This is a genomic window from Bacillus sp. SRB_8 (assembly GCF_003264205.1).
Taxonomy (GTDB): domain Bacteria; phylum Bacillota; class Bacilli; order Bacillales; family Bacillaceae_G; genus Bacillus_A; species Bacillus_A mycoides.
Map to the genome: position 1 here is coordinate 38,681 of NZ_NADT01000024.1, position 51,706 is coordinate 90,386.

General features: G+C 34.2%; 46 protein-coding genes and 17 pseudogenes. 20 read left to right on the forward strand and 43 right to left on the reverse strand.

Translation table 11 applies throughout. The features are described from left to right. Both B5P40_RS20805 and B5P40_RS33650 read right to left on the reverse strand, forming a co-directional pair. Window positions 1-424, reverse strand: a 424-nt coding sequence (locus B5P40_RS20805) for a hypothetical protein (protein ID WP_258402171.1), incomplete at its 3' end; no start/stop codon positions are given. A gap of 235 nt (window positions 425-659) precedes the next feature. After that, a pseudogene (locus tag B5P40_RS33650) lies at window positions 660-788 on the reverse strand (recombinase family protein); the annotation flags it as partial. A 410-nt stretch (window positions 789-1,198) separates the two neighbouring features. Between B5P40_RS33650 and B5P40_RS20815 the strand changes: the two are divergent. Then, on the forward strand, window positions 1,199-1,675 hold the full coding sequence (locus tag B5P40_RS20815; RefSeq protein WP_002139618.1) for a YsnF/AvaK domain-containing protein: 477 nt from the start codon (window positions 1,199-1,201) through the stop codon (window positions 1,673-1,675). 76 nt (window positions 1,676-1,751) lie between these two features. Continuing rightward, window positions 1,752-2,282, forward strand: a complete 531-nt coding sequence (locus B5P40_RS20820; protein WP_113709792.1) for a YsnF/AvaK domain-containing protein — start codon at window positions 1,752-1,754, stop codon at window positions 2,280-2,282. A gap of 925 nt (window positions 2,283-3,207) precedes the next feature. Here B5P40_RS20820 and B5P40_RS20830 read toward each other — a convergent pair. Both B5P40_RS20830 and B5P40_RS20835 read right to left on the reverse strand, forming a co-directional pair. Then, complete coding sequence (locus B5P40_RS20830; RefSeq protein ID WP_113709794.1) at window positions 3,208-4,638, reverse strand: IS4 family transposase; 1,431 nt, start codon at window positions 4,636-4,638, stop codon at window positions 3,208-3,210. A 54-nt stretch (window positions 4,639-4,692) separates the two neighbouring features. Next, on the reverse strand, window positions 4,693-5,196 hold the full coding sequence (locus tag B5P40_RS20835; protein WP_078177458.1) for a GNAT family N-acetyltransferase: 504 nt from the start codon (window positions 5,194-5,196) through the stop codon (window positions 4,693-4,695). Between the two features lie 289 nt (window positions 5,197-5,485). Here B5P40_RS20835 and B5P40_RS20840 point away from each other — a divergent pair. Further along, a pseudogene (locus tag B5P40_RS20840) lies at window positions 5,486-5,852 on the forward strand (tyrosine-type recombinase/integrase); the annotation flags it as partial. Here the strand turns inward: B5P40_RS20840 and B5P40_RS20845 are convergent. Further along, on the reverse strand, window positions 5,849-6,280 hold the full coding sequence (locus B5P40_RS20845; RefSeq protein WP_002204171.1) for an SgcJ/EcaC family oxidoreductase: 432 nt from the start codon (window positions 6,278-6,280) through the stop codon (window positions 5,849-5,851). The pseudogene B5P40_RS20840 and the gene B5P40_RS20845 overlap by 4 nt on opposite strands. Before the next feature lie 99 nt (window positions 6,281-6,379). On the opposite strand from B5P40_RS20845, the gene B5P40_RS20850 reads away from it, so the two are divergent. Then, the gene (locus tag B5P40_RS20850; RefSeq protein WP_113709795.1) at window positions 6,380-7,087 is read left to right on the forward strand and encodes an IS6 family transposase; all 708 of its coding nucleotides are present in this window, start codon (window positions 6,380-6,382) and stop codon (window positions 7,085-7,087) included. 155 nt (window positions 7,088-7,242) lie between these two features. Here the strand turns inward: B5P40_RS20850 and B5P40_RS20860 are convergent, their stop codons facing one another. Continuing rightward, window positions 7,243-7,986: a DUF975 family protein gene (locus tag B5P40_RS20860; RefSeq protein ID WP_078177462.1), complete on the reverse strand. Its 744-nt coding sequence runs from the start codon at window positions 7,984-7,986 to the stop codon at window positions 7,243-7,245. 295 nt (window positions 7,987-8,281) lie between these two features. Between B5P40_RS20860 and B5P40_RS20865 the strand changes: the two genes are divergently transcribed. The 3 genes and pseudogenes from B5P40_RS20865 to B5P40_RS20875 form a co-directional block, all read left to right on the forward strand. Then, on the forward strand, window positions 8,282-9,667 hold the full coding sequence (locus tag B5P40_RS20865; protein ID WP_078177463.1) for an S-layer homology domain-containing protein: 1,386 nt from the start codon (window positions 8,282-8,284) through the stop codon (window positions 9,665-9,667). Between the two features lie 2 nt (window positions 9,668-9,669). Further along, entirely contained in the window at window positions 9,670-9,882 is a 213-nt protein-coding gene (locus B5P40_RS20870; RefSeq protein WP_063226570.1) for a DUF3006 domain-containing protein, read from the forward strand. 191 nt (window positions 9,883-10,073) lie between these two features. Next, window positions 10,074-10,367: pseudogene (locus tag B5P40_RS20875) on the forward strand (WXG100 family type VII secretion target); the annotation flags it as partial. Window position 10,368: 1 nt separating this feature from the next. Here B5P40_RS20875 and B5P40_RS33655 read toward each other — a convergent pair. Beyond that, window positions 10,369-10,505: pseudogene (locus tag B5P40_RS33655) on the reverse strand (N-acetylmuramoyl-L-alanine amidase); the annotation flags it as partial. A gap of 174 nt (window positions 10,506-10,679) precedes the next feature. Between B5P40_RS33655 and B5P40_RS20885 the strand changes: the two are divergent. Beyond that, complete coding sequence (locus B5P40_RS20885; protein ID WP_113709796.1) at window positions 10,680-11,006, forward strand: YolD-like family protein; 327 nt, start codon at window positions 10,680-10,682, stop codon at window positions 11,004-11,006. A 182-nt stretch (window positions 11,007-11,188) separates the two neighbouring features. On the opposite strand, the pseudogene B5P40_RS20890 reads toward B5P40_RS20885, so the two are convergent. The 7 genes and pseudogenes from B5P40_RS20890 to B5P40_RS20920 form a co-directional block, all read right to left on the reverse strand. After that, a pseudogene (locus tag B5P40_RS20890) lies at window positions 11,189-11,476 on the reverse strand (N-acetylmuramoyl-L-alanine amidase C-terminal domain-containing protein); the annotation flags it as partial. A gap of 194 nt (window positions 11,477-11,670) precedes the next feature. Next, window positions 11,671-12,237 (reverse strand): recombinase family protein, encoded by a 567-nt coding sequence (locus B5P40_RS20895; RefSeq protein WP_078177532.1) that lies wholly within the window; start codon window positions 12,235-12,237, stop codon window positions 11,671-11,673. Between the two features lie 301 nt (window positions 12,238-12,538). Continuing rightward, entirely contained in the window at window positions 12,539-12,730 is a 192-nt protein-coding gene (locus B5P40_RS33660) for a hypothetical protein (RefSeq protein WP_078177533.1), read from the reverse strand. A gap of 220 nt (window positions 12,731-12,950) precedes the next feature. Further along, a complete protein-coding gene (locus B5P40_RS20905; RefSeq protein WP_016119217.1) occupies window positions 12,951-13,226 on the reverse strand; it encodes a hypothetical protein in 276 nt (91 codons plus the stop codon). 355 nt (window positions 13,227-13,581) lie between these two features. Beyond that, window positions 13,582-13,779 carry a hypothetical protein gene (locus B5P40_RS20910; RefSeq protein WP_002017201.1) on the reverse strand — a complete coding sequence of 66 codons (198 nt, stop codon included), beginning with the start codon at window positions 13,777-13,779 and terminating at the stop codon, window positions 13,582-13,584. Window positions 13,780-14,528: 749 nt separating this feature from the next. Next, window positions 14,529-14,900: an ArpU family phage packaging/lysis transcriptional regulator gene (locus B5P40_RS20915; protein ID WP_088265902.1), complete on the reverse strand. Its 372-nt coding sequence runs from the start codon at window positions 14,898-14,900 to the stop codon at window positions 14,529-14,531. Window positions 14,901-15,038: 138 nt separating this feature from the next. Beyond that, entirely contained in the window at window positions 15,039-15,668 is a 630-nt protein-coding gene (locus B5P40_RS20920; RefSeq protein ID WP_113709797.1) for a Holliday junction resolvase RecU, read from the reverse strand. A gap of 448 nt (window positions 15,669-16,116) precedes the next feature. Here B5P40_RS20920 and B5P40_RS20925 point away from each other — a divergent pair, with 448 nt between their 5' ends. Both B5P40_RS20925 and B5P40_RS20930 read left to right on the forward strand, forming a co-directional pair. Further along, entirely contained in the window at window positions 16,117-16,332 is a 216-nt protein-coding gene (locus B5P40_RS20925) for a spore germination protein (protein WP_002161752.1), read from the forward strand. A 401-nt stretch (window positions 16,333-16,733) separates the two neighbouring features. Then, window positions 16,734-17,201 (forward strand): hypothetical protein, encoded by a 468-nt coding sequence (locus B5P40_RS20930; protein ID WP_063225944.1) that lies wholly within the window; start codon window positions 16,734-16,736, stop codon window positions 17,199-17,201. Between the two features lie 541 nt (window positions 17,202-17,742). Here B5P40_RS20930 and B5P40_RS20935 read toward each other — a convergent pair. The 5 genes and pseudogenes from B5P40_RS20935 to B5P40_RS32905 all read right to left on the reverse strand — a co-directional run bounded on the left by B5P40_RS20935 (window position 17,743) and on the right by B5P40_RS32905 (window position 19,528). Beyond that, a complete protein-coding gene (locus tag B5P40_RS20935) occupies window positions 17,743-17,970 on the reverse strand; it encodes a hypothetical protein (protein WP_002187359.1) in 228 nt (75 codons plus the stop codon). 39 nt (window positions 17,971-18,009) lie between these two features. After that, on the reverse strand, window positions 18,010-18,369 hold the full coding sequence (locus B5P40_RS20940; protein ID WP_113709798.1) for a Sak single strand annealing protein: 360 nt from the start codon (window positions 18,367-18,369) through the stop codon (window positions 18,010-18,012). Next, window positions 18,366-18,848, reverse strand: a pseudogene (locus tag B5P40_RS32900) (siphovirus Gp157 family protein). The gene B5P40_RS20940 and the pseudogene B5P40_RS32900 overlap by 4 nt, the downstream one beginning before the upstream one ends. Before the next feature lie 73 nt (window positions 18,849-18,921). Continuing rightward, window positions 18,922-19,008: a hypothetical protein gene (locus B5P40_RS34410; RefSeq protein WP_372421388.1), complete on the reverse strand. Its 87-nt coding sequence runs from the start codon at window positions 19,006-19,008 to the stop codon at window positions 18,922-18,924. A gap of 332 nt (window positions 19,009-19,340) precedes the next feature. Next, window positions 19,341-19,528 (reverse strand): annotated as a pseudogene (locus B5P40_RS32905) (hypothetical protein). 220 nt (window positions 19,529-19,748) lie between these two features. Here B5P40_RS32905 and B5P40_RS33665 point away from each other — a divergent pair. Both B5P40_RS33665 and B5P40_RS20965 read left to right on the forward strand, forming a co-directional pair. Next, a pseudogene (locus tag B5P40_RS33665) lies at window positions 19,749-19,817 on the forward strand (helix-turn-helix domain-containing protein); the annotation flags it as partial. A 690-nt stretch (window positions 19,818-20,507) separates the two neighbouring features. Beyond that, window positions 20,508-21,203, forward strand: a complete 696-nt coding sequence (locus B5P40_RS20965) for a CsxC family protein (RefSeq protein ID WP_063225943.1) — start codon at window positions 20,508-20,510, stop codon at window positions 21,201-21,203. A 289-nt stretch (window positions 21,204-21,492) separates the two neighbouring features. Here B5P40_RS20965 and B5P40_RS20970 read toward each other — a convergent pair whose 3' ends face one another. The 10 genes and pseudogenes from B5P40_RS20970 to B5P40_RS21015 form a co-directional block, all read right to left on the reverse strand. Beyond that, on the reverse strand, window positions 21,493-23,307 hold the full coding sequence (locus tag B5P40_RS20970; protein ID WP_063225942.1) for an acyltransferase family protein: 1,815 nt from the start codon (window positions 23,305-23,307) through the stop codon (window positions 21,493-21,495). Window positions 23,308-23,533: 226 nt separating this feature from the next. Further along, the gene (locus B5P40_RS34415; RefSeq protein ID WP_063225941.1) at window positions 23,534-23,863 is read right to left on the reverse strand and encodes a hypothetical protein; all 330 of its coding nucleotides are present in this window, start codon (window positions 23,861-23,863) and stop codon (window positions 23,534-23,536) included. A 171-nt stretch (window positions 23,864-24,034) separates the two neighbouring features. Further along, window positions 24,035-24,376: pseudogene (locus B5P40_RS20980) on the reverse strand (hypothetical protein); the annotation flags it as partial. A gap of 239 nt (window positions 24,377-24,615) precedes the next feature. After that, window positions 24,616-25,653: an exosporium leader peptide-containing protein gene (locus B5P40_RS20985; RefSeq protein WP_113709799.1), complete on the reverse strand. Its 1,038-nt coding sequence runs from the start codon at window positions 25,651-25,653 to the stop codon at window positions 24,616-24,618. A gap of 152 nt (window positions 25,654-25,805) precedes the next feature. After that, window positions 25,806-26,199, reverse strand: a pseudogene (locus B5P40_RS34085) (restriction endonuclease); the annotation flags it as partial. Between the two features lie 122 nt (window positions 26,200-26,321). Next, window positions 26,322-26,825, reverse strand: coding sequence for a DM13 domain-containing protein (locus tag B5P40_RS20995; protein ID WP_078177343.1), 504 nt, complete (start codon window positions 26,823-26,825; stop codon window positions 26,322-26,324). A 77-nt stretch (window positions 26,826-26,902) separates the two neighbouring features. Beyond that, the gene (locus tag B5P40_RS21000) at window positions 26,903-27,982 is read right to left on the reverse strand and encodes a sensor histidine kinase (protein WP_002144165.1); all 1,080 of its coding nucleotides are present in this window, start codon (window positions 27,980-27,982) and stop codon (window positions 26,903-26,905) included. After that, window positions 27,979-28,689 (reverse strand): response regulator transcription factor, encoded by a 711-nt coding sequence (locus B5P40_RS21005; RefSeq protein ID WP_078177345.1) that lies wholly within the window; start codon window positions 28,687-28,689, stop codon window positions 27,979-27,981. Before B5P40_RS21005 ends, B5P40_RS21000 begins: the two co-directional genes overlap by 4 nt. A gap of 851 nt (window positions 28,690-29,540) precedes the next feature. Then, window positions 29,541-31,706, reverse strand: a complete 2,166-nt coding sequence (locus B5P40_RS21010; RefSeq protein WP_113709800.1) for a binary toxin-like calcium binding domain-containing protein — start codon at window positions 31,704-31,706, stop codon at window positions 29,541-29,543. Window positions 31,707-31,920: 214 nt separating this feature from the next. Further along, window positions 31,921-32,636, reverse strand: a pseudogene (locus tag B5P40_RS21015) (IS6 family transposase). A 423-nt stretch (window positions 32,637-33,059) separates the two neighbouring features. On the opposite strand from B5P40_RS21015, the gene B5P40_RS21020 reads away from it, so the two are divergent. Continuing rightward, on the forward strand, window positions 33,060-33,410 hold the full coding sequence (locus tag B5P40_RS21020; RefSeq protein ID WP_113709802.1) for a VOC family protein: 351 nt from the start codon (window positions 33,060-33,062) through the stop codon (window positions 33,408-33,410). A 519-nt stretch (window positions 33,411-33,929) separates the two neighbouring features. On the opposite strand, the gene B5P40_RS21025 is transcribed toward B5P40_RS21020, so the two are convergent. From B5P40_RS21025 to B5P40_RS21035, 3 genes and pseudogenes are all read right to left on the reverse strand, one after another. After that, the gene (locus B5P40_RS21025) at window positions 33,930-34,763 is read right to left on the reverse strand and encodes a VanW family protein (protein WP_113709803.1); all 834 of its coding nucleotides are present in this window, start codon (window positions 34,761-34,763) and stop codon (window positions 33,930-33,932) included. A 314-nt stretch (window positions 34,764-35,077) separates the two neighbouring features. Next, a complete protein-coding gene (locus B5P40_RS21030) occupies window positions 35,078-35,518 on the reverse strand; it encodes a hypothetical protein (RefSeq protein WP_002144172.1) in 441 nt (146 codons plus the stop codon). Window positions 35,519-36,024: 506 nt separating this feature from the next. Then, window positions 36,025-36,681: pseudogene (locus tag B5P40_RS21035) on the reverse strand (IS6 family transposase). A 74-nt stretch (window positions 36,682-36,755) separates the two neighbouring features. Between B5P40_RS21035 and B5P40_RS21040 the strand changes: the two are divergent. The 3 genes and pseudogenes from B5P40_RS21040 to B5P40_RS21045 all read left to right on the forward strand — a co-directional run. Next, window positions 36,756-37,396 (forward strand): annotated as a pseudogene (locus B5P40_RS21040) (RNA-guided endonuclease TnpB family protein); the annotation flags it as partial. A gap of 190 nt (window positions 37,397-37,586) precedes the next feature. Then, window positions 37,587-37,709, forward strand: coding sequence for a hypothetical protein (locus B5P40_RS33680; protein WP_258402173.1), 123 nt, complete (start codon window positions 37,587-37,589; stop codon window positions 37,707-37,709). 165 nt (window positions 37,710-37,874) lie between these two features. Further along, window positions 37,875-38,090, forward strand: a pseudogene (locus tag B5P40_RS21045) (WXG100 family type VII secretion target); the annotation flags it as partial. 188 nt (window positions 38,091-38,278) lie between these two features. On the opposite strand, the gene B5P40_RS21050 reads toward B5P40_RS21045, so the two are convergent. The 6 genes and pseudogenes from B5P40_RS21050 to B5P40_RS21070 all read right to left on the reverse strand — a co-directional run. After that, on the reverse strand, window positions 38,279-38,980 hold the full coding sequence (locus B5P40_RS21050; RefSeq protein ID WP_078177331.1) for a YrrS family protein: 702 nt from the start codon (window positions 38,978-38,980) through the stop codon (window positions 38,279-38,281). Between the two features lie 238 nt (window positions 38,981-39,218). Next, a complete protein-coding gene (locus B5P40_RS21055) occupies window positions 39,219-39,653 on the reverse strand; it encodes a hypothetical protein (RefSeq protein WP_002187376.1) in 435 nt (144 codons plus the stop codon). A gap of 787 nt (window positions 39,654-40,440) precedes the next feature. Further along, entirely contained in the window at window positions 40,441-42,255 is a 1,815-nt protein-coding gene (locus tag B5P40_RS21060; protein ID WP_078177330.1) for an acyltransferase family protein, read from the reverse strand. Between the two features lie 358 nt (window positions 42,256-42,613). After that, window positions 42,614-42,982 (reverse strand): FtsX-like permease family protein, encoded by a 369-nt coding sequence (locus tag B5P40_RS34090; RefSeq protein ID WP_307837914.1) that lies wholly within the window; start codon window positions 42,980-42,982, stop codon window positions 42,614-42,616. Window positions 42,983-43,006: 24 nt separating this feature from the next. Beyond that, entirely contained in the window at window positions 43,007-43,378 is a 372-nt protein-coding gene (locus B5P40_RS32595) for a hypothetical protein (protein ID WP_033728276.1), read from the reverse strand. Window positions 43,379-43,638: 260 nt separating this feature from the next. Beyond that, window positions 43,639-43,806: pseudogene (locus tag B5P40_RS21070) on the reverse strand (Holliday junction resolvase RecU); the annotation flags it as partial. A 520-nt stretch (window positions 43,807-44,326) separates the two neighbouring features. Here B5P40_RS21070 and B5P40_RS21075 point away from each other — a divergent pair. Beyond that, window positions 44,327-45,223: a VanZ family protein gene (locus B5P40_RS21075; protein ID WP_258397572.1), complete on the forward strand. Its 897-nt coding sequence runs from the start codon at window positions 44,327-44,329 to the stop codon at window positions 45,221-45,223. 307 nt (window positions 45,224-45,530) lie between these two features. Here the strand turns inward: B5P40_RS21075 and B5P40_RS21080 are convergent, their stop codons facing one another. Continuing rightward, complete coding sequence (locus B5P40_RS21080) at window positions 45,531-45,764, reverse strand: hypothetical protein (RefSeq protein ID WP_002191584.1); 234 nt, start codon at window positions 45,762-45,764, stop codon at window positions 45,531-45,533. A 70-nt stretch (window positions 45,765-45,834) separates the two neighbouring features. Next, the gene (locus tag B5P40_RS33685; RefSeq protein ID WP_258169578.1) at window positions 45,835-45,966 is read right to left on the reverse strand and encodes a hypothetical protein; all 132 of its coding nucleotides are present in this window, start codon (window positions 45,964-45,966) and stop codon (window positions 45,835-45,837) included. Between the two features lie 238 nt (window positions 45,967-46,204). Between B5P40_RS33685 and B5P40_RS21085 the strand changes: the two genes are divergently transcribed. Continuing rightward, window positions 46,205-46,519, forward strand: coding sequence for a hypothetical protein (locus B5P40_RS21085; RefSeq protein ID WP_000589781.1), 315 nt, complete (start codon window positions 46,205-46,207; stop codon window positions 46,517-46,519). A gap of 532 nt (window positions 46,520-47,051) precedes the next feature. Next, window positions 47,052-47,531, forward strand: a pseudogene (locus B5P40_RS21095) (site-specific integrase); the annotation flags it as partial. 155 nt (window positions 47,532-47,686) lie between these two features. On the opposite strand, the gene B5P40_RS21100 reads toward B5P40_RS21095, so the two are convergent. The 3 genes and pseudogenes from B5P40_RS21100 to B5P40_RS21110 form a co-directional block, all read right to left on the reverse strand. Next, the gene (locus B5P40_RS21100) at window positions 47,687-49,777 is read right to left on the reverse strand and encodes a right-handed parallel beta-helix repeat-containing protein (protein WP_078177324.1); all 2,091 of its coding nucleotides are present in this window, start codon (window positions 49,775-49,777) and stop codon (window positions 47,687-47,689) included. 82 nt (window positions 49,778-49,859) lie between these two features. Further along, window positions 49,860-49,922: pseudogene (locus tag B5P40_RS21105) on the reverse strand (N-acetylmuramoyl-L-alanine amidase); the annotation flags it as partial. 236 nt (window positions 49,923-50,158) lie between these two features. Then, on the reverse strand, window positions 50,159-50,698 hold the full coding sequence (locus B5P40_RS21110) for a hypothetical protein (RefSeq protein ID WP_002205015.1): 540 nt from the start codon (window positions 50,696-50,698) through the stop codon (window positions 50,159-50,161). A 181-nt stretch (window positions 50,699-50,879) separates the two neighbouring features. On the opposite strand from B5P40_RS21110, the gene B5P40_RS21115 reads away from it, so the two are divergent. After that, window positions 50,880-51,706: IS4 family transposase (locus tag B5P40_RS21115; protein ID WP_113709805.1), on the forward strand; the 827-nt coding region annotated here is incomplete at its 3' end.

Genomic DNA, 51,706 nt, shown 5'->3' on the forward strand with positions numbered 1-51,706 from the left:
CTTGTTGGCCACCCATTTGTTGCCCTTGTTGGTTACCCATTTGTTTAATTTGTTGCTGAGCTTGAGATATAGCTTGATTGATTTGATTTAATGTTTGATTTGATTGAAGGTGCTGTAAGCCTTGATTTAAAGTTTGGATGGCTTGTTGAATAGTTTGTTGTAATTGCTGATCAGCTTGTTGCATTTGTTGTTGAGACTGTTGACTAAATTGTTGCAGTTGTTGCATTAATTGATTGGCCTGTTGAAGACCTTGCTGATTTTGCTGTCCTTGTTGTTGCTGTCCTTGTGAAGATTGGGACACCTGAGATAAAGCTTGTTGTAAATGTTGCACTTGGTGTTGGATTGCACTTAATTCTTGAGAAATTTCTGTATCCGCTGCCTTACGTGCTACAGCTTCAATTTTCTTTTCTGTTTTTTTGTCCATTTAAAAATCCTCCTTTTGTACCCACATTGTAAGCAGGAACATTTTTATCATGTACAAAATTTAGTTTTTAATACCTAAAAGTGTAATATTAACATAGGGTATTTTCTACTCAGATTTGACTACGAATACCATTGATCTACTTCTATCGAAATTCCCAATGACTGTTGTTTTAACAAAGGGGAATACCAGCTTTCTGATAACCGATGAAAAATTAACATTCTCTATAAATGAGAGGCTAATTTGCTTCTGTATATTCTTTCATTATTTTATAAAACGTATTTTTCTTAAGTTCTAACATTTCCATAAATATAACAGCAGTTATTTCTCCACTTTTCCATTTTGAATGAGTTTCTTCTATTGGATTAGTTGTAACAAAATACTGTATCAAAAATAATCCGTAACATTATTAATAAAACGCCTTTTTGTTACAACGAAATCTGATAATGGAAATAAAATACAGCCTGTGACCCATTTTTACACGTATCTCGGCTGAACCCCAATATAGCTTTTCCTTTCAGATGCTACATGAAATTCGGTGTCTTCTTGAACTGGTCTAGCGATTGACCTTATAGTACGATAGGGCGCGTTAATCGAGGATGAAGGCTAACGACTCTGAGGTTTTTTAAATATCCCTAATAAAAAATTGGATGTAAATACCAAATGGCTAAGTAAAGCCTTTTTAGAAACAAGCACCAAATCAAGCGCATATTTTCACTCACACAGGTAACATTAGTACTTGTACGATTCAAACACATCCCTTAGGAGGTTTTCATCATGGGCTTTTTTGATTTATTTAACGAAGAAGGAACTCAAAAGGAAACTCGAAAAAAGGTACGTGAAGTAGACCGCACTGCCGATACAGAATTTGCAGCAGAAGACGTACATCTTGATCTTCGTGCTGAAGAATTGGAGATCGACAAACACCGTGTGGAGACTGGTGATGTGACGCTTCATAAGGACATTGTTGAGGAAGAACAATCAGTGAATGTCCCTGTTTTACATGATCAAGTCGTTATTGAACAAAGAGCCGTTGATCACGAACCAACAGATGAACCAATTACAGAAGAAGAAACGGTTCACATTCCAGTAACTGCTGAAAAAATTGATGTAGAAAAGCATACGGTCGTCACTGGTGAAGTCTCTGCTCATAAACGTTCGGTTCAGGAAACAGAACAAGTACGCGACGTACTTCGTAAAGAAGTTGCAGATGTTGAATCGCATGGTAATACAGACATTATCAAAGAGGACTAATTGTGCCTACCTACTTAACTTCTAGTTAAGTAGGTTTCTTTCCATTCATATATATAAAAGAACTTCAGGAGGTCCTATGGGAAAGTATATTACTATTGGTACGATAATCGGTAGCATAATCGGTTGGGTAACAGGTTTTACAATCGTAACAGGACTCGTTATAGGAGCAATCGTAGGCGGCATTAGTTATACAATGAATTCGAGAAGGAACATCGACAAACCGACTAAAAAAACAAGTGAAATTAAAGAAAAAACGCTTCAATTACGAGAAGAGCAGCTGGAAATAAAAAAAAAACGAGTACAAACGGGGGAGGTAAAGGTTCATAAAGAAGTCGTCGAAGAACAGAAAACGTTTACTGTTCCTATTAAGCGTGAAGTATTAGTAATAGAAGCAGGAAATGAGGAGGAACTTCGAATTCCTCTAAAAGAAGAAGAAATTGAAATAAACAAACACCCCGTGCAAGTAAATAAAGTATTGGTTACAAAACGTCAAATAGAAGAAATAAAACAAATAAAGGAAAAGCTGAAAAAAGAAACAGCACAAGTTTACGTTACAGGTGATGATGCGGATGTCATAAAAAAGCCGCCTTCTGTAACAAAGGACTAAACCATTTCCCGCTTTATTCGGGTAGGATAGGTGAAGGCGCTAACCAACCCCTGCTCCTTTTACGTAACCTTCGAGACCATCTTCGCCTCCAACAATCAACAGCGCTGCATTGATAACACTATTACAGTCAACTGCATCACAATCGAATGAGGAGGTAACTCATGGTTGGGGCACGGCAAGAATTCGTTCTTTTTTGAGCCACTCAAATAAAAATGACGTAGAATTAGTGTTCTGTGTCATTTTTCATTTTAATTTGATGAAAAATGATGAATTAACAATGATTAACATCAAGAAAAAGTGTCGTATAACTCGATTAAATGAATTTAACGTTAAAAAATCCCAGCAAATATCATTTAAATTGGTGGTTTTCTCAATTTATTCTTGAATGGCTCCAAAAAGTAAGAATTCTTGCCGTGCCCCATAGAAGAGAATATACCTGTATAAAAAATAAATGGGTCATATCATGGAAATAAAATCCAGTATATGACCCATTTTTACACGTATCTCGGCTGAACCCCATGCCCATCAACCTAATATTTTGGAGTAACCCTAAAACGAAAATTTTATCTCTCCACACTTGTCTATGAGGATTCAACTCATTTTTTTCGTTTTGGGGAACAATGAACTTCTTAACTTGATGGCAATTGGGTAGCACCACATGTCCATCAACCTAAGGTTTTGAAATACACCCAAAACGAAATTTTTTCTCTCTACACTTATTTATGAGAATTAAGTTCATTTTTTTCGTTTTGGAGAACAGTGAATTTCTTAACTTGATGGATGTGGGGTACCGCCACATCGCTATCAAGCTAAGCTCATACAACGTCAATTATAGTAACGGTTGTTTCTTTTTTCTAAAGGCTAAGTGTAGGGAATTTAAAGATTTGCATACGAAATAAACCCTAATGGGTTTCATTTTTTTGATTTAAGCCGCTTGATTATCAGACATGGTACAAATGTAAACGACACCTAATATATCAAAGACTGTTTTCTTCTCATACCTATGAGATTTTCGCCCGTTTTGCTGTAGGAGGTTGAACAAGCCAATTAGAATCTTTAATAGCTCTTGGGTGTCTTTCTGTATAGCTTGGAAAAGAAGAAGAAAGTAATCTTTAATCATATATATGGCCTTATATTCACTCAGTTCTCGTTTCTTTTTTATAAGAAGTAATTGCCGCATTTGAAACATGGTAGAAGAACAGAGTAGAATGGCAATCAGTTGCCCATACAAATGGCATTCCAATCGTTCTCGTTTTATCTTTTTACAATGATGAATATGAAAGAATGATTTCCATGTTTTAAATATAATTTCGATTTGCCAACGTAAAGAGTACCAATCATGTACTTGTCCCATCGGGACCATATCTGTAGGGGGGTTTGTCATATATACATTGATACCACTGAGACGTTTACTACGGGGGGAATACTTCATTCCTTTCTTTTTCTCTCTTACAGCTTGATCTTGTAATCGTTTTTGTTGTTGTTCTTTTGTTAGTCGGTGAACAATCACACGAGTTGCTACTTTATCAGTCATTCCTACATAAGCGTTGGATATTTCACATGTTTGTCCTGGTTGAAGAGAATTCATTAAGAACTCCATATCTATCTGTATATACTCTGTACCTTTCTTGATTCTTCCATCTTGAAAATAATCAGGGGTGGGATTTTTTTGATAAATACGTGTATTTGATTTAATACGAGAGATATAGTAAGCCTTTTTATCTTGTATATGTTGAAGATCTTTCAAGTGAAAATAACCTAAATCACGGATACATAAATCATTCGCTGTCACATTTGGGACACACAGAGAACCATAGGTTCGATCATGTTGTTTACCTGGACCCGTATGAATATGTAGGAACTGTCCACTTAATAGATCATACTCAAGCTGAATCTTCATCCCCGCTGTATGGCTGCATCCTCCTGCACCTGGATAAACAGATGAAAATACATCGGGAAGTTGAAATGCAGTTGAATCTAGAATACGAATACGCTTGAAAATAGAAGTGTATGGAGAAGTGAGTAGCTTAGTTGAAGATAACTTTTGGTTGAGAAGTTCGGCTAACACTTGTTGTAGAAATTGCACGGCTGTGGCATTAAATCGTTGATTTAGTCCCTCAAGACTGATGAGCACTTCTGTTGCTGCTTCTAAACAGCTACATAACTGAGTTAAAGAGGTTCTAGCAACATTTTGACTAATCCATACACATAAAGCGACTAAATCTTTTGCTTGGTATTTACTGGTTCGTTGTACAAAACCAACATCTCTAGCAAGATCTCGTAAGAAATTTGGAGATAAGAAGTTTTGAATTTCTTGAGCAAATAGTTGTAATTCATCCGATACAGAAATAGACATACAAAACGCCATCCTTTCCTATGATTCTACAGAAAGAATAGCGCTTTTTTTGCTTTAGGTACATTTCAAAATCTTAGACATGTAATAACTATCAACTAAATCTCCAGCAATAACACAAGAAGCTCTTTTTATTCCCTCAATCTCATAACCTAATTTTTTATATAAAGAAATAGCTGATGTATTATTTACTCTCACTGTCAGTTCTAATCTAATTACCCCTATAGTTTTAGCCCAATTTTCAAGTGCTTTAAATAACTGGGTTCCAATTCCTCTTCCGCTAGCTTCATTTGTTACACCGACAACAATATAAACACTATGTCTAATTCTTTTAGAATTACCACCAATTGCTATTAAATATCCTGCTAAGTTATTTTCAATATCGGCAACAAAAATAGCTGAATTTGAAGAATGAGATATTTTTTTGATAATATTTTGTTGTTGTTCAATTGTGGTAGATCTTTCTCCACCCTCAAACAACATAAATTCCGTTTCTCCATCAATTTTTTTGCATAATTCTAGAAAAGGTTCTGCATCTTTTTCCATAATTAATCGAATCATGTAATGTAAACCTCACTTTAACTAATTTATCGTAATAATACATATTTCGATAAACACATACATAAGTCATCTTTTTTGAACTAAGAATATTCTATACATATAAATATCCCCACTTACGGAGAGAGAACAAAAAATACTTGCATTAATCCAGTCTTTTAAAATCAAATAACTAACGTTCTTAGATTAAAAACACGCGAAATTCTCGTTTAGGGGGTATTTGTATTTCTTAGCTTGATAGCGATGGGGTAATGCCCCACCGCCATCAAGTTAAGAAATACATTGTTCCTCAAAACGAAAAAAGAGAAAAGAATTCAAGATCAAAGAGGGAAAAATGAAGAAAAAACGCATGATTAATCTTACCTCTATTTTTGATGAAGTATACTCTTATGTCCGAACACTAGAAAGTACCTGGTTATTCCCTTCTCGAAAAGGAAAGCAACCCATTAGTAAGATCCAGGCTTATCGACAATTGCAAAAATCCGGAGATTTTGCCGGTGTAGAATCCATTGGTACCCACACCATGCGCAAAACCTTCGGCTATTGGTTCTATAAACAAAAGATATCGCTATGTTGCAAGAAATACACAACACACATTGACTTATATTGGAATCAACAAAGAAGAAAAAGATAACGTTCTAGATATATTTTTTATTTAATTATGGACAAATGTATTCTGTCCAGCAGCGACCTGCCACGTTCCGAGTTCTTTGACCATCACATAAATAGCAAGACTGCCTTGCCCGTTTTCTATTATTGTCCCTTCAGAGGTTGTCGGATATTGCCTAATATGTGTAATAGCTACATCCGAACGCACAAAGTTAATGCTTTCGACTGTATAGGAAGCATATGAGTTGCGAAGTGGTCCTGCCAAGATAATCTTGTGCACTTCATTGATTTGCTTCCAACCTGATAGCCGTTCACCAAGCACATTTACCCATGTAGCGTCTGAAGTGAAGTGACGATCTAATTCATCCGCATCATGTTGATTAAATGCAACCTCAATCTCAGTGATCGTTTGTTGAATGGCGTCAATTTCTTCCTGCTGATTCTCTTTTAAACCGTGAACTTTAGACTTGTTAGACATATTCGTTAGTTCTGGTGCAAAAACTCTAAAGCTCTTGCAAGTAATCTCCTAAACTTGGACATACTGATAGTATGACTCTAAATAAGGTGTGTGATCAGTATGGAAAAGGAAAATTTGTTTAAATGGAAGCATTATCAGCCTGAACTAATCTTATTAACAGTAAGGTGGTACCTACGGTACAATTTGAGCTTCCGTAACCTGGTGGAAATGATGGAGGAAAGAGGATTATCAATGGCTCACACAACCATTATGCGTTGGGTTCATCAATATGGGCCTCAATTAGAAGAGAAAGTACGACATCATCTTAAATTAACAAATGATTCGTGGAGAGTCGATGAAACCTATATTAAAGTAAAAGGGCAATGGATGTACTTATATCGTGCAGTTGATTCAGAGGGTAATACAATTGATTTTTATCTAAGTAAATCAAGAGATAAACAAGCGGCCAAGCGCTTTTTCAAGAAAGCTTTTGCTTTTTCGTATGTTTCTAAACCTCGTGTGATAACAGTAGATAAGAACCCTGCCTATCCTGTAGCGATTCAAGCGTTGAAAGAAGAGAAACATATGCCCGAAGGCATAAAGATAAGGCAAGTTAGATATCTCAATAATATAGTGGAACAAGATCATCGTTTTATTAAGAAACGTGTGCGTCCTATGTTGGAGTTTAAATCATTTAAAACTGCAACTTCTATATTAAGTGGTGTGGAAGCCATGCATATGATTAAAAAAGAACAGATTGATTTACGGGATCAGTCTGTCCAAAATCAGAAAGAGTTCGTCCATCAATTGTTTGGGCTAACAGCATAAAATACAATTCCGCTAGAAATATATGCGCTATATTCTCGTCTACTTCATCTTTGCACCAGAACCAAAATTTGAACTTTATTTTAAAGCTACAAAACATCAAAAAAGAGAGGGAACAATTAGTTCCCTCTCTTTTTTGATATTAATCATTATATAGATTAGATAACAATAGTTTCGTCATCAGTCACATTTTTATTTGCTAATTTCAAATAGAAATGCGATACAGTCGTTGTGTAATATGGGGAAATCCAAAGATACGGAAGATTTAATGTGAATATTCCTACCAATGAACCTAAAATAAACCAACCAATAAAACTTAACCAAGTGATGAATAAGTCTAACTTATGTCCTTTCATCATCGCTTTACTTTTTTTAATCGCTTCGCTTGCTGTACATTCTGGATCCTCTAACATAATGTAGTAAGCCATAGAATAAGAGAAAAATTTAATAATACCTGGAATAATGAACAAAAGACTCCATAAGAAAATGAATATTGTTTGTAAGATACCTAATTTCATAGCTCTAAATATATTATTTGATTTAAATCCAGCAAATAAATCACCAATTGTAGTAGATTCATTTTTTGCTAAACCTAAAGTGATGTTGTAATAACCGTAACTCATAACACTTTGTACAACGATATAAAGAATAAAAATAATAGCCCATATAATAATTTGAGATAAAATAACTCCAAAATTAAGTTTAGGTTCGCCATACGAATAATATACAAGGTTCTCAGGTCCTATAACATCTACAAATAAACCAAAAATTAAAAATACTACTATACCAATGAGATACATACTTGCTGCGGGAATGAGATAATTTAGGAATGTTGAACCTACTCCTAATCCCCAACGGCCATTCAATGAAGATAAAGCCCCTTTTTTCAAATCACTAATCACCTTAGTTCCACCCTTCAATTTATTATATAAAAAGAATCTGCCCTAAAAGTTCCACTTATAGGCAGTTCTTTTATTTAATCATATAAAAGCATAGATTAATAGCAAATTTATATTTTTAAGTGTTTATGCTCTTTTGCAACTCTTACTTAACATACACATGGGCTTCATTTATTGTTACATAGTATGTTTTGCCGGTACTATCATGTACCATATATTATTCTATTAAACTTTGAATTATTTGTAAGAGATGCTAAAGTTAAGTAGGTAAAAAAACATACAAAGTGAGGCGGCATTCTTGAAGAAGTTAAGCTTATTACTAACAGCATTTGTAATGGTTTTATCATTGTTCATCCCTAATCTTGCAAGTGCTAAATCTTTCCCTGATGTCCAAGCTGGCCATTGGGCAATTAAAGAGATTAACTATTTATCAGAAAAAGGCATTATTAATGGTACTCCAGAAGGACATTTTAAGCCAAGTGACAATGTAACTCGTGGACAAATGGCCTTAATGCTAGATTTATCGTTAAAATTAGAAAAACCATCTAGCTATAATCATATTTTTTCTGATGTAACCAAAGGTATCTATTACTATGATTCTGTACATAAGTTAGCACATAATAACATTGTACAACGTGAGCAAAACTACTTCCCTGACCGCTCATTATCTCGTGCAGAAATGGCAGTAGTTCTTGTTAAAACTTTTGATTTGAAGCCTACAGGCGCGGACATCAATTTCCCTGATGTTCCATCTACTCATTGGGGTTATCAATATATCAAAACTCTAGCTCAAAACAATATCACTGCTGGATTGCCTGACGGTACATTTGGTCCAGACGTAAAAGTAACTCGTGAACAATTCGCTGCATTCTTGGCCCGTGTATTAGAACCAAGTTTCCGTCCGTCTCTTCCTAAGCCTCAGGGTAACTTAGAGGTTCATTATATTGATGTGGGACAAGGTGATGCTACATTTATTAAGTCACCAAGTGGAGAAACAATCCTCATTGACGCAGGTAACAATGGAAAAGGTAAAGTCGTGGCGAATTATCTAAAGGGATTAGGATTCCAAACAATTGATTATATGATTGCTACTCATCCTGATGCCGATCATGTAGGCGGATTAGATGAGGTCCTTTATTCTATGAATGTTAAAAATGTTTACGCTCCTAAAGTAAGCCATACTACCCAAACATATAAAGACTTTTTAACTGCAGTAGCTAACAAAGGATTAACAATTAAAGAAGCAAAAACTGGTATGACTTTACCAATCAATGGTTTAAACTCACAATTCTTAGCTCCTGTTAAAGAATATGGTGACGACTTAAACGAATGGAGTGCTGTGTTAAAAGTAACGCACGGTAGCAAATCATTCTTATTTACTGGCGACGCTGAGACAAAAAGTGAAAAAGATATGGTTGCAGCGCATGGTTCTAACCTAAAATCTGATGTATTAAAACCTGGTCATCACGGAAGTAAGACTTCCTCTTCTCAGCCATTTTTAGATGCAGTTAAACCAAGTATTGCTGTAATCAGTGCCGGTGCGGGTAACCGATATGGCCACCCTACACAGGAAACTTTAGCTAAGTTATCTTCAATGTCTGTTAAGGTGTACAGAACAGATTTAAATGGGACAGTAGTTGTTAACAGTGATGGTTCAAATATTTCTGTAAGAACGGAGAGATAATTATGCAAAGAGGTATTATTGACCGTTTTGAAGGGGAAATAGCAGTTATTGAAATTAATAATTCAACAATTGATGTGCTTAAATCTAAACTCCCTTCTACTGCAAAAGAGGGTGATGTTCTTATAATTGATGATGATAATTATACAATTGATAAGGACGAAACAGCTAAAAGAAGGCGTGAAGTCCAAGATTTAATGGATAAATTATTTGAATAACAAGATTAAATATTTAAATGAGAAGAGTCATCCAACAGGACGGCTCTTCTTTATTTCACATATACATAGGCTTTATTTACAATTTAGTAGATTTTATTTTACACAAATATCATTATACTAATCTAAAATTTCTGTTTTTACATTTTTTTCTTTTTATCTCATAATTTAAATTGGGAAAAGGGAGGAAGGAAATGGTTCAAATCAAAGTGACACCTGAAATGCTAGAAGAAGTTGCTAATCGTGCAAGTAATACCAGAATCGCATTAGAATCTATACATAATAATTTATGTAATGAAATTGATCATTTGTATTTTCAATGGATTGGTGCCTCTAATCAACAGTTCATTCAAATGTTCAATGATGCGAAACCAAAAGCTTTTACATCTATCAATTCACTTGTGCAGGTAGAAGAAGATTTGAAGCGAATCGCTGAAAAGTTTCGCAATGCAGATAATCAAGATGTTAGACTAGAAGAAGGTGCAATTTAACAATTATTTTCACATCAATTGTAAATCCTAACCCTACATCTACAGAACCAACGACATCTTTCCCCTGCCAAGAAGGGTATTATTGAAACGAATATTATTAACCTTAGCAACAACACGCTTACCTACAAAGGGACTCCACAGTAATTTCTCCTATTATATATATAAATCATGCTTAGTTAAATTGATTTGATTTTATAAGGAGCCAAAAACCTCTAAATGTTTATTTTATAATTACATAAATAATCCTAACATCTCCAAAATTTGATATAATGATGCAGCTATTAATAGCAATTAGGGAGATATACACATATGCCAAAAGGAATAGGAATGGTTAAGCGGACTCCATTCGCTTCGATACCGAAAAAATTCATCGGTATTGGTAAGATTGTTAAAAAACAAACAAAAGTGGAGCGCCCTACATTAACCCAAGACGAACAAGAAATTATTGAAAACAAGTTATTATGTTCATTTCTTTCTAAAGAGAAGATATTGATTACTTATTATAGAGATGGTCATTTGCTTACTAGATCTGTGACTGTAACTGACATAAATCCGATAAAGAATTTAATAACTTGCACTGATGCATCTTATAACAGAATTTTCCTTAAATTTATAGATATAATTGATTTGAGATAAAAACATACAATTTTTCAAATATATCCGGGAATAAAAATGAAAGAATCTTGTATTCTAGGTTAAATACAGATAGAGAAAAATTGTAAGTTCTTGTGAGAGTTAGCAAGATAAAGGCTGTTTGTTTATGTTTTGGACTGTCTGTTATGGTTATCGAATTTACAAATACAAAAGAGGAACAGAACTCAATAGAGAAAGCTAAGGAAGCATTTACCACCCGGTCTAGTATCCATCCACCAAGTAATCTTATCTAACTCTGCATTAGGTAGGACATCGGTTTGGATATAACATAGTCCAGAAATTGGATCAACATTAACGCTACCTTTTCTTCCTCGTTCTATCATAGCTTGAATAGCTTCATCTAAGGAGTTAGTACCGAATCCACCTAACTTAACGTATTGATATCCACCATTAGAACCGCCGTTTCCTCCACCATTCCCAACAGTTTGTCCCGTTAGAGCGTATACGTAGGAAGTAACTCGTCATAGCTCCTCCTTATGGTAATTCCTTTTGTAAATCTTTTTTAAATGTATAATTGTGTAAGAATTTCTAAAACTTTGAATCGAGGTGAAAATCATGAGAAGTTTTGGTTCATTAGTGACCTCTACTATCTGCTCAGTAATTCTTAAAATTTGGAATTCCTGCCGAAGCTGTTCATATTCCGCCATTATAAATCCCCCTCTTTTAATTCTTTCACTTTCGCATAAATAGTAGAACGCGGAACACCTGTCATTTTGGAAATGTCATTTACACTCAAACTATTTTCTGTTCTATTAAAGAATAAGTTCATGACCTGTTTTTCATCCTGCCCTTTTCTTCCCATGTGTTTGCCCATCGCTTTAGCCCTTTCTCGGCCTTCAGCTGTTCTTTCATTGATTAAATCTCTTTCAAATTCAGCAATAGCCCCTAGCATAGTGAACATCAATTTACCTGCGGGTGTAGAGAAATCAATTTGTTCTTTAAGAAATACCACCGCTATGCCTCGATTAGCTAATGTATTCACAATCTTATATAAATCGAATATTGATCTAGCTAAACGTTCAATTTTACAAATAACAAATTTATCTCCTTCTCTCATATACTCTAATGCTTTTTGCAATTCTCCTCGATTGCTATTAGCTTCACTGTATTTTTCAGAATATATTTTATCACATCCATAATCTGTTAATATCTCAATTTGCGCATCTAAATTTTGTTCTTTTGTACTTACCCTTGCATAACCAACAATAGCCATCACAATCACCTCAAAATAGTCTAAAAGTCCTAAGAATTCTATACTTTTATTTCAGACTATCTTTTAGACATTAACAACTATCTGTTTACAAAGTTTTTAACCTATGAAATCAAATTGTACAAAAGGGGCAACTTTTAGACATATAAACAAGACATTTATTTTCGTTAGTTATGTTCGTTTGTTTTGTTGGACCTTAAATCGAATTGCAACTACATTCTTCGTATTTAATAAGTATTAATTTAGAAAACCCATAAACAAAAAAAGAGTGCTGCGAAGAAGCACACTCATTCAAAGGACTTTACTAATCTCGACGATTATCACGCTCACAGTCATGATGATGGTTACGTCTGCGACGGCATTCATCACAATCGCAGTCACGGTCGCGTCTACAACGACGGTCATCACAATCTCTATGTCTGCGTCTGCAGAACATTAAATCATCCCAAAATCTATTACAATCTCTGCAATGTCTGAAATTACAATTACATCCCATAAATATGATTACCTCCTCTTAACAATAGAATTCCTCATATTCTATGATTAAAAGTTAAAAACAGCTTGTTTATTAGTCTACTTTCTGCATTTTAAAGTAATAATATTATTATCTAATCTTCAAATTGCAAGTCTATTTCACCCCTTATCATCCCTTAACAACAAACAAGACGCCACCAGGATAACGGCAGCGCCTACGATAATTGCTATTGGTTTAATCACTACTTCACCAACAATCCTAATTCACGTAGGATTTCTGAGAACGAATAACCATACGCAAAACCTACAATACGAATTCCTGGAGTGCATCTATGTTCTAAATCTTCATTGTATGTTTTCTTATAATACGCTAGTTTAGAATCAATGTTATGTTTGTCGTTAATAATTACTTCATCGCTAGGAAACCCATCCATTTCAATTTGAACAGCTACATACTCTGCTCCTTCATTTACAGCTTCATTAAAACACTTTTCTAATTCCTCTAATGTTACACCCATCATTAACCTCCTATTTAAATGTCCATTTTGCTCAATAAAAAAGAGCATCCACGTCAGTAGATGCTAAAATATGAGAAGGGGATTTCCCCAATGAGCATTGAATAGGATATAAGCGGTTAGCTTGTCCTACACTATACTATATGATTTCTTTATTAAAATGGTTCATCAAAAAGGGCACCTTATTCAGGTGCCCTTTCGTGAACATAGAGGTAACACTAAAACGCAGCAATAAACTTGATATCGTGGTGTCAGTCATATCATTCTATGCTCGATATTCCCTAATATGCTGAATGGTTAATGTGTAATTTCTATATAACAAAGAAAAAAGCACCCGTTTTGGATGCTTTTTTTGTATTTAATCCTTCTTCTCTTTTACCACTAAAGAGAATACATTGTCCAAATTAATCATACGATCTCCAAATCTGAAGAATCTAGCTTCTCTTGCTTGTATAGAATTTTCTATAGCAGCAACTGTTACTGTCTTTTTATGCTCAATTTCAAATTCGTGTTGTTTACCATCGACTGCTTCTATGCTTATTATAAATTTTTTCATTTACTTATTCCCCACCTCTCCCAATCTATCTATTCGACAGAAAAGAAGAATATCCTACAAAACAAAAAGCCATCACCGAAGTGACAGCTCCTGAAGGGGAAGAGAGAGAACAAATGGCAATAAGTATCTCTTCAAGCCTCTGGTATTCTAGATACTCTCAGTCTTCTCGTTTATACTCCGTAGAATCGGCTACTTAATGTCATTTTCGCCAATGTCGAATTATAAAAGATTTATATCCAGACGCATATGTTTCTTCCTACGCCTTGCTTGAACCAACACATAAAACTGAGGAGAATGTTCAGCTGTATTGGCTCAAACAAAGAGCGGAAGCTCTCTGCTCGTTTAATCGTTTAAGAAGAACAGCCTGACTTATATCGGTGATTGTCGGTAGCAATTACTAATATAATTTAGACTTTCCTTCTTTTATGACATGCAGTTCATTCAATCAAACCATCATATCCAATTGGTGCCGATCTAGTTTTAACATAGAAATCAAGAAATCCACATGACAGGCGTGATTTTACTACCTATGAAAGGCGGTACGCTTATACACTCAATGAGAAGTAAAATATAAATAATTTCGGGAAGCTCTTATTCCCTCTAGCCTCCGCGTCACCGAGTAACGTTATTATAATGGGAACGCTATCCCCAAAACGTATTCTCTTTTCAAAGAACTGTTTATAGGAATAGCTTATAATTTTCACGTTTTTATGTAGTCCCCCAAAAAGTTCGCATTTTGTTCGCGGTTTTCAGATGATTCCTAGCGCTGTAGCAATCAAATTAACTGCACTCTGCTTCTTCTCATAGAAGTATGTCTTCTTGAGTAATAGATCGTGATAAACATCTGAATCCTTCACTCTCTCGTTTGTCAGGAACTTCCGCTCTACAATATTACGCTCATCTTCATCTAATAAATTGTTAAATGCCTTTTCAACCTGCTGCACCTTCCATTTACTCGTGTTCCTTGAATCACGTAGTTCCGGAAACAAGCTGATTCCTTCTTGCTCCACTTCATTACTAAATCGCATCTTGAGTGCCCTGTATTCCTTTAAAATGCTCACTACTTCCTTCTGTACTTTCTTATCATCGATATCCGGTAACAAAGATAATTGTCTCTCCAAGTTGGAATCCCTCCTATTTCAAATTTTGGTTTTTATATTAACATCAGGTACGCGAAATTTTAATATCTCATTGTTGAATAAGGGAAACATGCATAGCGAGTAGCCCCCACCATCCACTCTGCATGGTTCCGTTATCCATTAAGCCTTTAATAATTTTCGTTTCTTGTTGACCATCTTCTCTTTTGTTGCTTCAATGTTATTCGTTACCTTTTTATGGTCCTGATCAAATTGAATCATGCCATCTATTACCGGTGTAAATCCTTGCTCATCGACGTATTGCAAGTAATCAACTGGTGCTCGTTCCGTCTGATCTACTAAGTACCCATAAATATCAAAGTCTGCTCTTGGTATCGACTTCTTACCTTTTGGCTGATGAGACATCCTTACATAAGATTGAATGACTGATAATGGTACCACGAATACTGACTTGTCTTTGCTAAACTCAATAAGGAAGAAACAAATCGCTCCCATCTTCTCTGCCTTCTCTAGATAATCCAATTGGTGCTGCGCAATGTTCTTTAAATCAAATCGTGTAGCATTCTCTGTAGACTTCGCTTCAAACGCAATAGCTCGTCCCTTATAAACGCCATCATAGTCCACTGTACTTTTAGCTTCATAGAATCCATTTAATACACGGCCGCCTTTACTTTTTAACACCTTCATAGGAGTTGGACACTTGTTTATAAGCGCCACTCCCCCTCTTTGATACATTTCGTTCGATAGATTAATAACCTTATCAAATGCCATTCCTCTGTTTCCTAGTCCCATAGTTATTCCTCGCTTTCTACTTGTAAATTTCTATTTCAATTGAATATGCAATATTTCATATTTTATTATTTTAATATCCTTTTATTAACTATTATTTTCTAGTTAATCATTAATATACATTGATAAATCAAAGTTTGTAATTTAATTCCTTATATTAAACCCGGAAAAAATACTTTTTAACACTATATTCAAATAACTACATTGGAATTTCTCAGTCTACACATCTATACGTGTTTTGTGTATTATATAGCAGAAGAGTAAGGTAAGAGTTACTCTTTGCCATTTTAGGAAAGGTTCTGTTGGAGACAACAGGACCTTTTTTCGTAAAAGGATTATTTTGTTATGTTTTCTAACAAACTTCATTTCAAAATTTTCAGATCCAGATGAACCTCTAGACGCATACACCATATAATAATTTAAATACTTCTTAATAAAGCAGGTGAAAACTATACCATCTGTTGTTGGAAATCTGGTTGTACAAAATAGTAACGGTTCTTTCAACTTAGGCGATTTTTACAACGTTTCTCCAAAGGAAAATACGAAGGCTTATAATGGTTCAGGATCATCCAATGTTGCTTTTGTTGCCAATACCTTTAGCGGTGTTAGTGCAACAAACACATACGATTCTGATGTTGCAGACCAAAACCAAGTTGGGACAGTCTAGAATTGTTCATTTTCCTCTTCCTCCCCTGAATAAAACTCAATATTCCGTCAATAATATAGATAGGCGATAGCCAGAACTCATTTAATGAAGTCCCTAACCTTTCTCCTTTCCCCCTTGGAGAACCAGCCGAGCAGTTAGCTTTTGCTAGCTGCTTTTTTACAAATACTAATTAATTTATCCAAGCACATTTTGAAAAATCCCGTATGATTTGGTGTATCCTTTCTTTTAAGTGAATGAACTCGTAACGAGAGCACTTTATTAAGTGCTCTTTTCGTGTTTCAAATACATACAAAATGAATTTTTTGTTTAAAACCATCCTTATTTTTAGCTATAGTCTTACTAACACTTTTGTGTTAAAATCCTCTAGAATATTGATCTTTATATTATTTTTTGGAGGATTTATGAATAATCAAAACAACAATGGAACAAACAACATCAGTAGACTATTGGCAATTTTTCTAATAGTATCACCACTATTAATACCTATTGTGCTCCCTACAGCTATAATTGTAGGAATAAAACAATGGATGCCTGATGACGTTGAATATCCAAGTATAATATCACTATTGACATTATGTACTGGATTTTTCATAGTAGGAATCATCTTCTCTTTAGTATTACGAGTATTCAAATTATCTGAGGAAAAGCTAAAAGAATTAGGTTTCTTAGGGTTTACAATTTCAATTGTTAGTACCTTCCTGACGATGTATGTCGGATATTTTTGGCTAGCTAATCTTAATTTTACAACTGTGAAATTAACACCTCATGCTGTATTGATTTTTGCTATTTTATCTACGGTTCTTCTAGAGGCTATCTTTAAATTAATCGATAAATTTGATACCTCCGATGAAAGAGAATCAATAAATTAAAATTCAGCACCCCTTATCCAAGAGCACATACTCAAATGTGCTCTCTTTTATTTTACTTATTAAACTAGCGTTTTTGTTCTAAATGATACCCTCATTCATTAGGACACATTTACCAGTATTTTTACCAAAAAATTCATGATATCGTTAATTAGTCGAGTATGTCATTACTTGACGATTACCCTTAGGAGCCCCGCAGACAATCGGGGTTTCTTTTATTTAAATAAGGATTTTGTTAAAATCTTACATACATTTAGCTTTTGATATATAATGGAAATATCTATATATTAGGAGTGTTAAAAATGTCAGAAACCATAATAATCTGCCTATATATTGTTTTCGGTATAAGTGCAGTATTGGGCTTAATTAAAGAATTAAAAAAGCCAAAGAAAAACCAATTTTTGATTTTATTTGAATCTCTAATTTTGATAGGAGCTATATTTCTAGTAGCAAGTATCTTCATCTAAATTACATAACGAGAACAGCGGAGCAGCTAGCGAAGGCTAACTGCTTTTTTATTAAATAACGCTTTTATTCAGTTTTGTTACCGCATGTCATCACGTTGTTCTATATAGTTCAGTAATTCTTTTGAGCTTCGTTCGATTTCTTTCGTCAAATTCGAAATGCCATTCTCTGCTTTTTCTTCTTCAATATGTCCTTCCTGTGACAAGTGAAACAGCATTTCTATCTTAGCGACCATTTCTGCCGTATACCTTGCGTAGTCTCTTACATGATTAATTCGATATTGGTTTAATCCATGTTTGTATTTCATCTCTCATTCCTCTTTTCTTAACAAAATTTAAATTCGGTCTTACTTCACTCCTATAGATCCGAATCCGTTTTCTCCTCTTTGGCCGTCCACTTCAACAAAACTCGCTGTTTTCACTGGCGCTATGACACCTTGGGCGATACGTGTACCTCTTTCGGTTTGTCCTTTAATAGTCACGCTCACTTTAACAAAATAACCAGTTGGTGTTTGTAAATATGGAACCTTTATCCCTTCCACATTTGGTAATGGAAATTCATGAATTTCGGCAGAGACATTGGGATCTATCTTCTTAACTTCAGCCCACGCACATGCCCAAGTGAGATATGATAAGTTAGCCTTTTTCTCTAATTTGTCATTCACATTTATGTCGTATAATTGTTGGAAAAGTATTTTATCACTCATCCTATTCTCACGCCTTCACTCTGACGTAATGTAATTCCATCCCACTGCATTTCCTCTTTAACAGCTGCAAGTAATGATTTCTTATCAACCTTTGCTGGTTGTGGAACCATGTATTCCGGTGGAACTACAGCATCTAGTGCGATATCTAAGCTTGCTGGGTTCTTCTGAATACCAACTGTTACGATTGTTCCTTTGATACGCTTTACTTCTAATAAAGTCATTTTCTGATAGAGGTAATCTTTTAAGCTCTTACAATTGTTTTCTACCGCACTCCTACGTTCTGCTAATCGCTTTTCTTCTCACTTGATAGCTTCTGTATCTGCTTAAAGGTTGCGAATCAGTAGAGCAAGGTTTTGCGCTTTATCTTGAATGCTTTCTTCAATAGCTTGTAATCTACCTTCTAATGCTGATGGACCTACACCATCCTCAATCATCATTTGTAATTCGTTATAGTTATTTGTTAAGTCGTAAAGTCTCATAGTTTATTTCCCACCTAGAATGGCATTCTTCCATACGCTTGACCTGTTAAAACTGTAAATACATAATCAATATCTAACTTTTTAAGCTTGTCCTGTTCTCAGACATCTTTTTTAATTCTTCAACCGCATGAGCCACTTGTTTAGGTAAAAAGTCTGTCATATTCTAACTCCTCCTTATTCTTAGGAGAAAACATTTGATATAATGTAATTAGCGTAATTACATGTATTTTCTCCAAACCGTCCTAGGGGTAGGGCGGTTTTTTATTTTGTTTTGATGTTTCGCACATCGGAATATCCAGGAACCCATTTGCTAGGTGGGGGGTACCATTAGATTCCTGAATATATCAACAAGCGAAGATTTGTCCTATTGTTCATAATTCCGTAACACATATACATGAGTTCCTGTGTTACACTAAGCTCATTCGAAGAAGTCATTCGTTATTTATTGAATCAACAATTCTTAATATCCCTTCCCCTGCCCTAGCTCCTCTGCTAGGGTTTTGTGTTTTCTCTCCACTCTTTTGGGATTTCTAAAAGAGCATAGAACGTATTTCTTTTAATCGTTTCCAACAATCGAAAGCTTCATGAGGCGTATAGCCTTTTTCTTCAACTAATCTCGCTAGCCCAGTGATTATTAACTTTTGACCGAAACTACCCAAATTCAATTCATCTTTATTCATTTTCCATTCCCCTTTGTTCATAATTTCGTAACATCTATATATAAAGTTTGTATGAATTATGTGTTACACTTTGTACATTCCAAGAAGTTCTTATAGAATCGACAACTCGATGATCTTAGTACTGCCCTGCATCCTCTGCAGGGCTTCCCTCATTTATCTAGAGTTATATAATGGTACTTCACGATGACTTTCACGCTTTTATGTAACCCAGAAGATGAGAGAGAAAAAGAAAGCTTGGGAACAGTTAGAGATGTATGTTACTTATATGCAAAATAAAAAGAATGGCTAATCAAAGAAGACTACTTAACGCGACAGTCTTCTTTTTTATGTATTTGATTTTCCTTATAAGATTCATCTAGATATATTTTAAAAATATCTTCTGCTTTAATCGGAACCCCATGTTTCAAACCCCATTTCACCGCTTCCCTAACTCATTGCTCTTTCGTCATCATAAATTCCCCCTGCATCCTCTTTGTAGTTTGTGATTTTTTCCGAATATATCAATTTTTACTTAAATTAAGAAAAAAGAATTTCCCCAGAAAGCACGAAAACGAACGTACATTTTTGTCATCCGTGCTGTATTATTTAAATATTTTCTTATTCCTACACTATTATTCAGTAGTTTACATTCAAATCCTCATAAAAATTGACTTCAACCAAATTACCCTGATATCCTCAAAATTTTAAACAAAAGTATACATTCAAAACAATATAAATAAAGAAATCGAAAGACTCAAAAATACAAAACTCATATTACTATTTTTATAATCTTATTATAAGACGAATATACCTCATAAAAGCATCTACTATTAATAAGGTACTGATACTCATAGATTATTGTCTGTAGTTTATTAATAAACTACAATAAATAAAATTTAAAAACTAGTATACAAGCACATACATAAATAAAAGAAATGAATATATTGACATTGAACAGTTTTAAAAATCTAAAGTAATTTCAAAAAGGAGATTAGATAATATGAGCGAACAATGTCCAATTAATGTACCTTGTCAGGTAGACGGACAAACTCAAACACCATTAAGTGATGCAGCGGCAACACCAATTCTTACTCCAGGAGCACCGATTGTAAAAATACCAGTTGTATTAGCAGAAAGAACAATTCAAATTGTTGTAGAATCTGATATTTCATTAGATCCTCCAGCAGTTGAAATTAAACGTATCTTAAAAAACGTGTTTTTAACACAATGTAAATTAGTTCCTGTAGCATTTACTCCAGTACCAGGTACAAATTACCGCCGAGTTACAAGAGCAAAATTATTTGTACAAGGATATATTCGTAAAAATATCGAATATGCAAATGATGAGTGTAATGGAGTGCTATATGATCGTATTGCAAATGTTCCATTTTCTGGTTTTGCAGATTTAACAGCAGCAGATTTTCTATCACAAGCTATAGTAGCTTCTTCCTCAGATACTACATCTCACTTTATTAATCCTAAAAATGGTGATTTACCACGTTTAGACAAATACTTCTTCGAAAATACAGTGTTTTATAATGAACAACCATATTGTGAATTAGTAAGCGCTCAATTTTTCGAATTAGACTTTTCCCCTTGTCCAACAGATTTAAACGAGCCATTTGATACACTTCGCGAAAAAATTGTACTAGATCTTACTTTAAAAGTTTTACAAGTACAACAAGTACAAGTTTAAAATAAAGAAGCNNGCTTCTTTATTTTAAACTTGTAAATAAGAGGACTTCTTTTTATTCAAAACCAACCTACGTGAACTACTCGCCACTTAGCAAAGCTTGAAGTGGGAATTACTTTATTTCCAAAAACTAAGGGTTTTGAAATCTTTTTATAAAAAATAAAAAAGGTAAAGGGACCAATATGTCCCTTCACCTTTTCCTATACATGCATTGCTAATTTAAATTCAAGCCATATGCCTTGAGTCAAGTTTATGTTTGTAAATCTTTGCACCAGAGTCGTTTCCGTACCCCCTATTGATTCACTTCTTTTGCTACAAGAGCAGCATAAGCTTCTGCACCTATTTTTGTTAAATGTACGCCATCTGGTTCAAAGTACGCCTTATTTCCAGCACTTGCTGAATACCAATCAACTAACACCACATTTTTGTAAGATGATGCTGCTTCTTTTAGCTTCTCATTCACCAACGATTCCCACGGACGTGGTACCCTCGTATTGATTAATATAATTTTACGTTCATTCCCGATTACTTCTATTAATGATGCTAATTGCTCCTTGGTAAAGGCTCCATTTGTACCTAATCCAATAATGACATTACTTCCTAAATTCCCCTCATTCTTTAGCTGTTCCACAGCAGGGATTGCCTGTGACATTTGCCGTCCTATTTTCGCATCAATCCTAATATTAGGAAAAGCATTTTTTAAATACGGAGTAATATCAATCATGATTGAGTCCCCTACAGCTGTAACTGTTAGAGGATCTTTAGGCTGTGCGGGATTCTCTTCTTTTTGTTCTTCTTTATTCTGAGGTGGTTCATCGGCTGGTTTTTCCCAAACTGCAACTGGATGTTTAGCCTGTTCTTCTTGCACTGCTTCCACCTTATCTTTTTGAGTATTCTCCTTTTCTTTACTAGCTGTTGTTAATCCAAAAGTAGCTATCGAAGAAATGAATACTGCACATATTAAAACTAACTTACAACTTAAAGTTAAGTTTCTTATTTTCAAGTTCTTAATCCGAATATTCTTCAATGCGCCTTTTCGGATTGGATTTTCAATAAACTTCCACGAAATTTGTGCAACAATTATAATAAGAAGAAATTGAAGAATGGCTCTTGTAAACGAAAACTCCCCAGTATTTACCTTCGGAGTCGTCAATGTAATAATCGGATAATGCCAAAGATATATCCCATATGATCGTACCCCCATCCAACGCAGTGGTCTAAATCTCAAAAATTGTGCGATTCTGCTAGCCGGATGAGCGAGGTTAGCGACTAACAAGGCAGTAGCAATTGATAAAAGAACCATTCCCCCACGGTATAGAAACGGCTCATATTGATTCGTCTTCCAAAACATAGTGAGAATGATGATAAGAGCAACTCCCCCAATGATATCAAGAATAAGACGTGCTTGCGGAATAATTTTACTCGCAAGCCTACTGCTTGGCCAAATTAAGGCAAGTGCCGCTCCAATTAGTAAAGAAAAAGCCCGTGTATCAGTACCGTAATAAATTCTACTCGGGTCAGTGCCTGGCTCATATAGGATTGCCATTGCTAAAGCGGAAGCAATCGCTCCTAGACAAATAAATAAGATCATGCGTGATTGTTTTTTTATGTAATAAAACCCCAAACTAATGACAAATGGCCAGACTACATAAAATTGTTCCTCAACAGCTAACGACCAAAAGTGATTTAGCGGGGAAAGCTGACTAAAGCTATCAAAATAAGATAATTTATGATAAATATACCACCAATTACTAAAATATAATAAAGCAGCTAGTGAGTCTCCTCGCATTTTAACAAGTAAAGAACTATGAAAAATTGTAATCCATGCTAAGGTGACGATGAGCATGATAAGCATTCCAGGAAGTAATCTCCTTGCCCTACTGAGCCAGAATTTCTTCAAATCAATTCTCTTATTATTCTTCCATTCTATAGCCAGAATATCTGTAATTAAATAACCGGAAAGTACAAAAAATACAGTGACACCTAAAAATCCACCGGGCATCCAATTAAAATTGATATGATACAAAATAACACCTAGTATGGCTAGGCCCCTTAGACTGTCCAATCCAACCATATAGCGACTATTTTTCTTTAATGGTTCGGGCATTCGCAGTCACCCCCTATATTCATCTGAAAATTCTGCAAATACTTTTACTATAAAAACCTATTAATTTCATTCCCTCTAAAAAGTATGAACTATTTCCAAAATATAAAGATTACAAAAATATTACAAAACTCATTAATAAATATACTTACTTTTTATGATTAGATACACAGCAAATAGAATTTTATCACGTTATCTAGTTTCATAAAATAGTTTTATACATAAACCTTTAGGTTTTGGTGCAAATATAATCAAATTTGAAAAAAGGGCAATAGATTTTGTTAGGAATCCACTTCCCCTGTCTAGAACCACCCTGGTAAGGTATCACCTTATCTATCATGGGAGAATCTTGATACACATCTTTGTTTATATCTGAAGTAATGTGTTTTCTATCACTTGGTATGTTGGTGCCTGGTTCCCTTTCCGGAAACAAAGATATATTACTAATCTCTAATTCTTTTGAACCGCTTGGCACATCTTTTAAAACAGTAGCGTTATAATAATCAAATTCTCTTCCTGTTTCCCAGCTTCCATCACCATAGAAACTAATTCTCCCCAATCCTTGTGACTTCGCTTTAAAGGTTGCGGAAATATAATCATTATTTGGAACGTTTAATCACTTAAAAACAGCAATAGAACTTTCTCTTACCGTATAGGGATATAAGACTCGATTCCCTCCTAATCTTGTATCAAATACTTTGTATCCACTAGTACCTGTACCATTTGGATAAAAGGCTTCTTCTACATAGGCTTTAGCTGTATTTAAGGATTCTGAAGTACTGTTTACCATCTTATAAGTTAAAGCTTTCACTTCTTCTTCCGTTTCAAATCGGTAAGGGAAAGCACATTCTCCCTCTCCTATTTTTTCGTAAATAATCTCTTTTGTGCCATTTATATAAATATCGGTTACGTCCTTATCCTCTTGCAAAGGCTCTATAATCCCAGATCCCAAAATATCGTCACATACCATGTTTAATAACTGATCCGAAGGTACATCTGTGATAACAACTTGATAACTTAACAAGAAGTTTTTAATGATGGTTTCTACAGGGGCTCTCTTCTCTTTATTCATAAAGGATTCACTTAAAATATCGCGATGATTTTTCACTTAAAATACATCTGTTTTTTTCTATTTCAAAGTACATTTTCCACAAAATAAAAACCCTTAAAAACGTTGTCATATCAAGGTTTCCAAGCTGTCACCCACCCCTAAAACATGAAATAAAAGTTCCTTCAGAAGATTTGAAGGGAATTTTGTTTAAATAAATATAGCTATGATTATCAATAGTTATGCCGCTGTAATAGAATTTACTAACCGAATAACGAAAAAATGATTAATCCAGCAGGACTACTTAAACTTCCTGCATTAAACTCTCCAACACGTACTGGAGCTATCGGATTCAAAATATCATAAATTTCTACCGTATTATCATTAAAATTTGCTACATAAAGAGTGGTTCCTGTAATAGCTAATCCAGCAGGTTCACTTAAATTGCCACCATTAAACTCTCCAACACGTACTGGAGCTATCGGATTCAAAATATCATAAATTTCTACCGTATCATCATTAAAATTTGTTACATATAGAGTGGTTCCTGTAATTTCTAATCGAGTAGGACCACTTAAATTTCCACCATTAAACTCTCCGACACGTACTGGAATTATCGGATTAGAAATATTATAAATTTCTACCGTGTTATCTCCACTATTTGCTACATAAAGAGTGGTTCCCGTAATAGCTAATTCAACAGGTTCATTTAAATTACCACCATTAAACTCCCCTACACGCACTGGAAGTGTCGGATTCAATATATTATAAATTTCTACCGTGTTATCTCCATTATTTGCTACATAAAGAGTGGTTCCTGTAATAACCACTCCTATAGGTTCACTTAAATCGCCACCATTAAACTCTCCAATACGTATTGGAGCTGTCGGATTGGAAAGATTATAAATTTCTACCGTGTCATCTCCATTATTTGTTACATAAAGAGTGGTTCCTGTAATAGCTAATCCAGCAGGATTAGCTAAATTCCCACCATTAAACTCTCCAATACGTACTGGAAATATTGGATTGAAAATATCATAAATTTCTACCGTATTTTCATTGAAATTTGCTACATAAAGAAATTTAAGACTCACAGTTGGACCTGGTCCAGTTGGGCCTGTTATACCCGTTTCTCCCGTTGGACCGGTTGGGCCTGTTATACCTGTTTCTCCCGTTGGACCGGTTGGTACAGAAATTGGTGAAATCGGTGGCAATGTAGGCCCTACCAAGTTAGGATCAAATGAACTTGCAGATAGATTTACATTAGAGTTTAATCCGTACCATTTATTTTTGCTCTCCATATATCCCCCCTAAAAACACACATTCCCCACGTAATGCCAGTATTAGACAAAGTATTATTTTCTCTACAAAGATATGATATATAGAAGATGTACTATTCCCTTCATAGATTTTTCACTCTAATGAATGTATATCTAATAATTAACCTGCCAAGTTAATTATTAGGAAGGCTCACTACATATTGAGTTATGAGATGACCTTCAATGAATTCCATGTAAATTTCAGCTAGTCGAGATCCATCAATTAGCTCTACAATTAATTCTTTCGCATACCGTTTGGCGTTTTTCGAAAAACCACCGGTTGAAACGATATATCCACGTTTTGCAATATTACTGTGTACAAGTGCGATGGCTTTGTAAGACATATCACTTCACTTAGCCAAGGTATAAATCACCATTTAAACGATTTTCAAAATCTACACCATAATCTCCCAATGCTATTGTTACAACAGTTGTACCGCCGTGATATCGTTCAATCACATCTGCAACTAATGCTTCGAATTCTAATAGTGTTTGGCGAATAAAAACAGACGGAAATTTTTCATTTTCTTATGGATTCTGGTGCAAAAACGTACAATGAATTACAACAATTACTAACGATTGCATAAAATCCATCTGCAATCATACCAACTTTTTATCTGTCAAGAAACTTTGCAAAAGAACCTTCGTGCTTACTTTTTAAAATAAGCAGCACCAAAGTTTTCATTAAATCTCTTACACCAAACAGAAACCGAACCATATGTACTTACATCTATCCCTTCAGGAATTTCATAGTTTTGGTTGCCTTTGTTTCCCTTTAATTTTCCTAATTCAATATACTGATGATTTTTAACATCTTCATTATTTTTCAAACGATCTGTAGGAACTAATACTACTCGCACATCTGGCCCGTTAGATGTTGAAAAATTAGAAAGTCGTAAAATACGTTTTCCATCCGCTAATTGATGGATTGTTGCTGTTCCAGTTGTTTCATGGACACCGTTTTGAAACTGACCTGCACTTATAACTTGAACTTGATCCTGAACTTGTTTTGTTTTCATTGATTGCATTTCCGTCTGTGGCAATGCTTCATTCACTTTCTTATCAATAAATAATTTCTCCGGTCGGAACAAAGACCATAAAATTAACACGAGAATTATGGAACCACCTATAAGCCATACATATTTTCTTTTCATAAAGTAAAAAAACCTCCTGTAACATACTGTTTAGTTTTATGTTAACAAGAAGGTCTTTCATTTTTATAACGTAAATGTTACAAAAGTCTTTCAGCGGTTTTATTTTTTTCTGATGTGATGGGAAGAGTAAACCAAAATTCACTTCCCTGCTTACCATCTGCGCGATCCCTCACACCAATTTCCCCTTTGTGCATTTCAATCAATGATTTTGCAATGGCTAGTCCAAGACCGGACCCTCCAGATTGTGAACTTCTTGATTGATCTGTCCTAAAAAATCGTTCAAATACGCGTAGTTGGTCATTTGGAGAAATTCCTTCTCCTTCATCACGCAGAATGAACTGGACTTGTTGATTTTGCTTATTTTCCTCTACAATCAACTCAATTGTTCCAGAGACAGGGGAATATCGAATAGCATTATCTAATAAATTACCTATAACCCTTGCTATTTTACACGGCATAATTAATAGTCGGGGTAATCTATCAGGAACCTGCAATTGTAAATCAATCTGTTTGTCTTCTAATAAGACAGAATGTGACTCTAATACATCTAATAGAACTTTATCTATATGTGTGAAACTTGGATAAAAATCTACTTGTTCAAACTCTAACTTTGAAAGTTCAAATAGGTCATTGATTAATCCACTTAATCTTTCTATTTCTTTTAAGATCGTCGCTAAGTATTGCTTTCTCATTTCAGGATCTTCAATCAGGTTATCTTGTAACGCTTCTATCATCAATTGTATGCTAGCCATAGGCGTTCGTAAGTCGTGTGAAATATTCGTAATTAGCTCCTTGCGGGCTTTTTCCCCTTCTTCTAACTGAGTAAACCCTTCTTCTAATTTTTTTGCCATCTGTTGAAACGATGTTGCTAATTCTTTAAACTCCCGTGGTTCTTTTCCAATTATATACATTGTTTCGAATTGTCTATCACTAAATTGCTTCGTTAATGTCATTAAATTTTTGATAGACCTCATGATAGGGCGTGTCATTAACCAGTAAATAAACGTTGAAATAATCAGTCCTACAACCGCAATTACTGTTAATAACCGTGTTTGTTCCGGTTCAAGTAACATTTTCGTCTCACTATACCATATAGCAATTACCAGGATACTGGTACTTAATAAATTCATGAGTAACAATTGAATACGTAATCTCATGATTCATTTCTTCCATTTGGCTCAAAGCGATATCCTATACCCCAAACTGTATGAATCCAATGATTCTTTATCGTATGCTTCTCGAGCTTTTCACGCAAACGACTCACTAGCACAGTAACTGTGTTTGATGCCCCTTCATGTCCAAAATCCCAAATTAATTCAAGAAGCTGCGAGCGAGAAAATACTTGTTTTGGATGTTTTGCCATGACATAAAGTACCTCAAACTCTTTCACCGTCAACTCCACTTCATTTTCACAAACAAGTACACATCTTGTCTTTGGATATATTTTTAAATCTGGAAATTCTATCACTTCCGATAGGGATTCTTTTGCTTGTATCGCTACCTGGCTGCCTCTTCTTAGTATAATTTGAACCCTTAATACTAATTCACGAGGGGAAAATGGCTTTGTTAAATAATCATCTGCTCCCATTGTTAAGCCTAAAATTCGATCCCTTTCCTCCCCTTTAGCAGTTAACATAATAATAGGGACATTTGATTGTTGACGAATTTCCCCGCATAGTTCCCATCCATCTTTTTTCGGCATCATCAAATCTAAAATAATTAAATCTGGTTGATGAGTAAGAAATACATCCCAACCTTCTGTACCATTTACAGCGGTATATACTTCATATTCTTCTCTTTCTAAATACCGTTTGCAGACTTCTCGAATATTTTCTTCATCTTCTACGATTAAAATTTTTTTCATATATTAACCTCTCTTCTTTTCACCAAAAATACAAAAATTTCTCTTATATGCTTTCATCTAATAAATATGTACCCCCCCTACTTAAGTAGGGGCATCACGCTTGGCTAAAAGCCGACGAAAATTCGTTACAACAAACAAAAAAATAAACTTATAAGGCTAAAGTTGATACCATCTTAAGACGGTTGTTTTTAACCACTCGTTTTGAAGAAAATTTGGATATGAAGATATAACAACTGATTGTATCACTAAATCAGAATCTCAAACTTCGATCTCTTAATGACCAAAAACCCTAAAAACTATATAATCCAGATGATAATTTTAACATTGAGTTATTTACATGACTAGATAAATAATCTTAATCGTGGTATTTATCTAGTCATACAAACAGAAAATTAAAAGCGGATTTTTTACGAAGATTATATATTTATCCTGTCAGAATCGACTTTATGATGTAACTGTTTCCCAAAATCTCTATAATCATAAGATTGTATCTTGAAAAGGTCTATATAAGACGATACTCTGCATCATAAACCTCATATTCATTATATACAAATACAACATACTATATAAAAGCTTACAATCTGATAAAAAGTCATTCCGATATATAGTTCTACAATAATAAAAAATCCTAGAAAAAAACAAATCAGTGTGCCCCGATTCTATATCGAAACACACTGATAGCTTCGTCTTCTTAGAAATGTCCACTTTACAGAAACAAAACCAATATTTAACTAAATTAGTGTCCAGTAAATATTGACAATTTCAAAATCAACCTACATTCGTATGTCTAACTTTTTAGGTGCAGTTTATTACCGGTGTTTTTTATAACTTTGCAACAAAACCGTTCCCTTTTACTTAGCTTTGTCGAAACTCCATCTATTTAAAGACGAACCAGTATGCACATCATTACCATATGTCACATAACCAGATCCCCCCTTATCTAACCCTATATTGTTACCATCAGATTGTAGGTTCCATTCTCTCTGGTAATCAAGGCTGCCTGGGCTATGTATAGGATTAAATTTAAAAGTACTTGCATTTTGTTTTTGGTCAAAATGGATATAACCATTTTGAAGTTTTAAATATTCATAGCCTGAATAAGCACTATTTTGAACTTTAATATGTATATCTTCACCTTTTTTGATTGGTTGTCCAGGTTTAGGCTGCCCTTTTCTTTCAATAATTACATTAACTGGTTGAGTGTAATTCCCAGCATACGCAAGATATTGCCATTTATCATTTCCTTTATAACTAAGCACAGGATTTCCACTAGCCTTCATAGTATAAGGAGTTCCTTCTACAATAAGTTCGTCGCTGAATCGATGGGTCAAATAATTTTCATATTCTTTATTATACGTAACAACTGTAGAGATTTTTTGTGTCGGAAGTTTCTTTTGTGCATCATTGATTTCAAATGTAACTTTTTGTAATGGATTGAAATCATTCAAACTTACAGCTTCTTTAGACTCATATACGTTTCCTTTTCTCACTAATGTTACTTGTTGTGTTTGTTTGGATTTTTTATTTTCAAAAGAAACAGAGACTTCATTACTCGCTCCGAATAAGCCAGGTACGACTGCTGCATAAAACTTTTTCGTAAATGGATCATAAGCACTATATGACAATTCCGGTTGCTGAATTTTTGTGAAAACACCGACTTTTGCGCCTTTCGAAACATAAGATTTTTTAGCATTTTCTAGATTCTCTTTCGCAACGATAACTTGATCTCCTCTGCTATTATCTATAAATTCATTTATCTTTGTAGAATCTACTTTAACATGCTTCAGAACCTCGTTAAACGTTAAATTTGTATCACTACCAACACCTTCTGGTGCATACATTCTAAACTTCGGTTTGTTCCCGATATCAGTCTCTAGTATTGTAGTCGAAGCATTTACACGAGATTCAAATTTTCCTGAATCTCCTAAATTCATAAATTCTCCATCTTTCTCAATATACAATTCCATTGTACTCGTAGGTAGTACTTCAACAGAAAGAATTGCACCTTGTTCAACAGCTTTCAATTCATCTAACGACAAGTAAATATTTACATCTGCTTGATTATCTACACTGTCTATCAATACTTCTGTTGTATTTCTTCCACCTTTTTCTGTACTTAACTGATTTGCTTTATAACGATCTTGTGTTGCCTTTACTGTACTGATAATCTTGTCCCCTAAACGAATGTTAAAATGAGGAGAAACATTTTGAGCAGACGCCGTCCCTGTATTTTTATATTCTAACTGTAAGCTCACTTTTGCTGCTTTTGCTGAATCAACAGTTTTTGCGGTAGACCAATCTATATTAGAAGAATATCTTTCGGTATCTGTTGATGTTTTCGAGTATCCATAGCTTACATTTAATGAGGCCTTCCCAGAAGGAACAGGACCGGCTGCGGAACCTTCCACACCACCTTCGACACCTGCTCCTACACCAAACGAATGTTGTGTCGATACACTTTTTTCCCAACCTTTATCAATGGACCCACCGTTTGAATCCGTAATAGCCGCAAGAGGAGTAACCCCAATACGTTTTATACCAACTTGCAAATTCGGTATATTTGCAACCACTGGATTAAACTCAGTATCAGAGTTACTGCCATAATACTGAACTTCATATGCATCTGTAAAAGGATCTCCATCCGAATTCGCGCTCATAGGATTTGTAATAAATTTCAATTTATCTTTGTCTCGCTCTGGATCCCATGCCTGTGCCTCATTTTTCCCGGTTTGTCGATTGAACTCAATTTTATAGCCTTTTATTTCTAAGTCGTTAGAAATACCATCTTGATCCCAATCGTTATTTTGTATTTCAATTTTTTCAGTAGACATCTTTCCCTTTTTTCCATCAGTTCCATAGATAAGATCTTTTCCTTCTTTTGCATTTGCATCCTCTTTGAACATTTCAATTGTGCTTCCTGCATTCGGCTGTTTTATGTCTGCTAAAGCAGGATATGCTAAGGTCAGTGCCATCGATACACTACCTAATACACTAAGTGTGGGCTTCAATTTCTTCATTTTTATTTTTCCTCCTTGATTTTTAGGTAAGTTAGAACACCTACTATTAAGAACAACTTCATCATATCTAATATATCTTTCATTTCTCTCTCATAAGTGTTACAAAAGTCTTTCATAAGTATAAAAAAAATCTTTCATACATCTATTACTGGTTCTGGTGCAAATATTTTTTGAAGATATAAATAAATAAAGAGATTCCTAACGGAATCCGCTTTTATGCTAGAATACCGAATAGTTGATGAATGAGGTTCACTTGATTTTGGACAGACTTCTCTTGAGAGGTTTGTCTTTTTTCATCATATGCATGGCTTCAATCCCAGCAAGAATCCATTTGGCAGTCCGAAAGGACTTTAAACTTAACATAGTACGTATGCGTTTCTTGATAAAGCGGTGATCCTGTTCCACAATGTTATTTAAATACCGAATTTGCCTCAACTTCACACCTATCGGCATGCTTTTTTCTTCATGTAATCCTTTGATAGCAACAGGATATGCTGGGTTCTTATCGACTGTAATCACTCGAGGTGTTACGGAATGACAGGAAGCCAAGGCTTTCTTCAAGAAGCGCTTGGCTGATTTAGCATTTCTATTCTTGCTCAGATAAAAATCGATGGTATTTCCTTCAGAATCCACAGCACGATACAAGTACATCCATTTCCCTTTGACTTTTACATATGTCTCATCGCCTCTCCAAGAATCATTGGTTTTCTTTAAATAGCGTCGAACTCGTTTGTCTAACTCAGGGCTATATTGATGTACCCATCGCATGATGGTAGTGTGAGCAATGGACAGACCTCGCTCCTCCATCATTTCCACTAAATCACGAAAACTTAGATTGTACCGTAGGTACCATCTTACTGTTAGCAAAATAATATCAGGCTGATAGTGCTTCCATTTGAACGAATTTTGCCTATTCACACTGAACACCATCCCTTTTCTAGATTGATAGTATCAGTATGGCCAAGTTTAAGAGATTTTTTGCACCAGAATTCAACTAAGTGATACTCAAGTTTATGAATCTCACTCTCTATTTTTTTGGTTACGAATATCACCGATAAACAACGTTTGCTAAATAATGTATTACTATGACCTAGTTTTACACGTATCTAGGCTGAATCTCATTATAATTCACGTGAAATTTTCAGGAATGTCGGGTTCCCTTATTCATATTCCATAATGTTACAATATTGGTCAAGCACGTTATAATTAAATCGTTCACTTTTCGCCATTTATTAAACTAACGGGCAGGATATGTTAATCAATTCGCGAATACTTCAAATAATCATTAGCAAAGATTCTGCATGAACCATAAAAAATGGTATCCTTAAAAAAGTGAAGGGGCGGCATAGCCTTATGAAACTAGGACATATAATGATTTTCGTCAATGACATGACAAAGGCGAGATGGTTTTATTCTGAATTGCTGGGTTTAAAAACATTGTTAGAGCAAGAAAATAAGCTTGTATTTGCCCTTGACGGCTGTCAGCTTATAGCTTTTAAGTGTGAAAAGACCAAAGAAATTGGAGATTATTCAAACGAGGCTAGAACAGTTTTGGTGTTAGAGGTCGTATCTGTTGAGCAAACTTATAAGGAAATGAAGGAAAAGGGTATTCAATTTTTGCATGATAAACCTACTCAAGGGCGATATGCTGCTTTCGTAGATCCGTTTGGTAACGTGCATGAAATCGCTGAATCGTTCGGATGAGTCCCACGGCAACAATTCTTTCTTTTTCGGGCCATTTATAAAAACCTTTAAGACGATATGATAAAACCGTGATTTAAAAGTATATAGAGTTGAAATATGTAAAGAGAAGCCCTTTAAATATGTTCCTTAACCTTATTTTTATCACCGTTTATATGTGTTCTGTAAACAAATGTTGTTAAAATCACCTCAAAAAGTTAACGGAATTCCAGTTCTGTTAACTTAAAATGACGGGTGGTCCCAAAAAGCAGTAATCTTTGCCGTGCCCCTTATAGAATAAAAGTGTCCTAGCAGTTCAAGATATTGATCCCTATTGTTTGTATTAAATTAGTTTGTTTTGCCTATAAGGGGTACCGCCACATCGCCATCAACTTAAGCATTTAGGCTATTTTTAAAGTTAAAAGCACGTTACTATTCTTTTATATTAACGGGAAAGAGTGACGTACTTTTTATGCATAATTTCAGTGTACACAATGACATTATTTTTTGCACCAGAACCGGATAAACTACTGGTGTGCTATATTAATCTCCACTTTCCTCGTTATTACAAGCTAATAATGGTTCGTACATCATTATAGCGTGATTCTCCGTTACATATTGATCTTCTACAAACTGTTTCTGTTGGCTATATACTCTACGTTGAATAACATTATGTCGTATATAACCACCCCAGTATGCAGATTGGATTGAGTGTTCTTTTTCATAAACTTCATATTGATAAAGCTGCGGATAGGCTGTTCTCCATTCACCAACTAAATGTTTATCTGTGATATAAAGGTGAAGTTGATACGATTGGTCCGTTTCATTTTTAATTTGTAAGTCCAAATAGTTATAGGAACAAGTCGCTCCGCTTCCAAACGGCTGGGTCCGCTTGGAATCAGGAAAGACATCAAAGCTATGACGATATCGCTCTGTTACTGTCAGTGGTGTATGTAAGGTCATCCAATATATTAAATTTGAAAGCTGACAAAGCCCTCCTCCAATGCCTGCTTGAAAAGATCCATAGTGTAGTATCATACCTTCTACATACCCTTTTCTCCTAGTAGGCTTACCTATTAAACGCCAGTAAGAGAATGTTTCTCCCGGTCTAATGACGATACCATCTAGCTGTTTAATGGCAATCTTTAAATTAACAACTTTATTCTGTTGATACCACATATCTACATCCTTGAGCTTACGAAGTAGTATCGTTCGGTGCTGAATCGCTGTACAGGGTAACTTTTCTTGTTGTAAAGTTTTTGCGTATGTTTTTCCGTCTGCTAACCACTGGATGTACCTCTTTGTAGAGTAATACCATGTTCCTAGCATAATACGATACTTAGAACGCTGTTTAGGACGTAACTTCACTATATTCATTTTATTTCCTCTCCTCTCTCTATCGTATTTATAAGTGGTTGGAAGCATATCTCCTTCTGTGTATTAGTAGGAAAACGAGCACCCTTTCGCTATGAATAAGAGTGCTCGTTTTTTCTTTTATGGATAATTCTCGAATCGTTATAGTCTCTCCTAGTAAGCGAAAATTAAATCCACTTCTTTGAAATGCCCATTTTATTCAATAAAAAGCAGCCTTACCCACTTAATATCAAACGATTAACTACACCTCCAACGGTTAGATGCGCCCTAAAAATTAGAGGAGGGTGTAGTTTTTTTATAAAACAGCTTTTAAAAATTTAATCCAAAGAGTTTACCGCAACTTGGAATTGTCCTGTAGATCCATCATCATTTGAAACGTAAATTTTATATGTTCCCACCGGTAATGGAGATAAAGCATTCCGCACATTTGTAACATTAATTTTTTGTTCACCCGGTTTTATATAACCACCAACGATGGGCTCCTTATTTGGACCTTTTACGCTATATCCCATTTTATTTTGACCATTATTTTTTATAAAAAAGCTTAAATCTGTACTCCCCTTATATACAAAAGAAGTTACAGCCTCTCCAGTATAATCCAGTGTTTGAGTTAATAATAGGTCTGTAGGAACATGTTCAATTACATTGATTGCATCATTTGATTTTTGTACCTCTTCAGCATAAGCATTATTACCTAACACGCCAAATGTTAATGCTGAAATTACTCCACAACTAACTATTAATTTATTTAAATTCATTTTAAGTTCCCCCTTGCTGTTTGTATTACATTACCATCATACATTCTTTTTAAGAGGATTTTAATGTAATGATTCATATCTTTAAAACGGTATATATTAACATCCATTCTTTAATCATTATGAAGAAGTATTATTCGCTTAGCACTTTCTCATTCTCCACGATCATTTTACTTTACTTTTCTTCTTTATCATTTTAGCCAAGAAGACTCCCTCCTCAAAGAGCGTGAAGTGATGAATACGAAAAAATGATCACCTAAATCTACAAAATTGGCTCCTTCCCCATTTATTAAGTCCCCTTCAAAGCTCTTTTCTTCAAGTAAACTTTTTAAAGTATATTATTATCAAATAAATGTATCACAACAAAAAAAACCTAAAAATCACATAGTTATTTCATAAGTAAACAATTATTTTGGCCTGAATATAAGTACTTATGCTGAATTTTTATGGTTCTGGTGCAAAAAGATGATAAATAAAAAAGAATCAAGGATTCCTAACGGAATCACCTGTTAAGCAGTTAATCCAAACACCTGGTTGATAAAAATATTCTGATTTTGGACAGACTGGTCCTGCAAATCAATTTGTTCTTTTTTGACCATATGCATGGCTTCAACACCACTCAATATAGAGCGTATACGTTTTTTAATAAAACGATGATCTTATTCTACTATGTTATTTAAATATTTTATCCTTTGGATTTTGGTGCCTATTGGTATCCTTTTTTCTTTCTTCAACTGTTCGATAGCAATTGGATAAGCAGGGTTCTTATCAACCGTGATGATACGAAGCTTTGAGACATGAAAAGACCGCAAGGCTTTCTTGAAGAATCGCTTTGCAGCCTTATGATTTCTAGATTTACTCAAATAAAAGTCAATCGTGTTTCCTTCAGAATCAACAGCACTATATAAATACATCCATTGTCCTTTTACTTTTATATATGTTTCGTCCACTCTCCATGAATTCGTTTGTTTGAGATGACGTCGAATTCATGGTCCATATTGATGTACCCATCGCATAATAGTTGTATGAGCCAGGAATAACCCTCGTTCCTCCACCATTTCCACCAAATCACGAAAGCTTAAGTTGTACCGTAGGTACCAACGTATAGTTAACAAGATGATGTCTGGCTGATAATGTTTCCACTTAAATAAATTCTCCTTTTCCATACTGATTACACACCTTTTATAGAGTAGTACTATCAGTATTTCCAAGTTTGATAGACCATTTTCATCTACTTCAAAGTTTTTGCACCCGAACCGAAGTAAAAGAATTACCGAAAACAGGATCTTCTGTTGGGATTGATATGGGATTAAAGGATTTTGCTATTCTTGCAAATGGAACTACATACAAAAAACCTAAATTCTTTCGTACATTAGAAAAAAATTAGCGGAAGCACAACGCATCCTTTCCAGAAGAGCGAAAGGTTCTTCGAACTGGAATAAATAACGTGTGAAAGTGGCACGAGTCCATGAACATATTACTAATGCAAGAAAAGATTACTTGGATAAAATCTCTACCGAAATCATCAAAAACCACGAAGTAATTGATATTGAGAATCTACAAGTAAGCAATATGCTGAAAAACGGGAAACTTGCCAAAGCAATCAGTGAAGTATCTTGGTCACAATTTCGAAATAAGTTGGAATACAAAGCAAAATGGTACAGGAAGCAAGTTGTAGTTGTCTCAAAAACATTTGCTTCTAGTCAGCTATGTTCAAATTGTGGTTACCAAAATAAAGACGTTAAAAATCCAAATCTTCGTGAATGGGATTGTCCTTCTTGTGGCACACATCACGATAGAGATATTTACGCAGGACTGAATCTTAGAAACGAAGCGATTCGTCTCTTAACAGTAGGGACTATGGAGATAGCCTACCGCTAAGTTTCCGTACTTAGGAATCTCCCACTTCAAACAGTCCGTTAGGACGTTAAGTGGTGAGTAGTTCAATTTACTGCTTTTTTGGAGTATTGATAGGATTACTGTCATAAATCACAAAATAAAAACACAGGAGTTTGTCACCTCTGTGTTTCTTCGAATTTTCTCTGATTGATTGCTCGATAAAGAGAACCTTGTGATACCACAAGAACCTTACTCACCAGTAATCATAAACAACTGGGACATTAACTTTTCCGGTGTGATTCAGCAGGCGAATATGGTACTTCATGGGCAATTTGCTCCAGTTGAACCGATTTGACCAGGTGATTCCGCTTAATACGGAATAAATAAAGAAAAGCCGACTTAAATTACAGAGCCGGTTTCTTTTGTTATTTCACATATACATTGGCTACATTTATCTCTACATTAGATATTTATATTTTTCTTCCTGTCCCACAATTTTAATTGGGAAAGGTTGAAAAAAATGATTCAAATCAAAGTAACACCTGAAATGCTAGAAGAAGCTGCTAATCGTGCAAGTAATACCAGAATCACATTAGAATCTATACATAATAATTTATGTAATGAAATTGATCATTTGTGTTTTCAATGGATTGGTGCCTCTAATCAACAGTTCATTCAAATGTTCAATGATGCGAAACCAAAAGCTTTTACATCTATCAATTCACTTGTACAAGTATAAGTGAATTTGAAACGCATCGCCATAAAATTCCGTAATGCGGATAATCAAGATTTTGAACTTTTACAAAAACAAACTTTTAAATACATAATTACTTCAAACATCATATAGAACCAGGTTTATCTTATCTGGACAATAATAGCTTAGTCCCCCACAACGAGAGAGGGGAACATTTACATTTCCCTTATTTATTTTACCACTTGAACAGATGCTGGTTTCCAACCCTGATTCTCTACCCAATCAATATCAACCTTATATTTTTTATTACTTTGCTTATCCCGTACATTACCGTAGGCTTTATTATTACCATTATTCCCAATAAAATCGAAAATCAATTGGCTCTCTGGAACATCAACAGCATAAGAAATTGCTTTTTTCATCTCATTCCAATCTACTGTTCCTTCTTTAAATTGCATTGCAGGTTTTGCTCCTTGCTCTGTACCAATTGGCTTCCAAGAAGGATTAGTTTGAGAACCCTTTTCTTGAGATGCCGTTTTTTCTCCCTCTTTATTTTCATTTTCGCTCGTTTTTACCGATTTTTCTGCTTTTTGTTTCTCTTCTAACAGTGCTGCTTCTCTCTCTTCACGTTTCTTCTCTTCTAACAGTGATGCTTCTCTCTCCTCACGTTCCTTCTCTTCTAACTGCGCTGCTTCTTTCTCTTCACGTTTCTTCTCTTCTAACTGCGCTGCTTCTTTCTCTTTATGTTTCTTCTCTTCTATCTTTGTTGCTTTCTTTTCTTGAGCAATTGCTTTCTTTGATGTATCAGAAGGGGAAAACAACTGGTATGTCACTATACCAACTGTCACTAATACCAAAGTAAATGCAATATTAAAAATCACCTTTTTACGACGATTTTGTTGTTTTTCTTGAAACCTGCTTCCTTGTCCCATTTTTTAAACCTCCGAGTTTATTTTCTCTTCTAATCTTTATGCATTATCCTTATAATTCTTAATATTTTCATTAAATAATGGAAATGAATTACAATTCCCATACAAGATTTCATATCATAATAAAATTTGTGTTGTTTCAAGCATCTGACATATGTTATTCAAAAATATTTTAATACATTAAAAATTGATAAGCATCTGTTCGTAAGAAACCTTCAATTTTATTCAAAGGCGATTCCAATTACGTCCACATTAGATCTCCTGTAGAAATCTTTTTAACAATTAAGCCCCTTCTTCCCTTATTTATAATTTTCAAATTAAACTGCCCTCTATGGTACAATAAAGATGTGTTGTTTTCTACTGGGGTATGTCGTAAAATCAAAAGGGATTTTATCTCTTTTACCTTTTTTTCAGAGTAACTTTCACCACTAGGAGACTCTATTATTCCTAATGTAATCTTTAATTCGCTTTCATCAAAAATCCATTCTTTATTAAGTTCCCTTATCTTTTGTATAAAGCTTCTTTTGGTTTTTCCTATATAAATCAATGTTTCATTCTTAGCATATACTCTAGAGATTGCAAATATTCCCTTCTTAAAAGCTTCTTCTCTATTATAAAAATCATTTAAACTATACAATCCATACCATTTAATATGTACTGTTTCTATTAACCTCACCTCATTTTTATGACAATATTATAATTTCTGAACGTTCAAATTATTATGGATACATAGCCTTGATTACTTGAATTATAAATAGTGCTTTTCAATAATACATTTTATTATTACTAATTTCAATAATGAATATGTACATATTCATTATTGAATGGCTGCAAAAAAACATGGGAATTTAATTCAAGCCCTATATCAAAATGAAAATAAAAAACACCTGTGATATACACAAAGTGCTTTTCTCTTGTCAATTTATCTATTTTCTTTTTATAACCCAAACTCCTTCGAATCGTACTTTTCTAGAGTTTGCTGCAATTCATTTTTTTCATATGGAATATGTTTATCTGTCTGTACATCTTCAACATTTTCTCCACCTGCTAATAATCTCCTGTACTTAAAAGAGTGCCCTGTTAATAATGGTGTAATTATGTTGTATGGCCCTCCTTTTGTTTGATTACTTGTATCATAAAATAAGTATCTGAAGCTGATATGTGGTCTACTTTACTGATAAAAATAACAAATAAAAAAGGAATCCTGCATGTTCGTTATAGTGATTTTCAGGTTCTGGTGCAAACCTCGAATGCTGTCAAAATATACACAAAAATATGAGAGTAATTACGAACGTTCAATCTTTACAAAGTATAAAAATACGGATTTTTATATTGACTTCCGAACAACTCATTCTCATGAGAATATAACATTCATGTTGGATTATCTACGTAATCATTTTTGCACCAGAACCTCTTTTACATTTCAGTTAATTTTGCAAAAGAAGTTAATAAAATATATCTAATTATTGATTCACCGCTTTGGCTACAAGTGCTGCGTATGCTTCTGCACCTACTTTGGTTAAATGCACACCATCAGGTGCAAAGTAGTCTCCCTTTCCAGCACTTGCTGCATACCAATCTACTAGAGTTATATTCGGATATTCAGATGTTGTCGCTTTTAATCTCTCATTCACGATTGATTCCCACGGACGTGGTACCCTCGTATTAATAAATATCATTTTACGTTCATTCCCAATTAAATTTATTAATGATACAAGTTGCTCCGTAGTAAAGGCTCCATTTGTACCTAGCCCAATAATGACATAGTTTCCTAAATTCCCTTCATTCTTTAACTGTTCAACTATAGGAATCGCTTTTGACAGCTGGCGACCAATCTGTGCATCAATCCTAATATCAGGAAAAGTATTTTTTAAATATGGAGCAATATCAATCATAACGGAATCGCCTATCGCTGTAATGCTGGGAGAATTTTTAGGTTGCGCAGAATCTACTTCTTTTGATTCTTCTTGATTCTTGGGCGTCTCTTGAATTGGATTTTCCCAAACTGCAACTGGATGTTTCGCCGGTTGTGTTTGTACTGCTTCCACCTTATCTAGTTGCGGATTCTCCTTGGCCTTACTAACTTTTGATAACCCAAAGACGGCTATCGACGAAACGAATACTGCACAAATTAAAGCTAACTTAACACCTAAAGCGACATTTTGAAGTCTTAAATTCTTAAACTGAATATTTCGAAGCGCACCTTGTCGGATTGGTTTTTCAATATACTTCCATGAAATTTGCGCAATCATTATAATGAGAAGAAATTGAAGAATTGCTCTTATTAGTGAAAAATCCCCAGTATTTACTTTTGGAGTCGTCAATGTAAGAATTGGATAATGCCAAAGATATATGCCATACGACCTTATTCCTATCCAACGTAAAGGTCTAAATCGTAAAAATTGAGCGATACGGCTCGCTGGATGAGCAAGATTTGCCACTAACAATGCTGTTGCAATTGATAAGAGAACCATTCCTCCATTGTATAGAAACGGATCATATTGATTCGTCTTCCAAAACATAAGCAAAATAATAATAAGAGCAGTTCCTCCCACTACATCAAGAATGAGACGTGCCTTTGGAATAATTTTATTTGCAAGCCTATTGCTTGGCCAAATTAAGGCAAGTGCCGCTCCAATAAGTAAAGAAAAGGCCCTCGTATCTGTACCATAATAAATTCTACTCGGATCAGCTCCAGGTTCATACAAAATTGCCATCGCTAAAGCTGAAGCAACAGCTCCCAGACAAATCAATAAAATCATACGGGATTGTTTTTTTATGTGGTAAAGCCCTAAACTAATGATAAACGGCCAGACAACATAGAATTGTTCCTCAACTGCTAACGACCAAAAATGATTCAATGGAGAAAGCTGGTTAAAATTATCAAAGTACGATAATTTATGATAGATATACCACCAGTTACTAACATAAAATAACGCCGCTAATGAATCTCCACACATTTTTTCAAGTAAAGAGCTATGAAAAATCGTAATCCAGGCCAACGTTATAACGAGCATAACAAACATTGCTGGAAGCAATCTCCTTGCCCTACTAAGCCAGAATTTCTTCAAATCAATTCTCTTATTTCTCTTCCACTCCATCGCTAGAATATCTGTAATTAAATAACCTGAGAGTACAAAAAATACAGTAACCCCTAAAAATCCTCCAGGCATCCAATTAAAATTAATATGATACAAAATAACACCTAGTATAGCTAGGCCCCTTAGACTGTCTAATCCAACCATATAACGACTATTTTTTTTAAAAGGTTTAGTCACCTACAATCACCTCTATTTCTTGGAAATTAGGTAAATAATAGCGGTATAAAATGCTATTAATTTCCTAAAATCGTATAAGCTAAACTATTACAAACATCATTTGGGAAGGCTCTCTTTTTTATAATAACATGCACAGCAACTAACACTTTATCACTTTATCACTTTATATGGTAGTTAAATTTTCTCGATCCACACTGAATAGTCCCTTATAAGCCCCATACAAGTAATAAATTATTACAAAAACAAAAAAAACGAGCTGAATTCCCCATAAATAACTGTAGAGATATAAAATTTTCACTTTTGGGATATTTCAAAATTTTAGCTCGATGGGCATGTAGCGGTACCCCTAATGAATTTTTTACTTTCTTAGTGCCTCAGCAGGCTCAGTATTAATAAGCTTATAACTTGCTGTTATGCTGATCACGATAACAATAATTGCTGTTACTAAAATGGAAAGAAACATTTGAAGTATCGTGATAACTAAACCAAGATCAAAAGCAATACTGATAAAATATGTGAAACTAATTAGAAAAGCATTAAAAACAGACGCCATTCCCGATAACAATACATTTTCACTGAGTATCATTCTTCGTATTGCGCCTTTACTAAAACCTAGTGCAGATAGTAGCCCCAATTCTCTATATCTTGAATTTTGCAACTTAACAAGCAGAATGATGCTGATAAAGAGACCTATTGCTAAAATCAGAATGGATACTATTAAAAACAGGCGGTTAAGGCTATTAAAGGTGCTTTACAAGGCCGCAACTTCGCTTGAAATATTTTTACTATCTATATCTTTTACTTTCAGCATTTTGTTCACAGAAACAATATCATCAAAACTTATCACATCATAGCTAATTGAATAACATTTTTTATCCTTGATATTCTTATAAAACTCCTGATCAACGTCAGAGATTACAATGAAATCATCATAACCAGCATTAAAGATACCGCTAATCATTATAGGAGATTTGAATTCAAATGCTAGTGGAACCAGCACACCAACATACGGGAATTTTATCAATGCTGGATTTCGAGATGTTTGGATACAGGTGGGTAAATGAAAAGGACTTACCTGTTGCCAGGGTTCTGATCTATTGAATGCCGCGTCCTCTCTAAACAAAAGAATAGATTTTATTTTGTTAAAAAACGGTTGGAACCCAATTATGGCGGATGTGGTAGGAGAAGAACAGCATGACAGAACGTCAACCGCTCTCTGGCCGTCCGATCACGCTGGAGTAGTGGTTAGCTTGGTACTTCCCTCCTAAAAAAAGGCTATCTTAAAAGACCCTGATAAATAAAGGATACAATCAGGGAAATATGAATAACGATAATCTGCTACTCCTATAAAACAGATTATCTATCTAATCGTGTAGGATTCTCTGTAGTTTTTGCTTCATAGAATCCATTTAATACACGGCCACCTTTACTTTTTAACACCTTCACAGGAGTCGGACGCTTGTTTATAAGCGCTACTCCCCCTCGTTGATACATTTCATTCACTAGATTAATATGCATTTCAAATGCCATACCACGGTTTCCTAGTCCCATTGTTATTCCTCACTTTCCACTTGTAATTTTCTATTTCAATTGAATATGCAATATCCCATATTTATTTATTGTAATATCAATTTATTAACTATCATTTAATAGCGCATCATTAATATTCATTGATAAATCAACATTTGTAATTTGATTCCTTATATTAAGCTCTGATAAAATACTTTTAAACACTTTATTCAAATGTTTACATTGGGATTTATTGTTATACACAGCTATACGTTTTTTGTTTATTATATAGCAGAAGAGTAAGGTAAGAGTTACTCTTTGCCATTTTAGGAAAGGTTCTGTTGGAGACAACAGGACCTTTTTTCGTAAAAGGATTAGCTTACTTTTAAAAACTTTGCAACAGAACCGAATTACTACTTACGCCAACATAGTTTTATTGTTATATTTAAAATATGAGAATTTGTGAAATTATCAATACGAACAATTATTAGTAATAGGAGGTTTTATTATCAAAGGAAAACATCGTAACATTACCCTCGCAATATTAGGACTATATTCCGTTCTGATTCTCTACTTTATGTTCCTTGGTTTCGATAGATTGGGATTAAAATATATTAATCATGAATATGAATTCCAGTTAATTCCGAGTAGTATTCCTTTGAGCTTGCCAAATATGGTAGATAGAGAAGATTTTAATCTATGGTTTTTTAATTTTGGAAATTTAACAGCATTCATACCTTTTGGGGTATTAATTCCTATGTTATATCGTTGTAGCTTTATTAGATTTATTACTTCATTCTGTATTTCTATTCTTATACTAGAAGTACTACAAATGGTTACTTTTCTTGGTGGTTTTGACATTGATGATGTAATTGTGAATGCAATGGGTGCTACGATAGGATTTTGTGCCTATAAAATAGGATTTCGCTCTAATAATACTTTGAAAAACTTTATTATTACAGGTGTAATAGCATTTATCTTGACATTAGGAGTACTTGTAGTTGTAGGTGAAATTAATAAATCATTAGAAAAGGAACAACAATCCCCCAAAAATGGAACCGTTATAGCGCTAAATCAACTGACAGAAAGTACTGGATATGTACCGAATGTTAACAATTCCACTAGCTTTGAAGTGGCTCATAAAAAAATTGAACCTAAATTAAATATGTTTAGTAGTAAAGGGACAAATTCTCAGCAATTTAAATACTTGCTAAAAGGTAAGTATGCAAAACTTTCGGGATATCTCGGTATCCCTGATAGTGCGAGCAAACATTCCGGTAAGATAATTTTTTCTATTGATGGAAAAGATGTACAAACCATTCGATTTTCTGAAGAAAGCATATCTACATCCACAAGTTCCTTTAAGATAGAGTTGGCTAAAGCAAATGAACTTAGTATTAAATTTATTGATACAGATGCATTGCTATGGGATGTCAAGCTTACAGAATGGAAAAAATAATGAATTGAATTCCACTAGTTTAGATACTAGCGGATTAAATCTCTGGTTTAATACTACAAATGGTACAAACTTACCTGGGGCTATAGTCTCAGGTGTTTTTTGTTCGTTGTGTTCGTTTGTTTTGTTACCCCTTATCATCCCTTAACAACAAATAAGACGATAAACCGATCACGGCAGCGCCTAAAATAGCCATTCCTATACACATGTATGTTATAACCTTATCAAATGTCCATTTTTTTCAGTTTCACATTCATTGTGTAATTTCTACAAAATAAAAATGAAAGCACCCGAATGGATGCTTTCATTTTTATTTCATATAACCATTACTATCGAAGTAATATGTTACCCCGTCAATTACCCTTGATTCATTTGTTGCAAGTCCATAATTTCCAGGAATCCAATACATCCATTTCCCATTAGCAGACGACTGTTCCCAACCTTCTTTCCTAACTAGCTTTCCACCAGGGTTGAATAAGTACCATCTACCGTCTATCTTCAACCAAGGGCTATTATTATCACAAGGATCAGATGGGTCAAACATAAGTATCCCCTTGACATAATACCAATCTACTTCATTTTCACTTTGCACCCAGGAGTCTATGGAAACCCTATTAATATTCAAATGGTAAATCAGAAATAACCTGTCCTTTTTCCTCTTCATGACCTTCATCACATAATGCCACAGCAGGTATAACTAATCCTGCCGTTAACGAAAACGCTATTATTTCTTCTTTGCTTTGCATGTTTTTCACCCCGTGAAATCAATAAAATAATATATAAAGATGAATTATTTTATTGATTGTGTCAAAAATAGAAGAGTGCATTTTATCAACATTTTTTATAAAATTAATTGTCTATTATTTGTTATTTGCGACTGATGATATGTGTCACTCCTGAATTAGAAAGATACACATTTTGGGGAGTTTTACAAAAAGAAGATATCACGCTTACTGACGTAACATAATTAAAGGAGAATAGAACTTGATAAAACATATACTCAGTTTCATTCTTGGAACAATTGTTATATTAATTGGTTCCTCTTGGATTATTCCTTACACCCTCGAAGCAATTGACAGTAACGTAAGTCATATTACTCGTGACAAAAAGTATTTTAGTAAGCTATATGACTATGATATTAACCTTTGGATGATTGCAAACTTTATATTTTTCATTTTTTGTGCAATTACTGTTCTTATATGTAAGTTACCTAATTATAAGAAGAACAGAAGTACTCATATAAAAAAATATAGTCATACAAATCAGCGTAAAAAAGCAAAGAGAAGGCGTCGTAAATAATTGTTTTTTATAGGGGTACTCACATCCATCAACTTAAGAATTTAGAATTACCCAAAACGAAAAAGAGTCCTAAATTAATTGGGCTCTTTTTACCTTTCTAAAATGTGAAATTTTGTATAAAAGTTTACATTCACTTCTTGAATCATTTATAGCTAATTTTGTAATAAATTTTTCAATATAGGTATAACTGTTATTTATGGTTTTGATATAAAAAATTAACAAAAAACAATATAATATAAATAAGATAGTAATCCCTTTTGTATTCTCCTTGTACTAAAGATAAGATTGTGTTCCCGATCTTATCTTTTTTCTTTGGAGATTTTTGATACAAAAAAGGAATCCTTATAATAAGGATTCTGCAACAGAAAATAACAAAATATAAATAATAAAAAGAATTACTTATATTATAGCTCATATAGCAATAATATAATATTGAGAAATATTTACATAAATTCAGTATGTATTACGTAGTGTAAGTAAAGCTAATTTCAAAATTTGATATACTAAAAGAAAAGATTAGGATGATAAGGCTATGCCAACAAAAGAATTTCAAGACACAATACAGCATTTTTCTTCTTTCTTATTAGATAAAGGAAGAAAACCTTCCACAATTAAACGATATGTTTATGATATTGAAGATTTTGGTCAGTGGTTGCAAAAATCAAAAAAGCTTCCCTTACGCAATATATGGACGACACTTAGTACCGAGGGTTATGAAGAGTATTTTAATGATTTAAAGAAGCAACGAAATTACTCTGATAAAACGATACATCGTGTTTATATTGTCCTAAGTAGACTTTATCAATATTTAGGCCTACCTAATCCATTAGAAGATATGAATCTCATGATTCAGCCTAATCGGGCGTTACGTGATGAAGACTTTATTTCTAAAGAGGAAGAAAAACGGCTAAAGTACATATTAACTTCATTAGAAGGATTAACAGAAAAACAACGCTCCGCTCGTCCAGTACTTATGGATCGTAACATTGTTATTGTGCATTTACTCATTAATGTTTGTCATCTATGTACAGTCATGCATTATAACTGCAAATATGTATAAGAATATAAACGGTATACTATACGGATTCATTTGGATTGAATACAGAATTTAAACTTAATGAATTGGTGGATGTAGAATAAAAACGGGCTGACTCGAAAGAGCCAGCTTTAATTCACAGCAGGTAAATTGATATTTGTAAAGGTGTTATTCGAATTGATGAAGTTACGAATATGATTTTTATTTGTGTAATATTTTAAATTCAATGGTGCTGTTCCTGTATAAACAAATCCATTGTCTTTTAAAATTAACTCGTTTACTCCCGCTGCTGCCCCTGAAGCTAAGAGAGCAGCGAATGCTGGATTATCAATAGTAACATTGCATTTCTCTACTATATAAGTTGTATATGGACGATTTGTATCAGATAAGAATAAATTATTTTTCGTATTAATGGAGATAGCACAGTCTTCCAGTGTAGTGTATGGTACTTGATTATCCACATTTGTAATACCAACTTCGCACGTTGTATCTATAAGTTTTGATTTAGTAACTCTAATATTCATTGGACGCCCACTAAACAAATGATTTCTTAACTCGCAATTAAGAAATTCTGACCTTGTGAACTCACAAACGTCTACATTTTGAGTATTAGGGTTTTCTGATCTGACTCGTAGATTTTCGAATTTACAACTATCATATTCTTTAACTTTAAACGTCATCTCTCTTTGTGTTAAAACCGATTTAAAGGTACATTTTCTTATTTTATTTGCTTTTATCCATGGTGTGGTAGTCGGATTTTCTGTAAAAATAATGTGATTATTATCAAATGTGCAATTATCTCCCAATGTAACGAAATCAGGATTTACGTATTGATTGTTAGATAAAGAAACCCTATACGAATCATTAGTTAAATTCATATTACCGCCTGTAAAACTATTTTCTATAATATTCACAAATGCCGCACTAAAATTAGAAGTCATGAGTCCAATGTTATTTTGACAGTTGTATAAGAAATTATCCTTAATAGTTGCATGCATTAAGGAATAAAGATTAATCGCTAGGTAGTCTATATTGTAAATATGATTATGTTCTATTAAGACATCATAGCAACCAACTAAAATGCCGTGATAACTCCCGTAAATTTCGTTATCTTTTATTGTACAGCTTGCTCCGTATGAATCTTCCATGTTTATTGAATAACGAGTTGGATCGTTGAAAATAGGTTTCCCATCCAAAAACCTAACCAATCCTTTTCCGTTATCGCGGATTTTATTATTTATAACTTCGTTGTAATTCCCCCCTAAAGTGATACCACCCCTATGACCATTAAAAACCTCGCATTTTTCAACAGTGTTATGGTGAGGGATACCACCAAACATAATTGTATATTGCAGATTCTTATTTACATTGTTTTCATTATAAAATTGAAGTCTAAATTTCATTGCGTTAACTGGGATTGAAATATCTGTATAGATTCTTCTTTTCTTCATAACCCCTATGAATTTGTTGTTATTATCGTAAAAGAAGATATCCAAGTCTTTACTATTTAAATTTGTTGTTCTAGCGTATCCTGCACCAGCTATAAGAAAGGAAGTAATCTTTGGTGTTAAATCTTGAGGTATGTTTAACATCTTTGTTGTGAGTGTATTCGTAGAAGGAATAGGTTGTCCAGTGTTGTAATCTAAGGTACTCAAAGTAAGACCTTGATCAAATTCTCCATAATCAAATATCGAGTTTGAGCTAAATGAAATATTATCGCCCATATAATCGCGAACCTTACAATTTTTCACAGAACAATAATTTGAACTTTTTTGAAAGAGAATACCATACGTATGCTCCATTGCTACTTCTAAAGGATTAGAGAAACTTCTGTCGTCCCTACATCCAATTATTGTTCCAACAAATAAATTAGAATTGGTGACTTTACTAAATACGATACTATTCCCTTTGAAGTTGTAATAATCAGTAGTTGTTCTATTGTCAAATGGCGATTTTTTATTAGAATCGTATATAACTTTTAATGTTGATCCATTTAAATTAAAATCCAAATCGGAAACCATAACAATCTCACGTGGGTAACATAGAGCGTAATTGCCTTTTGGAAGAATAACTTCAGAGTAATTATTAGATGCTGCAAATTGTAACGCATTGTTTATCCCCTGAATATTCTTATCAGCTTGTATATAATCTGCATCTACATAGGGTTTAGTAGGTAACCCTTCTTTTATGCCCCACTGATTTAATTCAATTAAATAATCCAATTATTATCACCTCTTAAATTTCTTAATATAGTATATTCATTGATAAAATAAACCGTCCCTTAAAAGGAGATGGTTTTAAAAATCATTTCACATATACATAGGCTTCATTTGCAGTAACGTAATATGTTTTGCCTTTGCTATTGTGTGGTGCTACCCCATTGCTATCAAGCTAATATTTTAGAGTACCCCCAGAACGAAATTTTGTATTAACTTGTAACAAAAAAGCTTATTTTTTTGTTTTGAGGTATTTGCTTTTCTTAGCTTGATGGTGATGTGGTGATCCCTAAAAACAAGGACAATAAAAAAGACCGTCTAACGACGGTCTCATGAAGTAAAGCCCCCCTTTAGTTGAACAAAAGCAGGTAAGTTTCTCATGATTTCTCACTTCTTAAAGTTTTTTTGTTTGACAAAGATAAAGTGGTCTTCAGGCTTCCAAACGTGCAGATGGTCAGCGATGTATCCGCGTAGCCACAACACGCCATTAATTCGTCTAAGATAAAAGCCTTTCGGAAAATCATCGTCTTTAGTTAATATTTCCGATGCTATTGTGATGGAGCCAGATGGAGCTTGATGTTGTTGTGAGGCATTCCCCAAATAACCTTCAGGCTGTTCCAGATACTCCAATCTTAGTTGAGGTCCCAGCTCAAGCGGACACAATTCCAAACCAAGTTCGCTCGCTCTTTTAAAGAGCTGAGCCGTAGTAGCTCCATCAGGAAAGCCAAGGTCTATAACGGTTAGTTCAACGGTCTGCAGGCTGTACTTTGTATTAGAAGTCGTAAATTTATCATCAGCTAGCAGTCTTTCTCCATACTCATTCATCAAAATGGAGTATTGTTGCAATTTCTGAATAAGCTGTGATTTCGTAAGTCCGCCAACCTCTACTGTTCTAGTAATAATTGGACAATCAGGGTATATTCGCATTTGTAGTCACTCCTAAAAAATTGGGTATAAGAATTTAAAATTAATACATTCTACAATTTTCCATAAATCCCCTTGTTGGAGTAAAGACCCATCGCTATTAAGCTAACAAAACTAAACTTTCTTAAAATGAAAAAATACGCTATTCTTTCTGTAGAATCATAGGAAAGGATGGTGTTTTTATATGTCGATATCTGACGAGTTACACCTATTTGCACAGGAGATTCAGAATTTTTTATCCCCAAATATCTTACAGAATCTAGCTAGGGATGTTGGGTTTGTACAGCGAACAAGTAAGTATCAAGCACAAGATTTAGTAGCTTTATGCGTATGGATAAGCCAGAGTGTAGCAAAAACTTCCTTAACCCAGTTATGTAGTTGTTTAGAAGCATCAACAGAAGTACTCATCAGTCCTGAAGGACTAAATCAACGATTTAATGCCGCAGCCGTGCAGTTTCTACAACAAGTATTAGCTAAACTTCTGAACCAAAAATTATCTTCATCTAGGTTGTTTTCTTCTTCATTTACTTCTATTTTTAAGCGTATTCGTATCTTAGATTCCACTGCATTTCAACTTCCAGATGTATTTTCATCGGTTTATCCTGGTGCAGGAGGTTGTAGCCATAAGGCTGGTGTAAAAATTCAACTTGAATATGACCTTTTAAGTGGACAATTCCTCCATATTCATACAGGACCAGGTAAACAACATGATCGCACTTACGGCTCTCTGTGTGCCCCAACTGTGACAGCGAATGATTTATGTATCCGAGATTTAGGTTATTTTCATTTAAAAGACCTTCAATATATACAAGATAAAGAGGCCTACTATATCTCTCGTATCAAGTCGAATACGCGTATTTATCAAAAAAATCCTAACCCTGATTATTTTCAAGATGGAAGAATTAAGAAAGGTACAGAGTATATACAGATAGATATGGAGACGTTAATGAACTCCCTTCAACCAGGAAAAACATGTGAAATAGCTGATACTTATGTAGGAATGATTGATAA

What these genes read in the sequence shown, in the direction of transcription:
- B5P40_RS20920 (WP_113709797.1), bottom strand. Translation starts at nt 15,668, where the DNA reads ATGGGACTAGGAAACAGAGGAATGGCATTTGATAAGGTTATTAATCTA.
- B5P40_RS21110 (WP_002205015.1), bottom strand. Translation starts at nt 50,698, where the DNA reads ATGCGAATATACCCTGATTGTCCAATTATTACTAGAACAGTAGAGGTT.
- B5P40_RS33685 (WP_258169578.1), bottom strand. Translation starts at nt 45,966, where the DNA reads ATGCAAAGCAAAGAAGAAATAATAGCGTTTTCGTTAACGGCAGGATTA.
- B5P40_RS20965 (WP_063225943.1), top strand. Translation starts at nt 20,508, where the DNA reads ATGAGCGAACAATGTCCAATTAATGTACCTTGTCAGGTAGACGGACAA.
- B5P40_RS20905 (WP_016119217.1), bottom strand. Translation starts at nt 13,226, where the DNA reads ATGGGTGTAACATTAGAGGAATTAGAAAAGTGTTTTAATGAAGCTGTA.
- B5P40_RS20885 (WP_113709796.1), top strand. Translation starts at nt 10,680, where the DNA reads ATGCCAAAAGGAATAGGAATGGTTAAGCGGACTCCATTCGCTTCGATA.
- B5P40_RS20820 (WP_113709792.1), top strand. Translation starts at nt 1,752, where the DNA reads ATGGGAAAGTATATTACTATTGGTACGATAATCGGTAGCATAATCGGT.
- B5P40_RS20845 (WP_002204171.1), bottom strand. Translation starts at nt 6,280, where the DNA reads ATGTCTAACAAGTCTAAAGTTCACGGTTTAAAAGAGAATCAGCAGGAA.
- B5P40_RS21005 (WP_078177345.1), bottom strand. Translation starts at nt 28,689, where the DNA reads ATGAAAAAAATTTTAATCGTAGAAGATGAAGAAAATATTCGAGAAGTC.
- B5P40_RS20850 (WP_113709795.1), top strand. Translation starts at nt 6,380, where the DNA reads ATGGAAAAGGAAAATTTGTTTAAATGGAAGCATTATCAGCCTGAACTA.
- B5P40_RS21050 (WP_078177331.1), bottom strand. Translation starts at nt 38,980, where the DNA reads ATGGGACAAGGAAGCAGGTTTCAAGAAAAACAACAAAATCGTCGTAAA.
- B5P40_RS20935 (WP_002187359.1), bottom strand. Translation starts at nt 17,970, where the DNA reads ATGAAATACAAACATGGATTAAACCAATATCGAATTAATCATGTAAGA.
- B5P40_RS20815 (WP_002139618.1), top strand. Translation starts at nt 1,199, where the DNA reads ATGGGCTTTTTTGATTTATTTAACGAAGAAGGAACTCAAAAGGAAACT.
- B5P40_RS20970 (WP_063225942.1), bottom strand. Translation starts at nt 23,307, where the DNA reads ATGCCCGAACCATTAAAGAAAAATAGTCGCTATATGGTTGGATTGGAC.
- B5P40_RS20910 (WP_002017201.1), bottom strand. Translation starts at nt 13,779, where the DNA reads ATGAAAAAATTTATAATAAGCATAGAAGCAGTCGATGGTAAACAACAC.
- B5P40_RS21030 (WP_002144172.1), bottom strand. Translation starts at nt 35,518, where the DNA reads ATGAATTTAAATAAATTAATAGTTAGTTGTGGAGTAATTTCAGCATTA.
- B5P40_RS20930 (WP_063225944.1), top strand. Translation starts at nt 16,734, where the DNA reads ATGAATAATCAAAACAACAATGGAACAAACAACATCAGTAGACTATTG.
- B5P40_RS20895 (WP_078177532.1), bottom strand. Translation starts at nt 12,237, where the DNA reads ATGGCTATTGTTGGTTATGCAAGGGTAAGTACAAAAGAACAAAATTTA.
- B5P40_RS21025 (WP_113709803.1), bottom strand. Translation starts at nt 34,763, where the DNA reads ATGAATATAGTGAAGTTACGTCCTAAACAGCGTTCTAAGTATCGTATT.
- B5P40_RS20870 (WP_063226570.1), top strand. Translation starts at nt 9,670, where the DNA reads ATGCAAAGAGGTATTATTGACCGTTTTGAAGGGGAAATAGCAGTTATT.
- B5P40_RS21020 (WP_113709802.1), top strand. Translation starts at nt 33,060, where the DNA reads ATGAAACTAGGACATATAATGATTTTCGTCAATGACATGACAAAGGCG.
- B5P40_RS21010 (WP_113709800.1), bottom strand. Translation starts at nt 31,706, where the DNA reads ATGAAGAAATTGAAGCCCACACTTAGTGTATTAGGTAGTGTATCGATG.
- B5P40_RS20940 (WP_113709798.1), bottom strand. Translation starts at nt 18,369, where the DNA reads ATGAGTGATAAAATACTTTTCCAACAATTATACGACATAAATGTGAAT.
- B5P40_RS20985 (WP_113709799.1), bottom strand. Translation starts at nt 25,653, where the DNA reads ATGGAGAGCAAAAATAAATGGTACGGATTAAACTCTAATGTAAATCTA.
- B5P40_RS21080 (WP_002191584.1), bottom strand. Translation starts at nt 45,764, where the DNA reads ATGTTTGACCCATCTGATCCTTGTGATAATAATAGCCCTTGGTTGAAG.
- B5P40_RS20995 (WP_078177343.1), bottom strand. Translation starts at nt 26,825, where the DNA reads ATGAAAAGAAAATATGTATGGCTTATAGGTGGTTCCATAATTCTCGTG.
- B5P40_RS20830 (WP_113709794.1), bottom strand. Translation starts at nt 4,638, where the DNA reads ATGTCTATTTCTGTATCGGATGAATTACAACTATTTGCTCAAGAAATT.
- B5P40_RS34410 (WP_372421388.1), bottom strand. Translation starts at nt 19,008, where the DNA reads ATGACAGACTTTTTACCTAAACAAGTGGCTCATGCGGTTGAAGAATTA.
- B5P40_RS21000 (WP_002144165.1), bottom strand. Translation starts at nt 27,982, where the DNA reads ATGAGATTACGTATTCAATTGTTACTCATGAATTTATTAAGTACCAGT.
- B5P40_RS33660 (WP_078177533.1), bottom strand. Translation starts at nt 12,730, where the DNA reads ATGGGATGTAATTGTAATTTCAGACATTGCAGAGATTGTAATAGATTT.
- B5P40_RS20835 (WP_078177458.1), bottom strand. Translation starts at nt 5,196, where the DNA reads ATGATTCGATTAATTATGGAAAAAGATGCAGAACCTTTTCTAGAATTA.